Annotated in this window: 64 protein-coding genes (1 of these 64 running past the window's edge); 60 read left to right on the top strand and 4 right to left on the bottom strand. The window is 41.3% G+C overall.

Annotation, left to right across the window (positions count from 1 at the left end; all coding sequences use genetic code 11):
* Positions 1-190: 190 nt before the first annotated feature.
* The 7 genes from sleB (at position 191) to fni (ending at position 6,664) form a co-directional block, all read left to right on the top strand.
* On the top strand, positions 191-1,096 hold the full coding sequence (gene sleB / locus SB660_RS14170; protein WP_180310582.1) for a spore cortex-lytic enzyme: 906 nt from the start codon (positions 191-193) through the stop codon (positions 1,094-1,096).
* Between the two features lie 16 nt (positions 1,097-1,112).
* Entirely contained in the window at positions 1,113-2,462 is a 1,350-nt protein-coding gene (gene ypeB, locus SB660_RS14175) for a germination protein YpeB (RefSeq protein WP_339162935.1), read from the top strand.
* A 102-nt stretch (positions 2,463-2,564) separates the two neighbouring features.
* Positions 2,565-3,212 carry a flagellar brake protein gene (locus SB660_RS14180; RefSeq protein WP_180310584.1) on the top strand — a complete coding sequence of 216 codons (648 nt, stop codon included), beginning with the start codon at positions 2,565-2,567 and terminating at the stop codon, positions 3,210-3,212.
* A 63-nt stretch (positions 3,213-3,275) separates the two neighbouring features.
* Positions 3,276-3,458: a YpfB family protein gene (locus tag SB660_RS14185; RefSeq protein WP_034661090.1), complete on the top strand. Its 183-nt coding sequence runs from the start codon at positions 3,276-3,278 to the stop codon at positions 3,456-3,458.
* A gap of 71 nt (positions 3,459-3,529) precedes the next feature.
* The gene (gene cmk / locus SB660_RS14190; protein WP_410583032.1) at positions 3,530-4,207 is read left to right on the top strand and encodes a (d)CMP kinase; all 678 of its coding nucleotides are present in this window, start codon (positions 3,530-3,532) and stop codon (positions 4,205-4,207) included.
* 223 nt (positions 4,208-4,430) lie between these two features.
* A complete protein-coding gene (rpsA, locus tag SB660_RS14195) occupies positions 4,431-5,582 on the top strand; it encodes a 30S ribosomal protein S1 (protein WP_058014803.1) in 1,152 nt (383 codons plus the stop codon).
* Between the two features lie 14 nt (positions 5,583-5,596).
* Positions 5,597-6,664, top strand: a complete 1,068-nt coding sequence (gene fni / locus SB660_RS14200; RefSeq protein ID WP_410583034.1) for a type 2 isopentenyl-diphosphate Delta-isomerase — start codon at positions 5,597-5,599, stop codon at positions 6,662-6,664.
* A 53-nt stretch (positions 6,665-6,717) separates the two neighbouring features.
* Here the strand turns inward: fni and SB660_RS14205 are convergent, their stop codons facing one another.
* Complete coding sequence (locus SB660_RS14205; protein ID WP_081042314.1) at positions 6,718-6,849, bottom strand: YpzI family protein; 132 nt, start codon at positions 6,847-6,849, stop codon at positions 6,718-6,720.
* A 129-nt stretch (positions 6,850-6,978) separates the two neighbouring features.
* Between SB660_RS14205 and SB660_RS24490 the strand changes: the two genes are divergently transcribed.
* The 36 genes from SB660_RS24490 (at position 6,979) to ypjB (ending at position 38,720) form a co-directional block, all read left to right on the top strand.
* Positions 6,979-7,572 (top strand): YphA family membrane protein, encoded by a 594-nt coding sequence (locus SB660_RS24490; protein WP_443092853.1) that lies wholly within the window; start codon positions 6,979-6,981, stop codon positions 7,570-7,572.
* On the top strand, positions 7,569-8,453 hold the full coding sequence (locus SB660_RS14215) for a YIEGIA family protein (RefSeq protein ID WP_058014805.1): 885 nt from the start codon (positions 7,569-7,571) through the stop codon (positions 8,451-8,453). The genes SB660_RS24490 and SB660_RS14215 overlap by 4 nt, the downstream gene beginning before the upstream one ends.
* Positions 8,454-8,459: 6 nt before the next feature.
* Complete coding sequence (locus tag SB660_RS14220; protein ID WP_003215794.1) at positions 8,460-8,654, top strand: capping complex subunit for YIEGIA; 195 nt, start codon at positions 8,460-8,462, stop codon at positions 8,652-8,654.
* 159 nt (positions 8,655-8,813) lie between these two features.
* Complete coding sequence (der, locus tag SB660_RS14225) at positions 8,814-10,124, top strand: ribosome biogenesis GTPase Der (protein WP_058014806.1); 1,311 nt, start codon at positions 8,814-8,816, stop codon at positions 10,122-10,124.
* A 14-nt stretch (positions 10,125-10,138) separates the two neighbouring features.
* A complete protein-coding gene (locus SB660_RS14230) occupies positions 10,139-11,176 on the top strand; it encodes an NAD(P)H-dependent glycerol-3-phosphate dehydrogenase (RefSeq protein WP_410583038.1) in 1,038 nt (345 codons plus the stop codon).
* A 266-nt stretch (positions 11,177-11,442) separates the two neighbouring features.
* Positions 11,443-11,646 (top strand): DUF2768 domain-containing protein, encoded by a 204-nt coding sequence (locus SB660_RS14235; protein WP_034318888.1) that lies wholly within the window; start codon positions 11,443-11,445, stop codon positions 11,644-11,646.
* A gap of 18 nt (positions 11,647-11,664) precedes the next feature.
* Positions 11,665-12,390, top strand: a complete 726-nt coding sequence (locus SB660_RS14240) for a hypothetical protein (protein ID WP_058014808.1) — start codon at positions 11,665-11,667, stop codon at positions 12,388-12,390.
* Positions 12,391-12,594: 204 nt separating this feature from the next.
* Positions 12,595-14,073 carry a stage IV sporulation protein A gene (spoIVA, locus tag SB660_RS14245; protein ID WP_410583041.1) on the top strand — a complete coding sequence of 493 codons (1,479 nt, stop codon included), beginning with the start codon at positions 12,595-12,597 and terminating at the stop codon, positions 14,071-14,073.
* A gap of 374 nt (positions 14,074-14,447) precedes the next feature.
* Positions 14,448-14,726 carry a non-specific DNA-binding protein Hbs gene (gene hbs / locus SB660_RS14250; protein ID WP_003215863.1) on the top strand — a complete coding sequence of 93 codons (279 nt, stop codon included), beginning with the start codon at positions 14,448-14,450 and terminating at the stop codon, positions 14,724-14,726.
* Between the two features lie 190 nt (positions 14,727-14,916).
* Positions 14,917-15,486 (top strand): GTP cyclohydrolase I FolE, encoded by a 570-nt coding sequence (gene folE / locus SB660_RS14255; RefSeq protein WP_003215789.1) that lies wholly within the window; start codon positions 14,917-14,919, stop codon positions 15,484-15,486.
* 24 nt (positions 15,487-15,510) lie between these two features.
* The gene (mtrB, locus tag SB660_RS14260; protein ID WP_003216082.1) at positions 15,511-15,741 is read left to right on the top strand and encodes a trp RNA-binding attenuation protein MtrB; all 231 of its coding nucleotides are present in this window, start codon (positions 15,511-15,513) and stop codon (positions 15,739-15,741) included.
* Positions 15,742-15,855: 114 nt separating this feature from the next.
* Positions 15,856-16,623: a heptaprenyl diphosphate synthase component 1 gene (locus SB660_RS14265; RefSeq protein ID WP_003215666.1), complete on the top strand. Its 768-nt coding sequence runs from the start codon at positions 15,856-15,858 to the stop codon at positions 16,621-16,623.
* Positions 16,624-16,626: 3 nt separating this feature from the next.
* Positions 16,627-17,331 carry a demethylmenaquinone methyltransferase gene (locus SB660_RS14270; RefSeq protein WP_003215527.1) on the top strand — a complete coding sequence of 235 codons (705 nt, stop codon included), beginning with the start codon at positions 16,627-16,629 and terminating at the stop codon, positions 17,329-17,331.
* Positions 17,332-17,355: 24 nt separating this feature from the next.
* Positions 17,356-18,318 carry a heptaprenyl diphosphate synthase component II gene (gene hepT / locus SB660_RS14275; RefSeq protein WP_012010386.1) on the top strand — a complete coding sequence of 321 codons (963 nt, stop codon included), beginning with the start codon at positions 17,356-17,358 and terminating at the stop codon, positions 18,316-18,318.
* 130 nt (positions 18,319-18,448) lie between these two features.
* The gene (gene ndk, locus SB660_RS14280; protein ID WP_003216015.1) at positions 18,449-18,895 is read left to right on the top strand and encodes a nucleoside-diphosphate kinase; all 447 of its coding nucleotides are present in this window, start codon (positions 18,449-18,451) and stop codon (positions 18,893-18,895) included.
* A gap of 144 nt (positions 18,896-19,039) precedes the next feature.
* On the top strand, positions 19,040-19,819 hold the full coding sequence (locus SB660_RS14285) for a CheR family methyltransferase (protein ID WP_061408377.1): 780 nt from the start codon (positions 19,040-19,042) through the stop codon (positions 19,817-19,819).
* Positions 19,820-19,892: 73 nt separating this feature from the next.
* Positions 19,893-21,065: a chorismate synthase gene (gene aroC, locus SB660_RS14290; protein WP_050943842.1), complete on the top strand. Its 1,173-nt coding sequence runs from the start codon at positions 19,893-19,895 to the stop codon at positions 21,063-21,065.
* Positions 21,065-22,156: a 3-dehydroquinate synthase gene (gene aroB / locus SB660_RS14295; protein WP_410583046.1), complete on the top strand. Its 1,092-nt coding sequence runs from the start codon at positions 21,065-21,067 to the stop codon at positions 22,154-22,156. The genes aroC and aroB overlap by 1 nt, the downstream gene beginning before the upstream one ends.
* Complete coding sequence (gene aroH / locus SB660_RS14300) at positions 22,153-22,536, top strand: chorismate mutase (RefSeq protein ID WP_058014812.1); 384 nt, start codon at positions 22,153-22,155, stop codon at positions 22,534-22,536. The genes aroB and aroH overlap by 4 nt, the downstream gene beginning before the upstream one ends.
* A gap of 231 nt (positions 22,537-22,767) precedes the next feature.
* Positions 22,768-24,315: an anthranilate synthase component I gene (gene trpE, locus SB660_RS14305; protein WP_410583048.1), complete on the top strand. Its 1,548-nt coding sequence runs from the start codon at positions 22,768-22,770 to the stop codon at positions 24,313-24,315.
* Positions 24,287-25,309, top strand: a complete 1,023-nt coding sequence (gene trpD, locus SB660_RS14310; RefSeq protein ID WP_410583050.1) for an anthranilate phosphoribosyltransferase — start codon at positions 24,287-24,289, stop codon at positions 25,307-25,309. Before trpE ends, trpD begins: the two co-directional genes overlap by 29 nt.
* Positions 25,302-26,054 (top strand): indole-3-glycerol phosphate synthase TrpC, encoded by a 753-nt coding sequence (gene trpC / locus SB660_RS14315; RefSeq protein WP_410583052.1) that lies wholly within the window; start codon positions 25,302-25,304, stop codon positions 26,052-26,054. The genes trpD and trpC overlap by 8 nt, the downstream gene beginning before the upstream one ends.
* 5 nt (positions 26,055-26,059) lie before the next feature.
* Positions 26,060-26,719, top strand: a complete 660-nt coding sequence (locus tag SB660_RS14320; protein WP_410583054.1) for a phosphoribosylanthranilate isomerase — start codon at positions 26,060-26,062, stop codon at positions 26,717-26,719.
* Positions 26,700-27,899, top strand: coding sequence for a tryptophan synthase subunit beta (gene trpB / locus SB660_RS14325; RefSeq protein ID WP_410583056.1), 1,200 nt, complete (start codon positions 26,700-26,702; stop codon positions 27,897-27,899). The genes SB660_RS14320 and trpB overlap by 20 nt, the downstream gene beginning before the upstream one ends.
* Positions 27,896-28,699, top strand: a complete 804-nt coding sequence (gene trpA, locus SB660_RS14330; protein ID WP_410583058.1) for a tryptophan synthase subunit alpha — start codon at positions 27,896-27,898, stop codon at positions 28,697-28,699. The genes trpB and trpA overlap by 4 nt, the downstream gene beginning before the upstream one ends.
* A gap of 10 nt (positions 28,700-28,709) precedes the next feature.
* The gene (gene hisC / locus SB660_RS14335; protein ID WP_410583060.1) at positions 28,710-29,807 is read left to right on the top strand and encodes a histidinol-phosphate transaminase; all 1,098 of its coding nucleotides are present in this window, start codon (positions 28,710-28,712) and stop codon (positions 29,805-29,807) included.
* A gap of 113 nt (positions 29,808-29,920) precedes the next feature.
* Positions 29,921-31,036, top strand: a complete 1,116-nt coding sequence (locus SB660_RS14340) for a prephenate dehydrogenase (RefSeq protein WP_169057094.1) — start codon at positions 29,921-29,923, stop codon at positions 31,034-31,036.
* 10 nt (positions 31,037-31,046) lie between these two features.
* Positions 31,047-32,333, top strand: a complete 1,287-nt coding sequence (gene aroA, locus SB660_RS14345) for a 3-phosphoshikimate 1-carboxyvinyltransferase (RefSeq protein ID WP_323640872.1) — start codon at positions 31,047-31,049, stop codon at positions 32,331-32,333.
* 291 nt (positions 32,334-32,624) lie between these two features.
* Positions 32,625-33,896 (top strand): tetratricopeptide repeat protein, encoded by a 1,272-nt coding sequence (locus SB660_RS14350; protein ID WP_058014821.1) that lies wholly within the window; start codon positions 32,625-32,627, stop codon positions 33,894-33,896.
* A 75-nt stretch (positions 33,897-33,971) separates the two neighbouring features.
* Positions 33,972-34,511, top strand: a complete 540-nt coding sequence (locus tag SB660_RS14355; RefSeq protein WP_003215573.1) for a ReoY family proteolytic degradation factor — start codon at positions 33,972-33,974, stop codon at positions 34,509-34,511.
* Between the two features lie 61 nt (positions 34,512-34,572).
* Entirely contained in the window at positions 34,573-35,019 is a 447-nt protein-coding gene (locus SB660_RS14360; protein WP_061408352.1) for a YpiF family protein, read from the top strand.
* Between the two features lie 144 nt (positions 35,020-35,163).
* A complete protein-coding gene (locus SB660_RS14365) occupies positions 35,164-35,670 on the top strand; it encodes a ubiquinol-cytochrome c reductase iron-sulfur subunit (RefSeq protein WP_007500911.1) in 507 nt (168 codons plus the stop codon).
* Positions 35,671-35,672: 2 nt separating this feature from the next.
* Positions 35,673-36,347 carry a menaquinol-cytochrome c reductase cytochrome b subunit gene (gene qcrB, locus SB660_RS14370; protein WP_003215804.1) on the top strand — a complete coding sequence of 225 codons (675 nt, stop codon included), beginning with the start codon at positions 35,673-35,675 and terminating at the stop codon, positions 36,345-36,347.
* 42 nt (positions 36,348-36,389) lie between these two features.
* Positions 36,390-37,157, top strand: coding sequence for a menaquinol-cytochrome c reductase cytochrome b/c subunit (locus tag SB660_RS14375; RefSeq protein WP_003215888.1), 768 nt, complete (start codon positions 36,390-36,392; stop codon positions 37,155-37,157).
* A 100-nt stretch (positions 37,158-37,257) separates the two neighbouring features.
* The gene (gene lhaT, locus SB660_RS14380) at positions 37,258-37,851 is read left to right on the top strand and encodes a lipoprotein heptaprenylglyceryl N-acetyltransferase LhaT (RefSeq protein ID WP_058014824.1); all 594 of its coding nucleotides are present in this window, start codon (positions 37,258-37,260) and stop codon (positions 37,849-37,851) included.
* 65 nt (positions 37,852-37,916) lie between these two features.
* Positions 37,917-38,720, top strand: a complete 804-nt coding sequence (gene ypjB / locus SB660_RS14385; RefSeq protein ID WP_410583065.1) for a sporulation protein YpjB — start codon at positions 37,917-37,919, stop codon at positions 38,718-38,720.
* A gap of 30 nt (positions 38,721-38,750) precedes the next feature.
* Here ypjB and SB660_RS14390 read toward each other — a convergent pair whose 3' ends face one another.
* Positions 38,751-39,623, bottom strand: a complete 873-nt coding sequence (locus tag SB660_RS14390; protein ID WP_003215598.1) for a YitT family protein — start codon at positions 39,621-39,623, stop codon at positions 38,751-38,753.
* Positions 39,624-39,760: 137 nt separating this feature from the next.
* On the opposite strand from SB660_RS14390, the gene SB660_RS14395 reads away from it, so the two are divergent.
* The 17 genes from SB660_RS14395 to SB660_RS14475 all read left to right on the top strand — a co-directional run bounded on the left by SB660_RS14395 (position 39,761) and on the right by SB660_RS14475 (position 54,712).
* Positions 39,761-40,096 (top strand): nucleotide pyrophosphohydrolase, encoded by a 336-nt coding sequence (locus SB660_RS14395; protein WP_003215805.1) that lies wholly within the window; start codon positions 39,761-39,763, stop codon positions 40,094-40,096.
* A gap of 5 nt (positions 40,097-40,101) precedes the next feature.
* Positions 40,102-40,905 carry a 4-hydroxy-tetrahydrodipicolinate reductase gene (gene dapB / locus SB660_RS14400; protein WP_058014826.1) on the top strand — a complete coding sequence of 268 codons (804 nt, stop codon included), beginning with the start codon at positions 40,102-40,104 and terminating at the stop codon, positions 40,903-40,905.
* A gap of 17 nt (positions 40,906-40,922) precedes the next feature.
* Positions 40,923-41,342 carry a methylglyoxal synthase gene (mgsA, locus tag SB660_RS14405; protein ID WP_050943855.1) on the top strand — a complete coding sequence of 140 codons (420 nt, stop codon included), beginning with the start codon at positions 40,923-40,925 and terminating at the stop codon, positions 41,340-41,342.
* Positions 41,329-42,033, top strand: a complete 705-nt coding sequence (gene bshB1 / locus SB660_RS14410) for a bacillithiol biosynthesis deacetylase BshB1 (RefSeq protein ID WP_058014827.1) — start codon at positions 41,329-41,331, stop codon at positions 42,031-42,033. The genes mgsA and bshB1 overlap by 14 nt, the downstream gene beginning before the upstream one ends.
* Before the next feature lie 2 nt (positions 42,034-42,035).
* Complete coding sequence (gene bshA / locus SB660_RS14415) at positions 42,036-43,181, top strand: N-acetyl-alpha-D-glucosaminyl L-malate synthase BshA (protein WP_410583068.1); 1,146 nt, start codon at positions 42,036-42,038, stop codon at positions 43,179-43,181.
* Complete coding sequence (locus SB660_RS14420) at positions 43,174-44,376, top strand: CCA tRNA nucleotidyltransferase (RefSeq protein ID WP_410583070.1); 1,203 nt, start codon at positions 43,174-43,176, stop codon at positions 44,374-44,376. Before bshA ends, SB660_RS14420 begins: the two co-directional genes overlap by 8 nt.
* Positions 44,349-45,332: a biotin--[acetyl-CoA-carboxylase] ligase gene (locus SB660_RS14425; RefSeq protein WP_410583072.1), complete on the top strand. Its 984-nt coding sequence runs from the start codon at positions 44,349-44,351 to the stop codon at positions 45,330-45,332. The genes SB660_RS14420 and SB660_RS14425 overlap by 28 nt, the downstream gene beginning before the upstream one ends.
* 197 nt (positions 45,333-45,529) lie before the next feature.
* Positions 45,530-46,369, top strand: a complete 840-nt coding sequence (gene panB / locus SB660_RS14430; protein WP_058014831.1) for a 3-methyl-2-oxobutanoate hydroxymethyltransferase — start codon at positions 45,530-45,532, stop codon at positions 46,367-46,369.
* Entirely contained in the window at positions 46,366-47,232 is an 867-nt protein-coding gene (panC, locus tag SB660_RS14435; protein ID WP_058014832.1) for a pantoate--beta-alanine ligase, read from the top strand. The genes panB and panC overlap by 4 nt, the downstream gene beginning before the upstream one ends.
* Positions 47,225-47,608: an aspartate 1-decarboxylase gene (gene panD, locus SB660_RS14440; protein WP_034620444.1), complete on the top strand. Its 384-nt coding sequence runs from the start codon at positions 47,225-47,227 to the stop codon at positions 47,606-47,608. The genes panC and panD overlap by 8 nt, the downstream gene beginning before the upstream one ends.
* Before the next feature lie 113 nt (positions 47,609-47,721).
* Positions 47,722-50,514, top strand: a complete 2,793-nt coding sequence (gene dinG, locus SB660_RS14445; protein ID WP_410583075.1) for an ATP-dependent DNA helicase DinG — start codon at positions 47,722-47,724, stop codon at positions 50,512-50,514.
* A gap of 132 nt (positions 50,515-50,646) precedes the next feature.
* Positions 50,647-50,817 (top strand): YpmA family protein, encoded by a 171-nt coding sequence (locus tag SB660_RS14450; protein ID WP_003215469.1) that lies wholly within the window; start codon positions 50,647-50,649, stop codon positions 50,815-50,817.
* Between the two features lie 12 nt (positions 50,818-50,829).
* Positions 50,830-51,315, top strand: a complete 486-nt coding sequence (gene tseB, locus SB660_RS14455; protein ID WP_410583077.1) for a cell wall elongation/penicillin-binding protein regulator TseB — start codon at positions 50,830-50,832, stop codon at positions 51,313-51,315.
* A 115-nt stretch (positions 51,316-51,430) separates the two neighbouring features.
* Entirely contained in the window at positions 51,431-52,723 is a 1,293-nt protein-coding gene (gene asnS, locus SB660_RS14460; protein WP_088001079.1) for an asparagine--tRNA ligase, read from the top strand.
* A gap of 98 nt (positions 52,724-52,821) precedes the next feature.
* Positions 52,822-53,526: a DnaD domain-containing protein gene (locus SB660_RS14465; protein WP_034661036.1), complete on the top strand. Its 705-nt coding sequence runs from the start codon at positions 52,822-52,824 to the stop codon at positions 53,524-53,526.
* Positions 53,527-53,543: 17 nt separating this feature from the next.
* Positions 53,544-54,206, top strand: coding sequence for an endonuclease III (nth, locus tag SB660_RS14470; protein WP_012010351.1), 663 nt, complete (start codon positions 53,544-53,546; stop codon positions 54,204-54,206).
* Positions 54,203-54,712 (top strand): YpoC family protein, encoded by a 510-nt coding sequence (locus tag SB660_RS14475; protein WP_410583080.1) that lies wholly within the window; start codon positions 54,203-54,205, stop codon positions 54,710-54,712. The genes nth and SB660_RS14475 overlap by 4 nt, the downstream gene beginning before the upstream one ends.
* Positions 54,713-54,746: 34 nt before the next feature.
* On the opposite strand, the gene SB660_RS14480 is transcribed toward SB660_RS14475, so the two are convergent.
* Together SB660_RS14480 and recU are read right to left on the bottom strand one after the other, a co-directional pair.
* Positions 54,747-57,458 carry a PBP1A family penicillin-binding protein gene (locus SB660_RS14480; RefSeq protein ID WP_410583082.1) on the bottom strand — a complete coding sequence of 904 codons (2,712 nt, stop codon included), beginning with the start codon at positions 57,456-57,458 and terminating at the stop codon, positions 54,747-54,749.
* A gap of 43 nt (positions 57,459-57,501) precedes the next feature.
* A protein-coding gene (gene recU / locus SB660_RS14485; protein WP_058014838.1) for a Holliday junction resolvase RecU crosses the window boundary here: on the bottom strand, positions 57,502-57,671 show its 3' end. 442 nt of this gene lie beyond the right edge of the window; only the last 170 of its 612 coding nucleotides appear in the window; its start codon lies off the right edge, out of view; the stop codon is at positions 57,502-57,504.

The raw sequence follows: 57,671 nt of genomic DNA on the forward strand, positions 1-57,671 counted from the left end.
TTTTATTTCGGATCACAACGATCCGTTTTCAAACTTGAAGGTGTTTTTTATTTGTCTCATCTTATGGGGTCAGTCCCGTTGATAGGGCGTTTTTTTGTCTTTTCATCCAATTCTCTCCTGTGATGAATGTATAAAAATAGGGATCGGAAGAAATATATATTCAAACATCAAAAGTACAGGAGGATCAAATATGGACAAAGCTCGTTTCATGAAACAAATCGTCCTTATCTTCTCAATCGTTCTACTCGCAACCTCACTGATGACAGCTGAAAAAAGTGAAGCCTTCACCAGTCAAGTTATCCAGCGAGGTGCAACAGGAGAAGATGTTGTCGAGCTGCAAGCACGGCTCCAATACAATGGCTTTTATAATGGCAAAATTGATGGTGTATATGGCTGGGGGACGTACTGGGCCGTACGCAACTTTCAAAGTCAATATGGTGTAAAGAAAGTAGATGGACTTGTAGGTAAACAAACAAAAAGCCTATTAGTTCAAAAGACAAAATACTATAAAGACTTTGTTCAGCAGCAGCTGCAAAAGGGGAATGAGTTTACCCATTATGGCGGGAAGCCTCTTGATCAGCAAACTAAAGCTCCTGCGAAAAGAAGCTCACAAAAAAAGACAGCTCAAGGCGCAAAAGAGAATCAAAAAAGTCAAAGCGGAGCAAAGCCTGCGAAACAGTCAGGCAATCAGCAAGCAACTCAAACACCGAAACAAACGGCAGCCAACATGCCAGGTGGTTTTTCTAGTAATGATATTCAGCTCTTATCACAAGCGGTTTATAGTGAAGCAAGGGGCGAGCCGTATGAAGGACAGGTGGCGATCGCTGCCGTTATCTTAAACCGATTGAACAACCCGACTTTTCCAAATACAATCGCAGGTGTTATTTTTGAACCGCTTGCGTTTACAGCTGTGGCGGATGGCCAATTTTATATGTCACCAAATGAAACTGCAAAAAAAGCTGTGTTTGATGCCATTAATGGCTGGGACCCTTCTGAGAGTGCCGTCTATTACTTTAATCCTGATACAGCAACAAGTCCATGGATTTGGGGAAGGCCACAAATTAAACGCATCGGGAAACATATTTTCTGCGAATAAAAAGAGGTGTAAATAAATGATCAGAGGAATATTGATTGCCATTTTAGGAATTGCTGTCATCTCAACAGGTTATTGGGGCTATAAAGAGCATCAAGAAAAAGACGCAGTGCTGCTGCACGCAGAGAACAACTATCAGAGGGCTTTCCACGATTTAACGTACCAAGTGGATCAGCTGCACGACAAACTTGGGGCAACGCTTGCGATGAACAGCCAATCGTCGATTTCACCAGCACTTGCAGATGTATGGAGAATGTCATCAGAAGCACATAACAATGTGAGTCAGCTTCCGCTCACATTAATGCCTTTTAACAAAACGGAAGAATTTTTGGCGAATGTCGGAGACTTTAGCTACAAATCATCAATCAAATCCTTATCAGATGAACCATTAAACAAGAATACGCACAAAACCATTACGTCTTTATATCAACAAGCATCTGATATTCAAAACGAACTGAGACAAGTGCAGCATCTCGTCCTCAACAAAAATTTAAAATGGATGGATGTTGAAATGGCACTTGCTGATGGTGACCGAAAGAATGATAACACCATCATTGACGGGTTGAAAACAGTTGAGAGAAATGCAGATGCATTTGCAGATGTCGATCTCGGACCGACAAATGTGTCGACAGAAGCAGAAACACGCGGCTACAATCATTTAAAGGGTAAAAAAATTTCAAAGAAAGAAGCGATACGCATTGCCCAGCAATTCACACCTGATCATAATCAACATTTTAAGGTGAGAAAAAGCGGAAGCAAAACCAATCGAGATGTGTACAGCTTATCGATGTCAGATCCTGATAATAAAGCGAATTTCTATTTAGACTTGACTGAAAAAGGAGGACATCCAGTTTACCTTCTTCAAAATCGTGACGTGAAAAAACAGAAAATCAGTTTAAATCAAGCATCAGAAAAAGCACTCAGCTTTTTAAAGAAGCAAGGATTTGATGCAGAGTCGTTCCATTTAGATGAAAGTGCGCAATTTGATAATATCGGTGTATTTACCTATGTTCCTCTTCAAAAAAATGTACTGCTTTATCCAGATAGTATACGCATGAAGGTCGCATTAGACGATGGTGAAGTGGTTGGATTTTCAGCGAAAGACTATTTAACGAATCATAAAACAAGAGACATCAAAGCACCTAAAATCTCACAAAAAGAAGCGAAGAAAACGCTCAATCAGCATGTGAAAATCGAAGATGCTCATATAGCGATTGTTCAAAACGATATGTCAGAGGAAGTTTTATGCTATGAGTTCCTTGGGACGATAAAAAATGATACGTATCGAATGTTCATTAATGCAGATACTGGAAAAGAAGAGCGAGTAGATAAACTAAAAAATGCAGAACCTATATATAAAGACCTATAAAAAAGAGAGCAAGGAAAAGGCGAATAAGCCTTTTCCTTTTGTTTTATACATGGTTTAATATAGGAGAGGATATGATTTCACAGATGAAAAGAGTGATGAGGAATGTTACAAATAGGGGATGCAATCACAATTGAATATGTCAATGAGAACAAAGAAGTGAAAACTGCAAAATCGAAAGTTTTGGAAAATAATAACGATGATATTTGCATTAATTATCCAGCTGATAAAGAAACAGGACGCACAATCTATTTAAACCAGCAAACAGAAATCACCGTTTTCTTTTTCGATGAAAATCAAGTTCCATACAAATGCACAAGCGCAGTCATCGGCAAGAGGAAAGAAGATGTTCCGATGATCGTCATTTCCATTCCGCCAAAAGAAGAAATGATTCGGCTTCAGCGTAGAGAATATCTGAGAGTCGATACAATGGTCAAAGCCTCGATTACGCAAACGGATGAAGAACCCTTTGACACGTTTATTGTCAATATGAGTGCTGGCGGCTTAGCCATTGCTGTTCCTGAAGGTGTCTCAATGAAAGAATACGGAGAAGTGATCACAGAGTTTGAACTTCCGCTGAAAGAGCCTGTCAAAATTAAAGCGGTTGCAGAGATGAGCCGAGTCTATCAAGATGAGCAGACTGGCAAAACAAGAGCGATCATGGAGTTTTCTGAGATCACAAATGATCAGCAGCAGCACATTATGAAGTACTGCTTCCAGCAGCAGCTTTTAACACGTGTGAAAAAAGCATAAGAATAAAGGATGTTAAAAGCTTCCATACTAGAGGTAATAGAATCTAGCGTGGAGGCTTTTTGTATGAAGACAATGGAAAGATGGTTATTGAAAGCGGTGCTCATTCAGCTTGTCTTATTATTAGCCGTTCAGATCACACTTCATTTGACAAAAGGAGAACTATTTTTGTCAAAAGTCGTGCAATACGAGGGTGTAAATAACATGAGCATTGAAGATTGGATCGAGACGTTTAAGCAGAAGGATTGATAGAAAATTCCCCCGTTTGACCGGTGATCGTGTTACAATTCATAAGGGAGATTCAATCAAGGAGAGGTATTATGAAAAAGAAATTATCTATCGCAATTGACGGTCCTGCAGCAGCAGGAAAAAGCACTGTGGCAAAAATTGTCGCAGCAAAAAAATCTTATATTTATATCGATACAGGTGCCATGTACCGCGCGATTACGCTTGCGGCACTTCACCATGGTGTAGATCTTGAAGACGAGCAGGCGCTTGATGCACTACTGAAGAAAACAGTGATTGAACTTGTCTCAACAGGCGAGGGTCAAAAAGTTCATCTAGACAATACCGATGTGACAGAGGAGATCCGCACAGACCGCGTGAGCAACCAAGTATCGGTTGTCGCAAAGCACAGAGCTGTTCGGGGAGAAATGGTCCGCAGGCAGCAAGAGCTTGGTAAAAAAGGCGGTGTCGTGATGGACGGAAGAGACATAGGTACGCACGTTCTTCCTGATGCCGAAGTGAAAATTTTCTTGCTTGCATCTGTAGAAGAAAGAGCAAAACGCCGCTTTGAAGAGAATCAGAAAAAAGGCTACGATGTCAATTACGATCAGCTGATCGAAGAGATTGCAAGACGTGACAAGCTTGACTCTGAGCGCGAAGTTTCACCGCTTAAGAAAGCGGATGACGCCATTGAAATTGACACCACTTCTCTTTCCATTCAAGAGGTAGCAGGTAAAATTTTAGATGCAGCAGACCGCGTGGAGAAACAGTAAGAAATTTTAGAAAACTTTTATAAGTTAGAGGTTTATCTCTTGACAAACAAGGTCTTTTATTAGAAGTTTATACTAATACTATTTTTATTGATCATTCAAGCAATTCTGTTGATTTGAATGTTTCTATAATACATACTCGGCTGGCAATCATCATGCTTAAGACACATATTCACCCAGTCGTTTTAACTAAGCTGTGTAGGTTTGGACCAAGGAGGTTATCGAAATGACAGAGGAAATGAATCAAATCGATGTTCAGGTACCAGAGGTTGGAGATGTAGTGAAAGGGATTGTTTCTAAAGTTGAGGACAAGCATGTCAATGTAGATATCGTCAATGTGAAACAGCCTGGGATCATCCCAATCAGTGAATTATCAAGTCTTCACGTTGAAAAAGCATCAGATGTCGTGAAAGATGGCGACGAATTAGAGCTTAAAGTAACAAAAGTCGAAGACGATGCTTTGATTTTATCGAAACGTGCTGTTGATGCAGACCGCGCTTGGGAAGACCTAGAGAAAAAGTTTGAAACAAAAGAAGTATTTGAAGCTGAAGTAAAAGACGTTGTAAAAGGTGGTCTTGTCGTAGATATTGGTGTGCGTGGATTTATTCCTGCATCTCTTGTAGAAGCGCACTATGTTGAGGACTTTTCAGACTACAAAGGTAAAACACTCTCACTTGTCGTGGTTGAACTGGACCGCGAAAAAAATCGTGTGATTCTCTCGCACCGTGCAGTAGTGGAGCAAGAGCAATTAGACAAAAAACAAGACTTCTTGCAAAAACTTGAGGTAGGCAGTGTGATTGATGGTAAAGTGCAGCGCCTTACTGATTTTGGTGCATTTGTAGACATTGGCGGCATTGATGGATTGGTTCACATTTCTCAACTATCCCATTCGCATGTTGAAAAGCCATCTGACGTAGTGGAAGAAGGCCAGGAAGTCCAGGTCAAAGTACTTGCTGTTGATCGTGATAACGAGCGTATCTCACTCTCTATTAAAGAAACATTACCAGGACCTTGGAGCCAGATTGGCGAAAAGGTAAAACAAGGTGATGTGCTTGAAGGAACTGTCCAACGTCTTGTGAGCTTTGGTGCATTTGTTGAAATTCTGCCAGGCGTCGAAGGACTTGTGCATATTTCCCAAATCTCTCATAAACATATCGGTACACCACATGAAGTCCTTGAAGAAGGGCAGACTGTGAAAGTAAAAGTGCTTGATGTGAATGAAGATGAAGAGCGCATTTCACTAAGCATCCGTGATTTAGAAGAAAATCCTGAAAAACAAATCGAAGAGAATTATCGTCAATATCAGGCGAAAGAAGAAAACACAAGCGGATTCCAGCTTGGTGACCTGATCGGCGATAAGCTCAATAAATTAAAATAATTTGGTGATCAAAATTGACGCGAGCAGAAAGAAAGAAACAGCATATTGAACATGCCTTGTCCACTGGGCAGCATGCAGAAACAGGTTTAAAAGATGTTTCCTTCGTTCACGTCGGTTTACCAGATCTTGCGACATCACAAATTGATACACATACAACAATTGGCGGACTGACTTTCGGTTCGCCAATTTTTATCAATGCAATGACTGGCGGGGGCGGAAAATCGACCTATGAGATAAATCGCTCTTTATCAATCGCTGCGAAGGAAAGCAATATTCCGGTGGCAGTTGGATCACAAATGGCTGCGCTGAAAGATAAAGAGGAAAGACGTACGTATGAAGTTGTTCGAAAAGTGAATCCAAATGGAATTGTCTTTGCGAACTTAGGCAGTGAGGCAACGATTGAGCAAGCGAAGGAAGCCGTTGAGATGCTGGAGGCCAATATGCTCCAGATTCATTTAAATGTGATTCAAGAGATTGTCATGCCTGAGGGAGACCGTGATTTCAGGGGGGCACTTGAGCGTATCGCAGCCATCAATGAATCAGTTGGTGTGCCAGTTGTCGTCAAAGAAGTTGGATTTGGCATGAGCAAGGAAACGGCCAAAAAGTTATTTCGTGCTGGGGTTGCCGCCGTTGATGTAGGCGGATTTGGTGGTACGAACTTTTCTAAGATCGAAAATCTTCGCCGCCAAAAAGCACTTCATTATTTTGATCAATGGGGGATTCCAACTGCAGCGAGTCTTGCTGAAGTACATACAAGTTTTCCGGACCAAACGGTTTTAGCCTCGGGAGGTATACAAGACGCCCTTGATGTCACAAAATCAATTGCTCTTGGCGCATCCGCTGCTGGTCTAGCTGGTTTTTTCTTAAAATCACTGACTGACGGAGGGGAGAGCGGCCTCATCGGTGATATCATAGATCTTCAAGAAGATGTGAAGATGATGATGACAGTCCTTGGCGTGAAGACCATTGAAGAGCTGCGACAAACCCAGATTGTCATTTCAGGTGAAACGAGTCATTGGCTCAAAGAAAGAGGTATCGACACAATGTACTATAGTTTAAGATCAAATAAGAAAAAGGACTAAAAGCAAGTTTAGCCCTTCATCATTTAAGGCATGTGGTCATCACATGCCTTTTTTTATTGATTTCTTTTTCGCGCGCTATCTGGTCCTTCTAATGCTGTTGCCCCTTTATGATGAATGGATTGATCACGGTCAGATTCCACTCTTTTTGATGCCTTTAAGCGTTTTTCCTGTCTATCTTTTCCCATCATGCATCCCTCCTCAACTATTAGGGTGTCACCTCTTGTTTATTTCATACAATGCCCAAAGCGATCCCTTACGTTTAAAAATTGGGGATTTTCCCATAATGTAATTGAGGTGATGAGACGTTGGAGGCTTTGTACTATTATTGGTCCATATGGTTCGTTTGGATTATCGTGACATTTATTATGGAAAAAAGCTTATGGCGCAATGTGCTAGGCATCTTTGTCCTTGTCCATATTATATGTAGTCATTTCATGATATCTATATTTGATATGATCCTGAATGCGGGGTACTTAATGACCTTTTTATATGCATGTGCGTGTTTTGTTATATTCCGGTCTGGGCATCAAATAATGAGAATCATACAATTAGGTTCTATGGTGAGCGCATATGCCTTTTTTATGATTTTTGCATTATATGACCCAGTTTGGTTCACGCTAATAAAAGTGGATTGGGTCGTATTTGCCTTGCTGATCTTGATGTCTTTGACATATGGACATCATTTCACAGAACGTGTCACCTTATGGATGATGGCTGTATGTCTTGGCGAAGCCCTTTATGCGCTCACGATTCACCGCCTGACATCATCGATTGTCATAGGAGATCTCTCTTTTCTGTCCCTTGTTGTTCAAGGGTCCATCTTCCTATTAGGTGTCGATCAGCTTGAAAAACTCTTGAACGCCCATTCATCAAGAAAACCAGTAAAAGGGGCTGCAAAATCAACATGACGGATTATACGTTTCCTGTGATTATTGGTGTCATCTTTGGGATGGCGGCAAGGCTTTACATGTTAAGAACAGATTACCGGCAATACCCAACATATATTCATGGACAAGTGATTCACATTGCGCTTGGTTTTATCGCTTCAGGACTTGGTGCGATCATTATGCCTGCACTCATTCAGGAGGAATTTACGGCGATTACCTTTCTCACGCTGGCAGCCACACAATTCCGAGATGTCCGCAATATGGAAAGAAATACGTTAACTCAAATGGATTCATATGAGCTAGTCTCAAGAGGAAGTACATATATAGAAGGCATTGCCATTGCCTTTGAAAGCCGAAATTATATTGCGATTCTCACGGCACTGATTACGACCACAGCTTGTATTTTCTTCTCGCTCGTTATTGGGACAGTGGTCGGTATTCTTTGTTTTTTCTTGGCAAAGCTATTAATGTCTGGAAGCCAATTAAAGGATATCGTCAACATACAAAAAGGAGAGCTTCGCTTTGATGGGGCAGGGCTTTATGTGAACGATATTTACATCATGAATATCGGACTGCCTGAAAAGCAAAAGCTCATTTTGGAGCATGGGATGGGCTTTGTTTTGACACCAAAAAATTTCAACGCAGCCACAACGATTGCCAACCTTGGGCAGCGGCAGGCCATTTTATTTGATTTATCCAATGTACTTGGTGTGTATCGCGACTCTGGTGAACCATCACTCTGTCCGCTCGCAAAGCGTGATTTGAATAACGGTACACTTGGTGTGTTCATTTTACCGCAATGGTATCGTGAAGATCTCGCTGTCCGTGTATTAGAAGAAGTACCCATTTTAGAAAATGCCATCAGAATGCCGACAGAGTTCATAAAAAAGAAAGTGAGGTAATAGGGCATGGCGAACACCATTGAACAATTTATACTCGCTGTGGCTACAACAAATAAAGAGCGGGTCATGGGCGGAACAGCCGTTTTTTTCTGCGAAAATAAAGAAGAACTCGACATGTACGCCATGAATTTAGAGGCCATTTTAGATGGAATTGCACACGGAATTGGAGAAGATCTTTACTTGATTGTCAAACATTTTTAAGTTATTCATTGTGGTCTGATTAAAAATTGATATAATATATAAGTTGAACCCTTCATGTTTGAAGGGTTTATTTCATAAAACTGAATGAAAATTTTAAATCCCGGTTGAAACATGATGATGAACATATTGAATCGCGGCTGGATTGAAAGGAAGGGTACTATGGGTAAACCTGTCGTAGCCATTGTTGGAAGGCCCAACGTTGGAAAATCTACAATTTTTAATCGAATCGCAGGCGAAAGAATATCGATTGTAGAAGACACACCTGGTGTAACAAGAGATCGTATTTATAGCTCTGCTGAATGGTTAAATTATGACTTTAACTTAATAGATACTGGTGGAATTGATATTGGAGATGAGCCATTTTTAGCGCAAATTCGCCATCAAGCAGAAATTGCAATGGATGAAGCGGATGTTATCATCTTTATGGTGAATGGCCGAGATGGTGTGACATCTGCGGATGAAGAAGTCGCAAAAATTTTATATCGCACGAAAAAGCCAGTTGTACTTGCTGTCAATAAACTGGACAACCCTGAAATGAGAAGTGATGTGTATGACTTTTATGCACTCGGATTTGGCGATCCATTTCCGATTTCTGGAACGCACGGATTAGGACTTGGTGATCTTCTTGATGCAGTTGCAGAACACTTTAAGAACTTACCAGATACGCAGTATGATGAACAAGTTGTCCAGTTCTGCTTAATCGGTCGCCCGAATGTAGGGAAATCTTCTTTAGTGAATGCGATGCTCGGAGAAGACCGAGTCATTGTCAGCAACATCGCTGGTACAACAAGAGATGCTGTCGATACGATGTTTACGTACAATCAGCGTGACTTTGTCATTGTTGATACAGCAGGTATGAGAAAAAAAGGAAAAGTATACGAAACAACAGAAAAATACAGTGTGCTTCGTGCATTAAAAGCCATTGATCGTTCTGATGTTGTCGCTGTTGTTCTTGATGGTGAAGAAGGCATTATTGAGCAGGATAAACGTATTGCAGGATATGCACACGAAGCTGGTAAAGCCGTTGTAATCGTTGTGAACAAATGGGACGCTGTTGAAAAAGATGAGCGTACGATGAAGGAATTTGAGCAAAACATTCGTGAGCATTTTCAATTCCTAGATTATGCTCCTGTCTTGTTTATGTCTGCTCTCACGAAAAAGAGAATTCATACGTTAATGCCGTCCATTATTACAGCTAGTGAAAATCATGCGATGCGCGTTCAAACGAATATTTTAAACGATATCATCATGGATGCAGTAGCCATGAATCCAACGCCGACTCATAATGGACAGCGCCTGAAAATTTATTATGCGACACAGGTGGCAATTAAGCCTCCGTCCTTTGTTGTGTTTGTAAACGATCCAGAGCTTATGCACTTTTCTTATGAACGTTTCCTAGAAAACCGCATTCGAGATGCGTTTGGTTTTGAAGGAACACCGATTAAAATATTTGCGAGAGCGAGAAAATAAAAAGGGTGAGCAGAATGAAGAAAATTTCAGTACTTGGAGCAGGAAGCTGGGGAACAGCTCTTGCTCTTGTATTAGCTGATAATCATCATGATGTACACATGTGGGGACATAGACAAGAGCTCATTGACCAAATCAATGAGAAACATGAAAATCATGATTACTTGCCAAATGTCGCACTGCCAGCGTCTATCCAGGCGACGACAGACATGAAGCAGGCGTTAGAGGGGACAGACGCTATTATTGTTGCTGTGCCAACAAAGGCCATTCGTGAAGTGTTGAAGCAGGCAAATGAGCTGATTACGTCGAAAGTGCCGTTTGTCCATGTAAGTAAAGGAATTGAACCAGATACACTTCTCAGAATATCTCAAATGATTGAACAAGAAGTCCCGGATGAGAAAAGAGAAGCTGTCATCGTCTTATCAGGACCGAGCCATGCTGAGGAAGTAGGCTTGCGTCATCCGACAACTGTCACTGTCTCATCAGAAAATATTGAAGCGGCTCAATTTGTTCAAGATTTGTTCATGAACAACAACTTTAGAGTATACACAAACCCTGATGTGATTGGTGTAGAAATTGGCGGCGCACTGAAAAATATCATTGCTCTTGCGGCAGGGATCACAGACGGGCTTGGATATGGTGACAATGCAAAAGCGGCGCTCATCACTAGAGGACTCGCTGAAATCGCACGTCTCGGTACAAAAATGGGAGGGAATCCTCTGACATTTGCCGGCTTAACGGGCGTTGGAGATTTGATCGTGACATGTACAAGTGTTCATTCACGTAACTGGCGCTGCGGAAATTTGCTTGGTAAAGGGTATAAGCTTGAAGAAGTGCTTGAAAAAATGGGGATGGTTGTCGAAGGCGTCCGTACAACAAAAGGCGCTTATCAGCTCTCCAAAGAATACAAAGTCAGCATGCCGATTACAGAGGCACTTTACCACGTCCTGTTTGAAGGGAAAAAGGTCGACGATGCTGTAGAATCATTGATGGCACGTGTGAAAACACATGAAATGGAAGACCTTGTGAACATGTTTGAAAATCAAACAAAATAAATGGAAGACTGAACTTAGGCATGTAGAGGATGCAAGAAGGGGAAGACTTGCATAACATAGCAATGAAGTTTGAATAGAGCTTTGCCTCTACAGAATGAGGAAAAATAGTCGACCTAATGACTGAAGCGGAGTCCCCCTCTTTGCTTCAGTTTTTTTATGCGCTTTTTTCTGAATGATTGGAAAAATGATTGATATTTACCTTATTTTTGGTTTAGAATGAAATATAAACGCTTACAATTTGTTCGTTTTAAAGGGGGACAGGCACGATGAGTTTTGCTTTAATCAAGATGTGGTTTGCACTTGGTTCGATGGGGCTCATGTTTTTAGCTGTAGTTACCATTTATTTCAGTCGATTTAAGCTGAAAAGCCGGTTTCTTAAAATAACAGCCTCGACCGTCGCATACAGCTTGATGCTGATATCAGGTATCATTGTGTTTTTAGTTGTATTTAGCGGGCCGGTCAATGAATAAAGAAAAAGGAAGAATGTGATGATCAAAGCAAAAGTCAGTGTCACGTTGTTAGCATTTATATTACTCACAGGATGTCTGTATCCAGAAAATCGCAAAACTGAAAACCGTGTGCCGTATGAAGAGCAGCTGCAAAGCGTTCAGACAGCGATTGAGGAATTTCAAAAAGCAACCAATGGTCTTTTGCCGATTGAAACGAAAGAAGCAGACACGCCGGTTTATCAGAAGTACGTCATCGACTTTAAGCGCTTGTCACCAAGATATTTACACGATGTACCGTCTACTTCCTTTGAAGGCGGGGGGGAATATATTTATGTCCTCACAGACGTCGAAAAAAAACCAACTGTGAAACTGCTTGATGTCAAAATGACGCAAACCATCAGTGAATTACGGCTTAGAATCAAAATATATCAAGATGAACATACATATCCGCCATACGGCAAAGTAGTATCAAACAATTTATATACGTTAAATGAAAAAAAGCTAGGCTTAAAATCACCGCCTACGGTCATGAGTCCTGTGACAGGGAATTCCCTCCCATTACTGATTTCATCAAATGGCGAAATCTATGTGGACTACCGCAGTGATTTTGCTCATATTTTGAAGAATACGAAACAAAAGCTGAAACCAGGTGAAAACATTCAAGATGTCTATTGGCAGGAAACCCCGTTTGTACCCGCGTTTTCTGTTCCTTATACCATAAACAAAAAAGGTGAGCCTGACTTTTTAGAAAAAAAGACGTCATAAACAAGAATGAACCTTTTTCCTCTGCATATAAATGAGGAGAAAGGTTTTTTTATGGCTAAACATACTCTCAAAACAAAAAAGGTGTCATATTCAAATAGGACAACGTCATACACATATATTGTCCAGACACCTTTCAAGCAAGTTTGATTGAAGAATAGAGTATTTTATTTGAAAACGAGGATAGCAAGTCCGGGAGGGGATCACTTGGAAAAAGTCGATATTTTCAAGGATATCGCTGAACGAACAGGAGGCGATATATATTTAGGAGTCGTTGGCGCTGTTCGTACAGGGAAATCTACGTTTATTAAAAAGTTTATGGAGCTCGTGGTGCTCCCGAATATCAATAATGAGGCAGATCGTGCAAGAGCACAGGATGAATTGCCGCAAAGCGCAGCAGGAAAAACCATTATGACCACTGAGCCAAAATTTGTACCGAATCAAGCGGCATCGATTCATGTGAGTGACGGCCTTGATGTCAACATCAGGCTTGTCGATTGTGTAGGATACACAGTCCCTGGTGCGCGCGGGTATGAAGATGAAAATGGTCCAAGAATGATCAACACGCCGTGGTATGAAGAGCCAATCCCGTTCCATGAAGCAGCGGAAATTGGTACACGCAAGGTCATTCAAGAGCATTCAACCATCGGTGTTGTGATTACAACGGATGGTTCCATTGGGGAAATCCCAAGACATGATTATATTGAATCTGAAGAACGTGTGATTGATGAGCTCAAAGAGGTTGGAAAGCCGTTTATTATGGTGATCAACTCTGTGAGACCCTATCATCCTGAAACAGAAGCGCTGCGGCAGGAGCTCTGCCAAAAATATGATATTCCAGTACTCGCCATGAGTGTAGAAAGTATGAGAGAGCAAGACGTTCTTAGTGTACTTCGTGAAGCATTATATGAATTCCCAGTCCTAGAGGTGAATGTGAACCTTCCAAGCTGGGTCATGGTGCTGAAAGAAGATCATTGGCTGAGAGAAAGCTATCAGGACTCAGTGAAGGAAACCGTAAAGGATATTAAAAGATTAAGAGATGTTGACCGTGTTGTTGGCCAGTTCAGTGAATTTGACTTTATTGAAAGAGCGGGCTTAGCAGGGATTGAAATGGGTCAAGGGATTGCGGAGATTGACCTGTACGCCCCGGATGATCTATATGATCATATTCTAAAAGAAGTGGTTGGCGTAGAAATTAGAGGGAAAGACCATCTTCTAGAGCTCATGCAAGATTTTGCACATGCGAAGACAGAATATGATCAAGTATCAGATGCCTTAAAAATGGTGAAGCAGACGGGATACGGAATTGCGGCTCCGGCCCTGTCAGATATGAGTTTAGATGAGCCAGAAATCATCAGACAGGGCTCAAGATTCGGCGTAAGACTAAAGGCGGTTGCGCCATCTATTCATATGATTAAAGTAGATGTAGAAAGTGAATTTGCACCGATTATCGGAACAGAGAAACAAAGTGAAGAACTCGTCCGCTACTTAATGCAAGACTTTGAAGATGATCCGCTTTCGATTTGGAATTCAGATATATTTGGGCGCTCACTCAGCTCCCTTGTCAGAGAAGGCATTCAGGCAAAGCTGTCGCTGATGCCAGAAAATGCAAGATATAAACTGAAAGAAACACTTGAAAGAATCATCAACGAAGGATCAGGCGGTTTGATCGCGATTATTCTATAGCATGTGAGACCTCTCATTGACAGGGGTCTTTTTTTGCGTATGGAATGAGTCATAAAAAGACAATTGTATAAAGATTAGTCAGATTCAGGCTGAAATTAGGAATATTCGTTCGCAAAAGTGCCCTTAATCCTTGACGAATAAGGATTCTTCCCTTTAAAATGCTTGATATGGTATTTCATATGTGTTAATCTACTTACAGAAAATCTTCACTTTGTTGGACAAACATTCCTTCAAAGAGTTGTTTTCTAATGAAAAGCCATGTATACCGCTTTCTAGACGCTCTTTTTTTCAAAAAAAGTGTATAGAAAGAAGATGAATTGTGAAGAAATGATAACAATCTATTGAATGCATATTTTTGGGAGGAGGTGAAAGGCATGAACAAGACAGAACTTATTAACGCGGTTGCTGAAGCAAGCGAGTTATCTAAAAAAGACGCGACAAAAGCAGTTGATTCTGTTTTTGATACAATTTTAGATGCACTTAAAAATGGTGACAAAATTCAACTTATCGGTTTTGGTAACTTTGAAGTACGTGAGCGTTCAGCTCGTAAAGGACGTAACCCACAAACTGGTGCAGAGATCGAAATCCCTGCAAGCAAAGTACCTGCTTTCAAACCAGGTAAAGCACTTAAAGACGCGGTGGCAGGTAAATAATCGTTATGTGTAATGATCCTATTGCAGGAGTTATACATATACAGTTTCACACTGGTCTAGAAAAGCCCCTTTCATAAGGGGCTTTTCCTTTTGAAACAAAAGGTTCGTTTAGAACGCTCTCCTTTGCTTTTAGGATCTGAAGTGTGCTAGAATCTGATTGAAATGTAATCGCCTTTGGAGGATATAATACATGAGTGAAATAAATAAAGAACTAATTGAACACGCAGTACGCGATATATTAAAAGCCATCGGAGAAGATCCAGATCGTGAAGGACTTCTTGATACCCCTAAACGAGTAGCAAAAATGTATGAAGAAGTGTTCTCGGGATTAAATGAAGATCCAAAAGAACATTTTAAAACCATTTTTGGTGAAGACCACGAAGAACTCGTTCTTGTAAAAGATATTGCTTTCCATTCAATGTGTGAACACCACCTAGTACCTTTTTACGGAAAAGCTCATGTCGCTTATATTCCGCGCGGCGGAAAAGTGACAGGACTTAGCAAGCTTGCAAGAGCTGTAGAGGCTGTTGCCAAACGCCCGCAGCTTCAGGAACGCATCACATCAACCATTGCAGATAGTATGGTGGAAACACTCAATCCGCATGGCGTGATGATTGTCGTTGAAGCAGAGCATATGTGTATGACGATGCGCGGAGTGAAAAAGCCAGGCGCAAAAACAGTAACTTCAGCAGTACGCGGTACATTTGCAAATGATGCAGCGGCAAGAGCAGAAGTGCTTTCCTTTATTAAAAACGACTAATTCAATAGATGGAAGGTGAACAGGTTGAGTGAAAATAAAGCATCTGATTTTGTAGTGATTAAAGCCAATGAAAATGGTGTAAATGTCATCGGCCTAACTAGAGGCTCTGATACAAGATTTCACCATTCCGAAAAGCTCGATAAAGGTGAAGTCATCATTGCACAATTTACTGAGCATACGTCAGCAATCAAAGTAAGAGGCGATGCTGTCATTCAAACAAGCTTCGGGGAAATTCAAAGCGAAGCAAAGAAATAAATACTTGAGTGCACTTGATAGCATAAAAGTGAGAGCTGATATGGTATAATAAATCTCTATACAATGTGCAGGGCTACATATGAAACTGTAATTTTTGGGACAAGGGTGATATCTTTGCAAGACATCTACGGAATTTTATCTAATCTAAATATAAAATTAAATAAAAAGCTTTCTCATCCTTATTTGGCGAAACATTTACGTGCGCCACTCATCGATGAAGATAAGCTCCTTCTTTTTCATGCAATGTTTGATGAAGCTCAAATTGATGCAGAGAAAAAAGAAAATTATATTTTAACGGCGATGCTCGTGCAAATTGCCCTTGATACCCATGACGAAGTCACAACTGCTGCAGCGATCAAACAAGACGAATTCAAAAATCGTCAGCTGACTATCCTGGCAGGAGACTATTTCAGCGGTCTCTACTATTCTCTTCTCTCTGACATGAAAGACATCTACATGATTCGCACCCTCGCAACGGCGATCAAAGAAATCAATGAACATAAAATTAGACTGTATGATCGATCCATTCAAGATGCAGCGCACTTTTACAAAAGTGTAGCAACGGTTGAGTCTGCGTTATTCCAAAGGGTTTCTGAGCATTTTCAATTAACGCATTGGAATGAGATTGCAAGTCGTTTCCTTGTTTATAAGCGTTTCATGAAACAAGCAGAAGACGACAAACATTTAAAACTTTTTTTGAACGATAGCTATACGGACGCCTATACATGTTTTGACAACTTTGAGAATGAAGGCTATGAAAAGGCCAAACGATCAATCAAGGAGCATCTTGTTTCATCTCCGGTCGTTCAAAAAGAGCTATTAAATCGCCTGGATCATATGAAAAATGAACCTGCGTATCATCAGAAAGTGGAAGAAGGGTAAGTCATGCAGCAATCAAAAGAACAGCGAGTACACGGTGTATTTGAAAAAATTTATAAAAACTATGATCAAATGAACTCTGTCATCAGCTTTAAGCAGCATAAAAAGTGGCGCGATAAGACAATGAAACTGATGAATGTTCAAAAAGGAGCCAAAGCATTAGACGTATGCTGCGGAACAGCCGATTGGACCATTGCGCTTGCTGATGCTGTTGGAGACAAAGGTGAAGTCAAAGGCCTTGATTTTAGTAAAAATATGCTGAGTGTTGGAGAAACGAAGGTGAAAACTGGGGGCTATAATCAAATTGAATTGCTTCACGGCAATGCGATGGAGCTTCCTTTTGAGGACAACACATTTGATTATGTCACGATCGGTTTTGGCCTACGGAACGTGCCTGATTACTTGACGGTGCTAAAAGAAATGACAAGAGTCGTGAAGCCTGGTGGAATGGTTGTCTGTCTAGAGACATCGCAACCTGAAATGATTGGGTTTAAACAAGGCTACTATGTCTATTTCAAATACATCATGCCGCTCTTCGGTAAACTGTTTGCCAAAAGCTATCAGGAGTATTCATGGCTTCAAGAATCAGCCAAAGCGTTCCCTGGCATGAAAGAACTGGCGGCTCTTTTCGAAGAGGCAGGTCTGTCTGATGTCTCGTATCATCCATTTACAGGCGGTGTAGCAGCAACACATATCGGAAAGAAGCTTTGAATAAACGATATTTGGGTGAAAATAATGAAACTAAAAGCAATGATCTCTTTTTTAAATCATGATATCGATATTATTGAAAAGGAGCTTGAACAAACAGTTCGCTCTGATTATGCATTATTAAGTGAAGCGGGTCTTCATTTGCTGCAAGCGGGCGGAAAACGAATCCGCCCCGTTTTTGTTCTCCTTTCAGGCATGTTTGGCGACTATGACATTAATAAAATTAAATATGTTGCCGTTGCGCTTGAGCTCATTCATATGGCATCGCTCGTTCACGATGATGTCATTGATGATGCAGAGCTGAGAAGAGGCAAGCCAACGATTAAGGCAAAATGGGACAATCGAATTGCCATGTACACAGGAGATTATATGTTTGCAAGATCGCTTGAGTATATGACAAAGATCAATCACCCAATGGCGCATGAAATTTTGTCAAAGATGGTTGTCGAGCTCTGTCTTGGTGAAATCGAGCAAGTGAAAGACAAATACAATATGGATCAAAACCTGCGTACATATTTAAGAAGAATCAAACGAAAAACAGCCTTGCTTATTGCAGGCAGCTGTCAGTTAGGTGCGATAGCAGCAGGTACAGATGAGAAAACACATAAAGCCCTTTACTGGTTTGGCTACTATGTCGGGATGTCCTATCAGATCATTGATGATGTGCTTGATTTCACATCAACTGAAGAAGAGCTTGGTAAGCCTGTTGGAGGGGACCTTTTACAAGGAAATGTCACACTCCCAGTCTTATATGCACTGAAGAATCCTACACTCGAAGGCCAATTAAAGCTGATTAATAGTGAAACAACAGAAATGCAGCTAAAGCCAGTGATTGAACATCTCAAACAAACAGATGCGATCGACCGCTCGATTCGAGTGAGTGAAATGTATTTGAAAAAGGCATTCGAACAGCTGGACAAACTTCCTCGAGGACGAGCAAGAACGTCACTCGCTTCCATTGCCAAATATATTGGAAAACGAAAATTCTAATCAACATATTGTTGATTGGTTTTTTTGTGAAATTTTTTGTCAAAAATTGATTATTGTATAAAAAAATGATACGATCACTTTGTAACAATGTAAGCCTATACATACATAAACGACGGGGTGGAGAACGTATATGGACAAAACATTTCTTATGGTCAAACCTGATGGTGTGGAAAGACAATTAATCGGTGAAATTGTGTCAAGATTCGAAAAAAAGGGACTTCAGCTTGTTGGTGCAAAACTAATGAGTATTCCAAAAGAAGTAGCAGAAACACATTACGGAGAGCATAAAGAAAAACCATTCTTCGGGGAATTGGTTGACTTTATTACGTCAGGACCAGTATTTGCAATGGTATGGCAAGGTGAGCAGGTAGTAGATGTCACAAGACAGATTATCGGCAAAACAAACCCGAAGGAAGCGCTTCCGGGCACGATAAGAGGAGACTATGGATTGACGGTTGGAAAAAACATTATCCATGGCTCAGACTCACCAGAAAGTGCTGAAAGAGAAATCAACTTATTCTTCAAACAAGAAGAACTCACAAACTGGGATCAAACCATCTCAAGCTGGATTTATTAAAACTCAAGCCAAGGTGTTCATCAAATGAGCACCTTGGCTTTTTTATATGAATATTTCTATACGAAATTTCGCATGAGAAGATACAAATTTTCGATAAAAACAGCTATACTAGGACAAAGATAGATGAGACAGGAGAGGACTTTGATGGATCAATATCAAGTATTTGTCGGGAAATGGAAAAAACTAACCGGGGTGGATCTGAATTTATATAAAGAAGCACAAATGAAACGAAGATTAACGTCACTTTATGATAAAAAAGGATATAGAGATTTTGAAGCCTTCGCGGCTGCCCTTGAAAAGGATAGAGCACTATTAGATGAGACGATGGATCGAATGACGATCAATGTGTCAGAATTTTACCGAAATTATCAGCGCTGGGAAGTGCTTGATCAAAAAATTCTTCCGCTGCTTTCGAAAAACAGTGGAACCCTAAAAATATGGAGTGCAGCATGTTCGACAGGAGAGGAGCCGTATACACTCTCAATGCTGCTATCAAGTCATCCACTTGTAAAGGACTTCCAAATTATCGCGACTGATATTGATGATAAAGTGCTGCAATCAGCCCAAAAAGGAAGATATCATGAACGATCACTGCAAGAGGTACCAGATCAAATCAAGCAAAAATATTTCACAAAAGAAGATTCTTCATTTTACACGGTGAAAGATGAAGTCCGAAAGCACATTCAATTTAAAAAGCACAACCTTTTAGCAGACCCTTATGAAAAACAGCTTGATCTTATCGTATGCCGAAATGTCCTTATCTACTTTACAGAAGAGGCAAAAGAAGAGATTTACATGAAAATGAGCAGCAGTTTAAAGCCAAATGGCGTATTATTTGTTGGGTCAACTGAACAAATTTTTCACCCAGAAAAGTTTGGACTGACATCTGCTGATACTTTCTTTTATCAAAAGAAGGGTATGTAGCTGACTTTTTAGTAGTAAGTGTGTTATTATAGTTTTACTTAAAAGCGTTAATGCGATGAAGGGAGATCGAGTCATGAGATACTTAACAGCAGGTGAATCACATGGTCCACAATTGACCACAATTATTGAAGGCGTTCCAGCGGGACTTTACATAGAGCAGGATGACATCAATTATGAATTGGCTAGAAGACAAAAAGGTCACGGCCGCGGCAGAAGAATGCAGATTGAAAAAGACCAAGCGAAAGTGTTAAGTGGTGTTCGCCACGGGAAAACATTAGGTTCTCCTATTGCACTTGTCGTTGAAAACAACGACTGGAAGCATTGGACAAAGGTGATGGGGGCAGAGCCGATCACAGAAGAAGAAGAGAGTGAAATGAAGCGTCAAATTTCACGCCCTAGACCAGGACATGCGGATTTAAATGGTGCGATTAAATACGGACATCGTGATATGCGAAACGTATTAGAGCGTTCATCAGCCCGTGAGACTACCGTTCGCGTAGCAGCAGGCGCAGTCGCTAAACAAATCCTGGCTCATTTAGGGATCAAGGTAGCTGGTCACGTTCTTGAAATTGGCGGAGTGAAAGCAGCTCAAACGGCATATGAATCAATTGAAGATTTGCAAAAGGTAACGGAAGAGTCACCTGTTCGCTGCTACGACAGTGAAGCAGGTCAAAAAATGATGGATGCCATTGATGAAGCGAAGAAAAACGGTGATTCCATTGGTGGAATTGTGGAAGTCATCGTTGAAGGAATGCCGGTTGGAGTCGGAAGCTATGTTCACTATGACCGCAAATTAGACAGCAAGCTTGCAGGTGCTGTTCTGAGTATTAACGCTTTTAAAGGGGTCGAATTTGGTATCGGCTTCGAGGCTGCTTCTAAAAATGGCAGTGAGGTCCATGATGAAATCATCTGGGATGAAGAAAAAGGCTATACGAGAAAAACAAATCGCTTAGGTGGTCTTGAAGGCGGAATGTCAACTGGAATGCCAATTGTCGTAAGAGGGGTCATGAAACCAATCCCAACGCTTTACAAACCGCTTCAAAGCGTTGACATTGAAACAAAAGAACCTTTCTCCGCAAGCATTGAGCGTTCTGACAGCTGTGCTGTTCCTGCCGCAAGTGTTGTCGCAGAAGCAGTCGTGGCTTGGGAAATCGCCAATGCTGTAGTTGAGCAGTTTGGCCTTGATCAAATTGACCGCATTAAAGAAAATGTTGACAAAATGCGCCAGCTTCAGAGGGAATTTTAATGAAAACATTGGAAGTTAAGACGTCCTCAGCCACTTATCCTGTATATATCGGTGATGGGATTAAACGCAATATCGTCGACTTGATAACTTCCACGGGGCATTCCTATACGAAGCTCTTAATCGTGACAGATACAGCGGTTGATGCCATTTACGGTGATGAAATGGTTCGATTACTTAAGCAGAAGTGGTCTGTGCATAAAGTGGTTGTGCCAAGCGGAGAGCAGTCGAAATCTTTTGCTGAGTTTGAGCATATTCATACGAAGGCCATTCAATTTCAGCTGGATCGCTCCTCGTGCATCATTGCGCTTGGAGGCGGCGTAATTGGCGATTTGGCTGGCTTTGTTGCTGCTAGTTATATGAGAGGTATTGATTTTATCCAAGTTCCGACGACGCTATTGGCGCATGACAGTGCAGTTGGCGGAAAAACAGGGATTAACCACCCGCTCGGTAAAAATTTAATTGGTGCCTTTCATCAGCCGAAAGCCGTGATCTATGATACGAGCATGCTTGAGACACTATCTCAAACTGAAATGAGGTCAGGCTTTGCTGAGGTCATCAAACATGCCCTCATTTCAAGTGAAGACTTTTTATCAGAACTGATGTCTATTCGTTCTTTGGCGGAATGTTCAAAGAGCGAGCTGGCACATATACTGTATCAAGGGATTAAAGTCAAAGCGTCGATTGTTCAAAAAGACGAAAGAGAACAAGGCGTGCGTGCATTTTTGAATTTAGGTCATACACTTGGGCATGCCATTGAAGCAGAGTATGGATACGGCGTTATTACGCACGGAGATGCAATTGCAATCGGCATGCAGTTTGCGCTATATGTGAGCGAAAAGAAGCTGGGACTCAGGCTCCATCGTATGAAACTAAAAGAGTGGATGAAAGAACTCGGATTTCCGGTACAAGTCACTCAAGATATTTCCACGAAAACATTTGTTGACCGGATGATTGGTGATAAAAAGGCAAGAGGCGGAACCGTTCAATTTGTTTTATTAAAACAGGTTGGAGATGCTGTCTTGCAGTCTTTCACAAAAGATGATCTGCATCAATGGCTCGAAGAATGGAAACGGGAGGAGGGATGTCTATGATGTTTCGCGGGATACGTGGGGCTACAACAGTGAAAGAAGATACAGAAACAGAAGTATTAAATAAAACGAAACAGCTGCTAGAAGCGATAATTTCAAGAAATCAAGTAGATCCAGAACGTGTCGTGCAGATCTTAATTTCAGCTACACAAGATATTCACTCCGTTTTTCCGGCAAAAGCCCTTCGTCAGTTTGAAGGGTGGACGTATGTGCCTGTTACTTGTATGCAGGAGCTGGACATTCAAGGCGGTTTAAAACATTGTATTCGTGTGTTAATGACGGTCCAAACAGACACAAAGCAGGAAGATGTGCAGCATGTGTACTTGGAAGAAGCTGTGACGCTTCGCCCTGATTTACAGTTGACAAAAAACAAGGAATTATAATACGATATGAACAGCCGAAGTTTACACACAGGTGTAAACGGCATTGCAAGTTTAGAGAAGATGAGAATGAGACTAGGGTAGTTGAGATGAGTAGAGTTGAGCAGAGATACGATACTTCTATTTAATCATACTGCCTAAAAGAGCACCCCTCTTTTAGGTTTATTTCGTATACTCATACAAACCCTCTATATGTCCCCTCATTCTCCTTAATCCCATTTAAGGAGTGTGCTTATGAATTCCCAATCAAATTTGACCCGATTTTTAAGGGACAGCGAGTCCCACAAAACGATCCCGATTGTTGAAACCATTACAGTTGATACGCTCTCACCGATTCAAATTGTCGAAAAACTCAAGGCAGATATTGTGTATTTATTAGAAAGCAAAGATGAGTCTTCTAGCTGGTCGAGATATTCCTTCATCGGATTGCATCCTTTTTTAACCTTACACGATGACCAAAACGAATATATTGCACGTGATGCGGCAGGGCAAGAGGTCATGAAAAAGCAAGAACTAAAAGACTTATTAGACTGGATGAAAGAGCAATATCAAATCAAGGCACCAGACGTTGACATCCCGTTTACAGGCGGGGCAGTTGGGTACTTAAGTTACGACCTTATTCCAAGCATTGAACCTTCTGTCAGGCCTCACCGAAGCGCATCTACGACAGACAATTGTACTTTATTTGTTTGCCAAACGATGATTGCCTTTGATCATGAAACGAATCATGTTCATTTTATTCAATACACCCAGCTAACAGGGAATGAAACAGAAGACGAAAAAATACAAGCTTACAAGGAAAATCAAAAGCAGCTTGAACAGATGATTCACAAACTCCATGCAAGGGTCGATATGAAAGAACTGATTTTATCAGGGAATATGAACGAATCACCGTCTTTTGAACATGTGACATCAACCTATGAAAAAGAGCAATTTTTACAGGACGTAGAAAAAATCAAAGAATACATTCGAGCGGGTGATATTTTTCAAGGCGTACTCTCACAGCGATTCGATATCCCAGTGTCAGTGAGTTCATTTGAATTATACCGTGTGCTGCGCATTGTAAATCCATCTCCATACATGTATTTTATGAAATTAAAAGACCGTGATTTAGTCGGAAGCTCACCAGAACGATTAATTCATGCCAAAAATAGGCACTTAGAAATTCATCCTATTGCAGGCACAAGAAAAAGAGGAGCAACAAAAGAAGAGGACGCCGCACTGGCAAGAGAGCTGCTAGAAGATGAGAAAGAAAAAGCAGAACATTACATGTTAGTAGATCTAGCCAGAAATGATGTCGGCCGCGTAGCGGAATACGGCAGCGTGTCCGTACCGACCTTTACAAAAGTTGTGAACTTTTCACATGTTATGCACATCATCTCCATTGTGACAGGGAAGCTAAAGCAGGATACACACCCAGTTGATGCACTCATGTCCGCATTTCCAGCAGGCACATTAACAGGGGCACCGAAAATAAGAGCGATGCAATTATTAAATGAAATGGAGCCTGAGCCAAGGGAAACATATGGCGGCTGTATTGCCTATATTGGATTCGACGGTAATATCGACTCTTGTATTACCATTCGCACCATGAGCGTGAAAGATCAGACCGCTTCCATACAAGCAGGCGCTGGCATTGTCGCAGATTCTGTTCCAGAAAATGAATGGGAAGAGACATGTAACAAGGCAGGAGCGCTTCTGAGGGCCATTCAGCTTGCTGAACATATTTTCTCAGAAAAGGAGAGTGTGCAGGATGAATCAACGACTATCAGCTCTTGTTAACGGAGGCTTCCTATCAGAAAATGAAGCACATAGTCTAATGCATGATATGATGAGTGGCTCTTTAACAGATGCTGAAGTCGCTGCAAGTCTATCGATTTTAGCACATAGAGGAGAAACCGCTGAAGAAATGACGGGCTTTGTGAAGGCTATGCGGCAAAAAGCAGAACCAGCGGAAAGATTACTTGATGTCGTTGACACATGCGGCACAGGAGGCGATGGACTCTCTACATTTAATATATCAACTGCAGCTGCTATTGTAGCTTCCGCCGCTGGTGCTAAAATCGCAAAACACGGAAATCGTTCAGTCTCTTCTAAAAGCGGAAGTGCCGACGTGCTAGAGTGTCTTGGGATTCACATTCAATCCACGCCAGAAGAAACAAGAAAACAAATACAAGAGAAAAACATGGGCTTTTTATTTGCGCCACTGTACCACTCATCTATGAAACAAGTAGCAGCAGTCCGCAAGCAGCTTGGCTTCCGGACGGTATTTAATCTATTAGGGCCGCTTTGCCACCCGCTGCAAGCCAAAAAGCAAATCATCGGTGTGTATGCAAAGGAAAAGGCAAAATTAATGGCAGAAGCCCTTGCCCCATTAGAACCAGAGCATGTCCTGTTTGTATGCGGGGAAGACGGGCTGGATGAATTAACGATTACAGCAAATTCATATGTGATTGAACTTAAAAAAGGTGCCATGACAGAATATACGCTAAACCCAGAAGACTTTGGATTGGAAAAAGGATACTTATCAGATATTCAGGTCCAATCACCGGAAGAGAGTGCGAAATTGATTCAGAATATATTGAATCATCAAACAGGAGGGGCACCGCTTCATATTACAGCTCTGAATGCCGGAGCGGCTTTATATGTCGCAGGCAAGTCAGAAAGCCTCATGGCAGGAACATTAAAAGCATTAGAAACGATTAAAAACGGAGCAGCCAAAGAACAATTGACTCGTTTAAAACAAAAAACGAAAGAGGAAGAGATCTATGCTTAATGAAATCATTGCACGCAAAAAAGAACATATCCAAACGTTGCAGCTACCTCATGATGGACACTATGAAAGACGATCATTTAAAGAAGCACTCATGAATCCTCACCGCTCGATTGGGTTGATTGCTGAGGTGAAAAAGGCATCTCCTTCCAAAGGAATCATTCAGCCGAATTTTGATCCTCTGCAAACAGCAAAAGCATACGAAAAATCGAATGCTGATTGCTTATCAGTTTTAACAGATGAACCATTTTTTCAAGGGAAAAACGAGTATCTTTCCTTCATTAAAGAACACGTCGCACGTCCAATTTTAAGAAAAGACTTTATCATCGATTCAATACAAATAGAAGAGTCGAGACGTATCGGTGCAGATGCCATTTTATTAATTGGAGAAGTACTTGAACCGCAACAGCTGCATGAGCTCTATGCTGAAGCAAAGGAAAAAGGACTAGATATCCTTGTCGAAGTTCACGCAGAAGATACACTGGAACATATCTTAAATATATTCACCCCCGAAATCATTGGCGTGAATAACCGAAATTTAAAGACATTTAAAACAACGGTTGAGCAAACAAAAGAGATTGCACCACTTGTACCAAAGGATGTCTTACTAGTAAGTGAAAGCGGTATTCAGACATTTGATGATCTAACCTTTGTCAAAAACCATGGAGCGAGTGCTGTCCTTGTAGGCGAATCATTAATGAGAGAACCCTCACAAGAAAAAGCCGTTCAGACGTTATTTGGAGAATGACCACGATGAAACTTTTTTTAAAATATTGCGGGGCGGTCTCACTAGAAGATGTAGAATGCATTGCCCAATCTCAAGCAGATGCGATCGGATTTATTTTTGCTCCAAGTAAAAGAAAAGTCGATCCAGATCAAGTGAAACAATGGCTCATGAAGTCGCAGTGCGAGAAAGAGATTACTGGTGTCTTTGTAAATGAAAAAATCCAAAAAGTGTGTGACATCACTAAACATATTCCTTTAGATATCGTGCAGCTGCATGGAGATGAAACACGAGAGGATGCAAAACAAATAAAACAACAAACAGGGGCGGTAGTGTGGAAAGTCTTTCATCACGATCCCAATATAAAAGAAACACTTGATCAAATGACGGCATTTGCGCCGTTTGTCGATGGCTTTCTCATTGATGCGAAAGTAAAAGGGATGAGAGGTGGTTCTGGCACAGCTTTTGCTTGGGAAGCGGTACCTGTATATAATCAGCAAGCAAAACGACTGGGGAAAATATGCATCATTGCAGGCGGGATAACACCTGAAACGCTGCCAGAGCTGCTTGCCTATGGCCCAAAAGCGATCGATCTTTCAAGCGGTATAGAAGAAAACGGGAAGAAAAGCAGCGCTAAGATCAAAGCGCTCGAAGAAAGGATGTTAAACGATGTACGCATATCCAAATGAGCTTGGCAGATATGGAGAATTTGGAGGGAAATTTGTTCCCGAGACACTCATGCAGCCACTCAAAGAAATAGAACAAGCATTTAACGAATTAAAAGAAGACTCCGCTTTTAAGCAAGAATATCTTTCTCTATTGCAAAACTACTCAGGCAGACCGACTGCGCTGACATATGCTGATCAATTATCTGCATACCTCGGCGGCGCAAAAATCTATTTAAAAAGAGAAGATTTAAACCATACAGGTGCTCATAAAATCAACAATGCACTTGGCCAGGCACTGCTTGCAAAAAAAATGGGGAAATCAAACATCATCGCGGAAACAGGCGCTGGACAGCACGGAGTAGCAGCTGCAACGGTGGCCGCAAAGTTTGGATTATCGTGCACGGTATTTATGGGAAAAGAGGATGTGGAGAGACAATCTCTCAATGTATTCCGAATGAAGCTCCTTGGCGCTGAAGTCATACCTGTCACAAGTGGAAACGGCACATTAAAAGATGCAACGAACGAAGCGATTCGTTATTGGGTCCAGCACTGTAGTGATCATTTCTATATGATAGGTTCAGTTGTAGGACCTCACCCGTATCCCCAAATCGTCAGTGAGTTCCAGCGGATGATTGGTGATGAAGCCAAAGAGCAGATGCTTAAAAAAGAAGGCAGGCTTCCACATAAAGTCATTGCTTGTGTCGGCGGCGGAAGTAATGCGATTGGAATGTACCGAGCGTTTTTGGATGATGAGATTGATTTGATTGGTGTAGAAGCGGCTGGAAAAGGGGTCGATACCCCGCTTCATGCAGCAACCATTACAAAGGGGACAAAAGGAGTCATTCATGGATCTTTGACCTATTTAATCCAAGACGAATTTGGCCAAATTATTGAGCCCTATTCCATTTCAGCTGGTTTAGATTATCCCGGAATCGGACCAGAGCACGCTTATTTACATGCGAGCGGACGCGTTCAATATGTAAGTGCTACAGATCAAGAAGCACTGGATGCACTAAAGCTGCTGACAGAAAAGGAAGGAATTCTGCCAGCGATTGAATCAGCACACGCTTTAGCCAAGGCATTTGAGATGAGCAGGACGATGAGTGAAGATGAAATCATCCTTGTCTGCCTGTCAGGAAGAGGAGATAAGGATGTGCATACATTAATGAATGTGCTTGAAAGTGAGGGCAAAACCAAATGATCACATTTCAATTAGAGCAAGGCGAGAAATTATTCATCCCATTTATTACGGCAGGAGATCCGTCAGAAGAAATCACGATCGATTTAGCTTTGTCCCTTCAAGCAGCCGGTGCACATGCGATTGAGCTAGGTGTTCCTTACTCCGATCCGCTAGCAGACGGTCCTGTCATTCAAAGAGCCTCCAAAAGAGCTCTAAATCATGGCATGAATATCGTAAAAGCGATAGAATTAGCAGGGAAGATGAAAAAAAACGGTGTAAAAATTCCTGTAATTCTATTTACGTATTATAATCCTGTGTTACAATTAGACACAGAATACTTTTTCGCTTTACTGTGCAAAAATCATATTTCGGGACTCTTAACACCCGACTTGCCTTTTGAAGAAAGCAGTGAGCTGCAAAAGAACTGTCAAACATATGACATTTCATATATTTCGCTCGTTGCACCAACCAGTAAGGAACGATTAGTAAATATTGTAGAGCAGGCAGAAGGTTTTGTGTATTGTGTTTCATCTCTTGGTGTAACAGGTGTCAGACAAACCTTTGACGAATCGATTACTGATTTTATTCAACAAGTGAAACAGCTGAGTCACATACCGGTTGCGGTCGGTTTTGGTATCTCAACAAGAGAGCAGGTAGACTCAATGAATAAACTGAGTGACGGCGTCGTGGTAGGCAGTGCACTTGTGAAAAAAATTGAAGAACTTCAAGATCAATTGTTAGCAAATGATACACGTCAAGACGCTTTAAGAGAATTTGAAACCTATGCAAAAACATTTAGTCCCCTCTATTCATTCAAATGAGGTGAAACTTTTGCAAATCAAAGATCAATTAAAACAACTAAAACCGTATCAACCTGGGAAACCAATTGAAGAGGTCAAAAAAGAATATCAATTAGACAAAATTGTGAAATTGGCTTCAAATGAAAACCCTTTTGGATGTTCCACGCATGCAAGAGAGGCGATACAAGCTGAACTCGAACATTTAGCGATTTATCCAGATGGATACAGCGCAAGTTTAAGGACAGAGCTTGCTGAGTTTCTTCAAGTAAATGAAAAACAATTAATATTCGGGAATGGCTCAGATGAACTTGTGCAAATTATTGCTAGGGCATTCCTTGACCAACATACAAATACCGTCATCCCAGCTCCGTCTTTTCCGCAATATCGTCACAATGCAATCATTGAGCGGGCAGAGATTCGAGAAGTGCCGCTTTTAGACGGAGGAGCTCACGATCTAAAGGGCATGCTTGATGCGATTGATGAGAACACGAAGGTTGTCTGGGTATGTAACCCGAATAACCCGACTGGAAATCATTTGTCAGAATCTGAACTTGTGACGTTTTTAGATCAAGTACCAGCTCATGTGCTTGTAGTACTAGATGAAGCATATGTCGAATACGTTCGTGCGGAAGACTTTCCGAATAGCTTATCTTTATTACACAACTATCAAAATGTCATCGTACTCCGTACGTTTTCTAAAGCGTATGGACTGGCCGCGCTTCGTGTAGGCTATGGCATTGCATCAGAAGAGTTGATTACTGCGATTGAACCAGCGAGAGAGCCGTTTAATACGAGTCGTATTGCTCAGGCAGCAGCTCGTGCAGCGATAAAAGATCAGGACTTCATTCAATCATGCAGACAAAAAAATGAAGCAGGGCTCAAGCAATATCAAGAATTTGCTGAACGTTTTGGACTATTTATTTATCCGTCTCAAACAAACTTCGTTCTGATTGATTTTAAAAGAGATGCAGATGAATTATTCAATGCATTATTGAAAAAAGGCTACATTGTTAGGTCTGGTAAAGCACTTGGTTTTCCAACGTCTTTACGTATTACGGTCGGGACAATGGAGCAAAATGCAGAAATTCTAAGTACACTTGCTGATTTATTGCAAGGCATTCGTGCGTAGCATAACCATAAAGTCATATCCTTTTACAGGATATGGCTTTCATTGTACCAACTTCATACATATAAGCTGTTGAAATGGCTTTTTTAATTTTCACGAAAAAACAGGTGATGAACATGAATGATGCAAATGAAACAATATTAATCGCTGGACTTGGTTTAATTGGAGGTTCCATCGCACTGTCGATTAAAAAAGAGTATCCTCATAAAAAAATTGTTGGATATGATGTGTCCAAAGAACAGATGGTTGCAGCAACAAAGCTGGGTATCATTGATTTAGCAGCTGATTCATTTGCGGCAGGTTTGGCTGAATCTGCGACTATTATTTTGGCAACACCCGTTCAGCAAACAGTCAAGATGCTTCGTGATATTGCAAACTCTGGAATTGAGAGAGAGCTCACAATCACAGATGTCGGTAGCACAAAGCAAAAGGTCGTCCATTTTGCAGAAAAAACGCTTCCTAAGCACTATCAATTTATTGGTGGACATCCAATGGCAGGCTCTCACAAGTCAGGTGTCATAGCAGCGAAAGACTTTTTATTTGAAAATGCGTTCTACATTTTAACGCCGGCAAAGGAAACAAACCGAGAGGCTGTTGATCGTTTGAAGGACTTGTTAAAGGGGACAAATGCTCATTTTATTGAGATGACCCCAGAAGAACATGATGGTGTAACAAGTGTGATTAGTCATTTCCCTCATATTGTTGCAGCCAGCCTTGTGCATCAAGCACATCATTTTGAAGAACAATTCCCACTCGTCAAACGGTTTGCTGCTGGAGGCTTTCGTGACATTACACGTATTGCGTCAAGCAACCCTGCAATGTGGCGAGATATCCTTCTGCACAACAAAAACAAGATTTTAGACCGGTTCCATGAATGGAAAAAAGAGATCGACCGCATTGAGACCTTTGTACAGCAAGAAGACGCTGAAGGCTTGTTCTCTTATTTTCAAGAGGCAAAGGAATATCGTGATGGACTTCCTCTGAGGAAAAAAGGTGCCATTCCAGCTTTTTATGACCTTTATGTGGATGTACCAGATCACCCTGGGGTCATTTCGGAGATTACAGGGCATTTAGCAAATGAGAACATTAGTATTACGAATATCCGTATTATTGAAACGCGGGAAGACATTAATGGGATTTTACGCATTAGTTTTCAAACAGAAAACGACCGTAAACGTGCAGAGATCTGTATAAAAAATAGAGCGAATTACGATACATTTTATGCTGACTGAGGTGACAAAGATGAAAATTCATAAACATGCTCCTATGAATGGAGTCATTCATATTCCAGGTGATAAATCCATTTCTCATCGATCAGTGATGTTTGGAGCAATTGCTGATGGGACGACAGTGGTGAAAAACTTTCTCCCTGGAGCCGATTGTTTAAGTACGATTGATTGTTTTAGAAAGATGGGCGTTGAAATTGAACAAAAAGGGACCGATGTTGTGATCCATGGAAAGGGACTGAAAGAGCTCAAGGAGCCGTCTGACGTCCTCGATGTCGGTAATTCTGGTACAACCATTCGATTAATGATGGGAATATTAGCTGGTTGCGAGTTTCACAGTACACTGATCGGTGATGAGAGTATTGCTAAAAGACCAATGAAGCGAGTAACAGGTCCACTTAAACAACTAGGAGCGAAAATAGATGGCAGAGCAAACGGCGAGTATACGCCACTGTCTATTCGTGGCGGCCATTTAAAAGGTATCTCATATGAGTCTCCGGTGGCAAGTGCGCAAATTAAGTCCGCTGTCCTTTTAGCAGGGCTTCAAGCAGAGGGAACAACGACATTAACTGAACCACATAAATCAAGAGATCATACAGAAAGAATGCTCTCTATGTTTGGTGTGAAACTAGATGAAGATGAACAAAGTGTTTCCATTGAAGGCGGTCAAGCATTAAAAGCAACAGATATATTTGTTCCTGGAGACATCTCCTCAGCTGCATTTTTCCTTGTTGCTGGATCGATTGTTCCTAACAGCCGAATTGTGTTAAAAAATGTCGGGCTAAACAAAACAAGAACGGGCATTATTGATGTTCTGAAACAAATGGGTGCGAATCTTGAGATCAATGAAGTAGATGCAAAAGGTGGAGAACCATATGGTGATTTAACGATCTCGACCTCTTCATTAAAAGGGATTGAAATTTCTGGTGATGTGATTTCAAGACTTATCGACGAGATTCCAATTATAGCGCTTCTAGCGACACAAGCAGAAGGAACAACGATCATTAAAGATGCTGCTGAGTTAAAAGTAAAAGAGACCAATCGAATTGATACAGTCGTGTCAGAACTTAAAAAACTCGGTGCTGATATTGAAGCAACAGATGATGGTATGAAGATTCATGGTAAAACCACGCTTCAAGGCGGCGCAGTCGTGTCAAGCTACGGAGATCACCGAATCGGGATGATGCTTGGGATTGCTGCATGTATCACAAAGCAAGCGGTTGAGATTGAAGATACAGATGCTGTACGCGTTTCATACCCGAATTTCTTTGAACATATTGAATACTTAACAAAAACAGTCTGAGGATGTCCTCAGGCTTTTTCTTTCCTTAGGCATATTTGTAAGGAATATAGCATAGCTTGTCTCAAGATGAAACCAGGAAAAAATTCATTTTATTTGATCAAAAAATGAATTTTAGGTGTTTTTAGTTTACAAAACTTCCGTTTCGTAAAGGATGAAATGAAAAACAGTCTTTAAAACACAAAAATGGGTTCATTTTAAAAGTGCAACATATTTGCTGGATGAGTACCTGTCGATTATGATATGAAGTAACAATAGTTTAGGTTTTTGGAAAACAGAAAGGAACGGTTTGATTTGAATAGTTCATTACAAGAAGCCATAAAATTAGTTGAGGCGGGTGAGACTGAAAAAGGACTTCAAACACTTGCTAAGGCAGAAAAGCATTTGCATGATGAAGAAAAGGCGCAGGCAGCTCAGTTATATTATGATTGGGGAGATATCGATAAAGCGAGAAATCTCATCAGTGATTTACATGATTTATATCCAGAGGAAACAGGGTTAACATGTTTTTATGCAGAACTTCTGATTGACTCTGATGAAGAAGAAAAGGCGATTTCGGTATTAGAGACGATTCCTGAAGATGATGATGCGTATCCAGAGAGTCTACTGTTAATGGCAGATTTGTATCAAATGCAAGGACTATTTGAAGTCAGTGAACAAAAGCTCTTAAAAGCAAAAGAGCTGCTCCCAAATGAAGCCATTATTGATTTTGCATTAGGTGAATTGTATTTTTCACAAGGTCTTTCAAAGAAAGCGGCCGACTATTTCTACAAGGTTGCAGATCAACAACATGAGGTTGGCGGCGTCAATGTTTATCAGAGGCTTGCTGAATCACTCAGCACAGCTGGAGAATTTGAAGATGCGCTTGAATGGTACGAAAAGGCAGTGAAAGGTCAAACAGATCCGAATACACTTTTTGGCTACGGATTTACAGCGATGAGGGCTGGCCGAACGAAAACAGCCATTCAGCAGCTTTCAGAACTAAAAGATATTGATCCATCTTATTCGTCTCTATATATGCCTTTAGCGAAAAGTTATGAGGAAGAAGGACTATATCACGAGGCTTTAGAGGTAGTAAAAGAAGGTATTAAAATTGATGAGTATAACAAAGAATTATATTTATATGGTGCAAAGATTGACTTGAAAAATGGGGATTCAGAAGATGCGAAAAAGCTGCTTCAAGAAGCACTTGCTCTTGATCCGGGATATATTGAAGCGATTCAAACATTGCTCGCGATCTATTTAAATGAAGAGCTTTTTGATGAAATTTTGGATGTCATTAAAGAGGTTAAAAGCTTTGGGGAAGATGATCCAAAATGGAATTGGTATGCTGCATCAGCATCTGTTGGACGAGAGGAATATAAAGAAGCAGCTGAGTACTTCAAGCTGGCTCTGCCTGATTTTGATGAGGAACGTGACTTTTTATATGAATACGCATCGTTCCTTTTAGAAGAAGGCAGGCAAAAAGAAGCATTGCCGCTATTACGCAAAGTTCTTCAGAAAGATGGCACGAATGAAGAAATCGAAGAAACGATTTTAAGAATTGAAGACGAAATTTCCTTATAGTTTGCAGGAATGAAGAACTGGTTTGTTGAATAATTCATGTATAGCAATTTAATTTACGATAGAGGAGGGAATAACATGCAGACCCCTGTTTCTGTCAATGAAAAGAAGGAATTCATCCGGTGGTTTTTAAACCATTATCAGTTAAAGCGAAGAGAGTGTGTTTGGATATTAAATTATTTAATGAGTCACGACTCTTTGATGGAAAAGGTTCATTTTGTAGAGCAAGCAGAATTTTGCCCAAGGGGAATCATTATGTCAACACACTGTGTGGATGAAGTTCCCTTTAGATTTTATAAAGAAAACATCATGACGACAGATGCTGAAAAGTCATTTCATGATATTCGTTTGAATAAACAGCAAGATTTGTTTATTCAATTGAATTTCCGTTCTGCTTATCGTTCTCCGGAATATGCAGCTGTGCTTGAAACAAATCCTCATATTCCAAAGGATCTTTATGAGAACGAAAAGGATAAGGATCTTGCGGAGAAAGTGCTTGAACACTCGATCGCAACTTTCCAAAAAGAACGGCTTATGAAAGAGATAGATGAAGCACTTGACCGTCATGATCAAGAAACATTTAATAAGTTAGCAAGAGAATTAAGCCTATTGTCATAAACTGAACGAATAAGCCTTGCCCTATCCAGGCAGGGCTTATGTCATGAAAGAGGGGAAATTGATGAAGTTTCAAGCGGAGGATGCGGATCGCTTTTTGCAATCTAAAGATTACATTGATACCGCTATCATTCCATTAGTTGGAATAGATGCGAATCAAATCAAACAAACCGTATCTTTAGGGGAGTTTACCATTCTTGTAGCAGAGGAACTTGAAAGGCAGCTGAAAGGGCGGGTCTTTCTTTTTCCACCACATACATATGTAGAAATCAATGACCGAAAACTAGAAGACATCTTCACGATGAAGCGGTCGCTAGAAGATCATTTTCAGCATGTCGTGTTAATCTCATCTGATCACCAATGGAAAGAGCATGCGGCGGTTAGTGAATCACTATTTTTGTTAAAGCCGGTTCCGCTCGAGCATTTAAAGGTAGAATTAAAGCAAAAAATTGTACAAGACAGTGTAGAACAAATTTTGAACTTTTTGTTACAAAAGTGGAACCCTTCATAAAAACCCTTACATTTGCATTGTACATAGCTTTTTAGGCTGTTGACCTTGTGAATAGATTGATATATTATGAGGGTGTCCTAGTTTTATGAAATTTTTTCTAATTCAGTTATAAAGTAGCTGACGACCTGAGGGGGGGAGAAAAAAATGAGCGAGAAGAGACATGGAGTGTCCAGGCGTCAATTTTTGAATTACACGTTGACCGGCGTGGGGGGATTTATGGCCGCTGGAATGCTCATGCCTATGGTTCGCTTTGCGCTTGACCCTGTGCTAAAAGGAACAGAGGATCAGGATATGGTTCAAGTTGTCAGTGTAGATGAACTGACGAAGGAACCGAAGCGCTTTGACTTTAAAATTGATCAAGTAGATGCATGGTATGAGTCAAAGGAATCTAGGTCAGCATGGGTGTACAAAGAAGGGGATGAAATTGTCGCTTTATCGCCAATCTGTAAACATTTAGGATGTACAGTGAACTGGAACAGTGATCCGAAAAATCCAAACAAATTTTTCTGCCCATGCCACTATGGGCTGTACGACAAGGATGGTACAAACGTACCCGGAACTCCGCCACTTGCACCGCTTGACCATTATAAGCAGCAAGTGAAGGACGGATACCTCTATCTTGGAAAAGCTGTGCCGAAAGGGGAAGGGTAACGATGCTTAACAAGATTTATGATTGGGTAGATGAGCGGCTAGACATTACACCAATATGGAGAGATATTGCGGATCATGAGGTGCCAGAGCATGTCAATCCAGCACATCATTTCTCCGCTTTTGTGTACTGTTTTGGCGGTTTAACGTTTTTTGTGACAGTCATTCAAGTCCTTTCGGGCATGTTTTTAACGATGTATTACGTGCCAGATATTAAAAACGCCTGGGAATCTGTCTATTATTTACAAAATGAAGTGGCATTTGGTCAGATTGTCAGAGGGATGCACCACTGGGGTGCGAGTTTAGTTATTGTCATGATGTTTTTACATACGCTAAGGGTCTTTTTCCAAGGGGCGTATAAAAAGCCTAGAGAGCTCAACTGGATTGTTGGTGTGCTCATTTTCTTTGTGATGCTTGGACTTGGTTTTACAGGTTATCTCTTGCCATGGGATATGAAGGCGCTATTTGCGACGAAGGTTGGTCTTCAAATTGCAGAAGCGACACCTTTCATTGGTAAAGAGATCAAAACGCTGCTTGCAGGTCATCCTGACATTGTAGGGGCACAAACGCTGACGAGATTTTTCGCTATCCATGTCTTTTTCTTGCCAGCGGCATTATTTGGGCTGATGGCTGCCCACTTTATTATGATTCGTAAGCAAGGAATTTCTGGACCGCTATAAAAAAGTTGCGTTTGATGAATGTTCAATGAGGAGGGGATGACTTTGCATAGGGGAAAAGGGATGAAGTTTGTCGGAGACTCTAGAATTCCGGCAGAAAGAAAACCTAACATACCTAAAGACTATTCCGAATATCCGGGAAAAACAGAAGCCTTTTGGCCGAACTTTCTTTTAAAGGAATGGCTTGTAGGTGCCGTTTTTTTAATTGGATTTCTTGTCCTAACTGTGGTTCATGCACCTCCGCTTGAGCGGATGGCTGATCCAACAGATACCGGCTATATTCCGCTGCCAGACTGGTATTTCTTATTCTTGTACCAGTTATTAAAATATGAATTTGCTGCAGGCGGCTATACGGTAGTTGGTGCGATGATTATGCCTGGGATTGCGTTTGGTGCACTGTTGCTCGCACCATTTCTTGATTCTGGTCCTGAACGCAGACCGTATAGAAGACCGGTTGCAGTGGGGATGATGATCCTTGCAGTCGGCGCAGCAACATATTTAACGTGGGAGTCTGTTGCTACTCATGATTGGGAAGCAGCGGCAAAGCAAGGTGAAATTAAGAAAGAAGCAGAAATTGACACCTCAGCGGAAGAGTATAAAATTTATCAGGAGCAGACATGTATCTCCTGTCATGGGGATAACATGCAGGGCGGAGCAGCCGGACCGTCACTTGTTGACAACGGTCTTGCACCTGAGGAGATCGCTAAGATTGCTGTTGAAGGAAAAGGTAACATGCCTAAGGGTATCTTTAAAGGCAGCGATGAAGAACTTGAAAAGCTGTCTAAATATTTATCTGAGGTCAAATCTAAATAATTCAGTTGTTTAAATGTAAGTACAAGGATATACTCAAAAGAGAAAAAGCTGGCGCTGTCAGCTTTTTTCTGATTTTAATAGATCGTGAGTGAAGAGACATATGAGATGGATTCAATATCTGCTAGCCACGCGCTACATGCTTGTGTTAGTCTTGATGATCAATTTCCTTGGCACTGTGTACGGCTACTATTGGTATATTCCACAGCTTGTAGAGACGCCAGCTATCTTTTTAGCTTTTGTTCCAGACAGTCCAACGGCAAGCTTTTTCTTTTTATTTGTTCTACTTGCGTTTTTGATGAAACGAAACGCTCCTTATTTTGAAGCACTTGCCCTCGTGACCTTAATTAAGTACGGGTTATGGGCTGTAGGAATGAATATCTTTGTCCTTTTATCTGTGGATGACTTTCCGTGGGAAGGGTACATGCTGATTGGGTCCCACTTTGCGATGGCGGTTCAAGCCGTATTGTTTGCACCGTACTATCGTTTTAAAATGCGTCATTTGGTGGTAGCTGGCATATGGATTTTACATAATGATGTGATTGATTATGTATTTGGTATGATGCCGCGTTATTCTATGCTGTCTGCCTATACAAACGAGATCGGCTACGTGACGTTTTGGTTGAGCATTGCCGTTCTTCTTGTTTCATATTATCTCGTCCTATCGAAAAAATCGATCAAGCTTGAACTCCCTTAACAATATTGGTCTAACCTTGTCCTTTTCTTCATACGCTGTATGGAGAAGGGCTAGGAGGGACTTGCATGAAACGAAAGCCAATCGCGATGATTCTATTATTTTTTCTCGTATTACAGCCATCTGTTGCCAAAGGCGAGGAAACAGCCGCTAGTGTGCTGCAAGAATTAACGGAACTATCAGATTCAATCTTTCAACTAACGAGACAAGCTAAATATGATGAGGCGTTACAGATCGCATTGTATGTTGAAAAGACATTTAAAGCTGAGAATTGGCGCGGAACACTGACAAATACTCAGATTCGGCAAATTACAGTTGGTTATCAAGATATCATAAAAGGGCTGCCGCAGGAAGAATTGAATGAGCGCGAAAAGCTTCGTTATGCCTCTCAGTTTAGAATGCTGCTCGATGCGATCCAGTCAGATTCTGAGCCGCTTTGGGGTTCGCTGGAGAAGCCCATTATGGGGTCTTTTCCTACGTTGAAAAAAGAAGTGAAGGATCCGGAGTCGACGACGTTTTATGAAACTTGGAATGAGCTGGTTTCTTTATACGATATGATCTATCCGAGTTTAACCATTGATGTTTCGCCTGAAAAGCTGCAAACGATTAAGCAGCATATGGAAGTGATTGAGCAAGGTGAATTTTTAAAAGCATCAAGTGGGACAAAGCTTGAGCGCCTTACGAAGCTTGAAGAGGATTTATCGAGTGTATTTGCCCACGTTGATCAAGATGAGGCTGACCCATCGCTTTTATGGGTCATTTTAACAACGGGAAGTATCATTTTATTAACATTAACGTATGTTGGATTTAGGAAATACCGTGCTGAAAAAGAGAAGAAGCAAAAGCGACAAGCTGATTATCCGAAATCATAAAAAAGAAGCACCATTTTTGGGCTTCTTTTTTTAATGCGGATTGAGCGGCTTTTTGTGTTCATCTAATGTGAAGCCTTCACCAAGCACATCATGCACGTCACTGACGGATACAAACGCATGAGGATCGACTGAGGTCACGACGCTTTTAAGATGGACAAGCTCGTTTTTCGGGACGACGCAATAAAGAACGTTGCGCTCCTGTTTTGTATAGGAACCGACCCCTTTTAAAATGGTGACACCCCGCTCCATTTCCTCTGTGATTTTCTTTTGAATGATGTCATCTTTTTCAGATATGATCATGGCGCCTTTGGCTGCGTAAGCGCCTTCTTGCATGAAGTCAATGACCTTCGCAGCAACAAATACTGCGACGAGTGTATACATGGCTTCTTTGTAATTTAAATAAGTAAGAGAAATCGTAATGACGCAAGCGTCGAAGATGAACATTGTTCGTCCCATAGCCACCTGATAATGCTTGTTGATAAGTCTTGCGATGATGTCAACACCGCCGGTAGTACCGCCGAACTTAAAGATGATCCCGAGGCCTGTTCCGATAAACACGCCAGCAAAGAGCGCGGCTAGGGCCAAATCGTGCTGGAGAGGCATATGTATTTGAAAGCGCTGGAAAATGGCAAGAAAGACAGAAAGACTGACGGTTCCTACAATTGTATAAGTAAACATGGTTCTGCCGAGCATTTTCCAGCCGATAAAAAAGATCGGAATGTTTAAGACAAGGTTTGAAATGGATGGGTCAATGTGGAATAGAAAATATAAAAGCAGTGTAATACCTGTAAATCCGCCTTCCGCCAAATTGTTCTGCATATTAAAATGAACAAGACCGAAAGAAAAAATCGCAGATCCTATTAAAATAAATACGATATTTTTAAGACGAATTTCTTTTAGCAAGAGACCACTCCTTTTTTTGCTTAGACAGCGATAATATTATATGGTATGGGAGAGAAACAAGCAAACTGAGTTTTAAACATTTGTCAAATATTTATGATTTCGCTAACATGTAAGAGATGGATAGGAGGATGAGCTTCATGACGAATGAAAAAACGCTGCGTCACGTGCAGCAAGAAGTAGATGATTACATAGGACAATTTAAAGAAGGTTATTTCAGCCCGCTTGCTATGATGGCCCGTCTAACAGAAGAATTAGGTGAGCTAGCAAGAGAGGTTAACCATTACTATGGAGAAAAGCCGAAAAAAACAACGGAAACGGAAAAAAGCATGGAAGAAGAAATTGGCGATGTTTTGTTTGTATTAACATGTCTCGCTAATTCACTAGATATATCACTAGAGGAAGCACATGATCGTGTGATGCATAAATTCAATACAAGAGACAAAGACCGCTGGACGAAAAAAGAAGGGAAGTAGAGACGATGACGAACCAAACCATCAAAGTAGTAATCGCTGGAGCAAGAGGAAGAATGGGGATAGAAGCTGTGAAGCTGGCAGAAGAAACGAGCCATTTTGAGCTTGTGGCAGCCCTTGATCACGCGCACGAAGGAAAAAAATTATCTGATGTGATTCATACGACATCTGAGGCGCCAATTTATACAGATATTGATGTGTGTCTTTCAGAGACAGCACCTGATGTATTAATTGATTTGACGACACCAGAAATTGGGAAAGTACATACTAAAAAGGCACTTGAACATGGCGTGCGTCCAGTCGTCGGGACCACTGGATTTTCTGAAGCTGACCTGAAAGAGCTCCAGCAATTAACAGAAGAAAAGGGCATAGGCTGCATTATTGCGCCAAACTTTGCTGTCGGTGCGGTCTTAATGATGAAGTTTGCCAAAATGGCAGCGAATTATTTTCCTGACGTTGAAATCATTGAGCTTCACCATGATAAAAAACTAGATGCCCCGAGCGGTACTGGGCTTAAAACAGCTGAAATGATTGCAGAAGTCAGGGAAAGCAAAAAGCAAGGACATCCAGAAGAGAAAGAATTAATAGAAGGTGCACGAGGTGCAGATTATGACGGTATCCGTCTGCACAGCGTAAGACTTCCGGGTATGATCGCACATCAAGAAGTACTGTTTGGAATGGACGGACAGACGCTTACCATTCGTCATGATTCTTATAACCGTGCCTCGTTTATGTCAGGTGTAAAGCTTTCAGTTGAACAAGTCATGCACATTGATCAGCTCGTCTATGGTTTAGAAAATATCATCGACTAATAAGGAGTGGATTCCTGATGAACATTGCTTTAATCGCTCACGATAAGAAAAAAAGTGACATGATCCAATTTGCTATTGCGTACCGTGATATATTGGCAAATCATACACTTTACGCAACAGGGACAACAGGTTTGAGAGTGAAAGAAGCGACGGGGCTTCCCATTCATCGTTTTCAGTCAGGACCACTTGGGGGAGATCAGCAGATTGGTGCTTTAATTGCTGATAATGCAATGGACCTTGTGCTCTTTTTTAGAGACCCGCTTACCGCGCAGCCGCATGAACCAGATGTATCTGCACTCATTCGGCTTTGCGATGTGTATACCATTCCACTTGCCACCAATATGGGGACGGCTGAAATTTTAGTCAGGAATTTAAATAAAGGTACGTTTGATTTTCGAGATGTAGCAAAAAACGGAGGAACAAATGAAACGACTTGATATCCTTGCATTCGGAGCCCATAGCGATGATGTAGAGATCGGTATGGGCGGAACGATTGCAAAATACGTAAAAAAAGGGGCACGTGTCGGGATTTGCGACTTGACCCAGGCTGAATTATCCTCGAATGGAACAGTAGAGAGTCGTAAAGAGGAAGCGAAAGCGGCTGCCGCCATTTTAGGCGTGTCAACGCGAATCCAGCTTACACTGCCAGACAGAGGGCTTTATTTAAATGACGAAGCAATGAAGGACATTGCAGGCGTGATTCGTACATACAAACCGAAACTAATTTTTGCTCCGCATCACCAAGATCGGCATCCAGATCATGGTCATGCGGGTTCACTTGTAGAAGAGGCTGCTTTTTCGGCAGGGATACATAAATTTGAAGATTCATACAAGCAGCCAGCGCATAAAATAAGTCAAATGTATTATTACATGATTAACGGCCATCATCGTCCAGATTTTGTGATTGATATTTCTGAGGAAATGCACCAAAAGATTGATAGCCTGCATGCGTATCAAAGCCAATTTGTGAAATCGGCGAATTCAGTTGAGACACCTCTTGTGAACGGGTATATTGATTTTGTCAAAATGAGAGAGTCTATGTATGGAAGAGAAGTCAATAAAGCTTATGCAGAAGGGTTTATCACAAAGAAACCACTTTTGATCGATGACGACTTACTTGGGGGGTAATTATGAAAAAACTGAAGGTCGGAATCACTTGTTATCCAAGTGTCGGTGGCTCTGGCATTATTGCGACGGAACTTGGAAAACGTTTAGCTGAAAAAGGGCACGATGTTCATTTCATTACCTCAAGTATTCCGTTTAGGCTCAATAAAGTGTATCCGAATATTTATTTTCATGAGGTGGATGTCAATCAATACGCTGTTTTCCAATATCCGCCTTATGACCTTGCATTAGCAAGTAAATTGGCAGAAGTCGCAAGACGAGAGAAGCTTGATATTATTCACGCGCACTATGCGGTGCCTCACGCCGTCTGTGCGTACTTAGCGAAGCAAATGATAGGACACTCTGTAAAAGTCGTCACGACGCTTCATGGGACGGATATTACGGTATTAGGCTATGATCCATCACTAAAGGAAGTCATTCGCTTTGCGATCGAATCATCAGACCGGGTAACGGCGGTGTCGCATTCATTAGCTGCGCAGACGTACGACCTCATCAAACCAAATAAAAAGATCGAAACAATCCATAATTTCGTCGATGAGCGTGTATACTTGCGTGAAGATCACGATGTGCTGAAGAGACACTATGGTCTTTTACATGATGAAAAGGTCGTCATCCATGTATCGAATTTCCGCAAGGTGAAGCGAGTGCATGATGTCATTCATGTGTTTAAAAAAATCTCTGAACAGGTGAATGCAAAACTGCTGCTCATTGGGGACGGTCCAGAAAAATCGGTTGTTTGCGAACTCGTGAAAAAGCTAGGGCTGACAGACCGCGTGTTATTTTTAGGGAAGCAAGAGAAAGTAGAAGAGCTGTATTCCATCAGTGATTTGAAGCTGCTTCTATCTGAGAAAGAGAGCTTCGGACTTGTGCTTCTTGAGGCAATGGCATGCGGTGTCCCGTGTATTGGGACTGATGTTGGCGGGATTCCAGAAGTCATTACACATGGGGAAACAGGTTTCCTTGTCCCGCTCGGCGATATAGAAGCGGCAGCTAAACACGCAGTCTCTATACTGAAAGACAAAGCGCTTCATGAGCAAGTGTCGGCGGCGGCCCAGTCTAGCGTTCAAGCCCATTTCTCTTCTGAAAAAATTGTGAGTGAATATGAAGAGCTTTACCTAGAATTGATCGAAGGTGATGATGAACATGAATGAACCATTCACACATGCGATCCCTATTTTACATACACTGCACGAACATGGGCATCAGGCTTACTTTGTCGGCGGAGCAGTGAGAGATGTCCTTTTAGGCAGGGAAATCGGCGATATCGATATAGCAACGGATGCAACGCCTGATACGGTCGAGTCTTTATTTGAAAAAACAGTTGATGTTGGCAAAGAGCATGGCACTGTCATTGTGTTACATGATGGGATTAGCTATGAGGTGACAACGTTTCGAACTGAATCAGAATATGAAGATTTTCGCAGACCGAAAGAAGTGGAGTTTATCACATCCTTGAAGGAAGATCTTCTAAGAAGAGATTTAACGATCAATGCGATGGCCATGGATATAAATGGGGAGATCATTGACCATGTAGGGGGCAAACAGGATATTGAGCGGAAACGAATTCAAACCGTAGGAGATCCTGCGTGCCGCTTTCAAGAAGATGCGCTTCGGATGATGAGAGCGGTCCGTTTTTTAAGCCAGCTTGGCTTTAAGCTCGCTGCAGAAACGGCTGAGGCAATGGAAAAAGATAAGCATCTCCTTGCCAACATATCCGTTGAACGCAAAAAGATTGAAATGGAAAAGCTTTTAAAAGGACGTTATTGTGAGCGGGCGATCAAAGTGCTCATTTCTACCAAATTGTATGAAGAATTGCCGGGTCTCAAAAAGGATCGTCTACAAGAATCTTTTCAGTCATTTCCGTATTATTTACTGGATGGACTGGAAGAAGTATGGGGAGCTGTTATCCATTTGTTTGGCTTAGATGAAGAGGAGGCTGTGCTCTTCTTAAAAGAATGGAAGCTGTCAACAAAGCTATTAAAAGACGCGGTGGCCATTAGCCGATACGTCGATTGTGACTGGGATGCGGAGAAGATGTTCGAGGCTGGTGAACACGTGCTCTTATCTAGCTTGAAGATCACACAGCTAAAACACGAGCGCCGCATTTTCTTTGACGAGCTGGAGGCTGCGAAGCGTTCTTATGATGCACTGCCGATTAAAACGCTTCAAGACCTCGCTGTTTCAGGTAAAGATTTAATGGCCTTTCGGCAAAAGACATCAGGAAAATGGATCGCAGAAGAGCTTAATTTGGTGAAAAAAGCCGTTCTGCACAATCATTTGGAAAACCGAAAAGAAGCCATAGAGGAGTGGCTTACAGCATGCGATCAGCAATTAGAAAACGATTAATCGAACTATTTACAGCATCTAGTCAGGACTTTGTTTCAAGTCAGCAAATATGTGATGAGCTTGGCTGTTCTCGAACGGCTGTCTGGAAGCATATAGAGGACCTCAGAAAAGAAGGCTATGAGGTAGAAGCCGTCAGAAGAAAAGGATATCGCCTGTTACGTAAACCGGACAAAATAAGTGAGGACGAAATTCTGTTTGGTCTCGACACAGAGAGCTTTGGCAGACACATTTATTTTCAGAAAGAAGTCGCTTCCACACAGCTGATTGCCCATGGTCTTGTAAATGAAGGTGCGCCCCACGGCACGCTCGTTGTCAGTGATCATCAGACAAACGGGAAAGGCCGCCTTCAAAGAACGTGGCATTCACCAAATGGGACAGGCATTTGGATGAGTCTCATTCTACGCCCTGAAATTCCGCTGCACAAAGCGCCGCAGATGACGCTTTTGGCATCTGTAGCCATCGCAGAAGCTATTGCAGAGCAAACAGGACTCAGCCCCTCTATTAAATGGCCAAATGATATTTTGCTAAACGGGAAAAAAGTCGTTGGTATTTTGACTGAATTAAAAGCAGAGGCGGATCAGGTTCATGCTGTGATTATTGGACCGGGCATTAATGTGAATCAAACGGCAGATGACTTTCCGGATGAACTAAAGGATGTCGCTACGAGCATGCGAATGGAACTGAATGAAAAAGTGGACCGTGCTGCGCTCATCCAACAGATCATGTTCACATTTGAAAAAAGGTATGCTGATTATATGAACCATGGATTTGCGCCCATTAAACAATTGTGGGAATCGTTTGCGATGACGATCGGTCAGCATATTGTGGCCCGTACCGTCAATGGGCAATACACTGGAAAAGCGCTCGGAATCAATGAAGAAGGTGTTTTATTGCTTGAAACGGAGGAAGGGATCCAAAAAATCTACTCCGCAGACATCGAGATCAAGTCAACTTAAGTGGAACACCCGGCACATTTTTGATATACTTCGTGTGGGCAGTATCTGAAAAGAGCTGTACCTGTTAGAAACAAAAATTTGATGAATTTCTGCCTTGATCCTAAGGGACTTGGACAGAGGGATGATTCGCCGCGCATGAGAGATCAAAACATGTGATGTGAGGCAAGCCATCTCCTCTCCAGAATGAGGAGGAACAAATGAAGACAAAGCTAGATTTTTTCAAAATGAAAGAACAAAATGAACCGATTGTAATGCTGACAGCATACGACTATCCATCTGCAAAGCAAGCAGAAAAAGCGGAAGTCGACATGATCTTAGTCGGTGATTCACTTGGGATGGTTGTACTTGGATTAGATTCGACAGTACAAGTCACGATCGATGACATGATTCATCACACAAAAGCAGTGAAAAGAGGCGCAAAAGACACATTTATTGTGACGGATATGCCATTTATGTCTTACCATTATTCATTAGCAGAAACATTGAAAAACGCAGCACGCATCATGCAAGAAAGCGGTGCGGATGCCTTAAAGCTAGAAGGTGGAGATGGAGTATTTGAATCCATTCAAGCCCTTACAAGAGGCGGAATTCCTGTCGTCAGTCATTTAGGCCTCACACCTCAGTCAGTTGGAGTACTTGGCGGGTATAAAGTGCAAGGAAAAGACCACGAAAGTGCGCAGAAATTGATAGAAGACAGCTTAAAATGTGAGGAAGCGGGTGCGATTGCACTTGTGCTTGAATGCGTACCTGGTGAACTGACAAAACGAATTACCGACATGCTGAAGATTCCTGTGATCGGGATTGGTGCAGGGGCTGAGGCAGACGGACAAGTTCTCGTTTACCATGATGTGGTAGGATACGGCGTGTCTAGAACACCTAAGTTTGTGAAACAATACGCGCAAATTGATACTGTATTAGAAGAAGCGCTTATTCAATATACAAAAGAAGTAAAAGCACACACATTTCCAGAAGACAAGCATACATTTCATATCAAAGAAGAAGTCCTTGATGGTTTATATGGGGGTATCAAAAAATGAACGTTGTCACCCATATTCACGAGTTGAAGGAATTGATCAAGTTGCATCAAGAAAAACAGCATTCCATCGGCTTTGTCCCAACGATGGGCTTTCTTCATGAAGGACATCTGACGCTTGCGAAAGAAGCAAGGGATCAAAATGACATTGTGGTAATGAGTATTTTTGTCAATCCTTTGCAATTTGGACCGAACGAAGACTTTGAATCCTATCCAAGGGATATGGAAAGAGATCAGCGCCTTGCAGAAGAAGCAGGGGTAGATATTTTATTTACACCTGATGTGAAAGAAATGTATCCAAATGAACCATCGATCACGATGACGGTTCAAAAGCGAACTGATGTCTTATGCGGGAAAAAACGTCCAGGACATTTCAACGGTGTTGTTACTGTGCTTACAAAGCTATTTCATCTTGTAGCACCAACAAATGTATACTTTGGTCTAAAGGATGCACAGCAAGTCGCTGTGATCGATGCGATGATCAAGGATTTCTTCTTTGATCTTCACCTCGTCTCAGTGCCGACAGTTAGGGAAGAAGACGGTTTAGCGAAAAGTTCAAGAAATGTGTACTTGTCTGATAAAGAAAGACAAGAAGCTCCTGCTTTGTACCGCGCATTGAAAAAAGGACAGTCAGCGGTTGAAAAAGGTGAACGTGACGTCAGTCGCATTTATCAGTTGGTAGAAGAGGAAATTCTTCAAACTAGCGGGGAAATTGATTATATTGAGATTTACTCTTATCCAGAGCTTGAGCCGCTTCAGCAGTTAGCAGGTCAGGTCATCATTGCGATTGCGGTGAAATTCTCACGGGCAAGACTGATTGATAATGTGATATTCCATGTTCCTGAAAGCGGTGAAAAGCATGTATAGAACCTTTATGACTTCTAAACTTCATAAAGCGACAGTAACAGAAGCAAACTTACATTATGTAGGAAGCATCACCATTGACGAAGATTTACTTGATGCGGCAGGTATGATGGCAAATGAGAAAGTACAGATTGTCAATAATCATAATGGCGCGAGACTTGAAACATATATTATTCCCGGTGAAAGAAAGAGCGGTGTCATTTGTCTAAATGGCGCAGCAGCAAGATTGGTTCAGCCGGGGGATGAAGTGATTATTATCGCTTATGGGATGCTTTCAGAAGAAGAAGCAAAGACACATACACCAAAAGTGGTCGTGTTAAATAAAGAAAATCAAATTGAACAAATGATTGGGCAAGAGCCTGCGAGAACGATTTTATAACGCATGCTCCAATGAAACAGAACAGTTTAAGCAAAGGAGCTGTTCTGTTTCAGCTATTTTTGCCCAGAGCGTGTTTCACTTTGAGTGGAACGAGGAATTGAGGTGTCCATTTTATGGCCGATCAAAGGTTTGTTGTCGTTGATATTGAAACCACCGGAAATTCACCTAAGAAGGGTGATAAAATCATTCAAATTGCTGCGGTGGTCATTGAAAATGGACAAATTGTCGAACGGTATTCAAAATATGTGAACCCGGGAAAAACGATCCCTGGATTTATTGAACAGCTGACAGGCATTCAGCAGCATATGGTAGACGATGCAGTGTTTTTTGAGGACATTGCCCAAGAGGTGTATGATCTCATTCAAGGCGCTTATTTTGTTGCGCACAATGTTCATTTTGACTTGAACTTTTTAAATGATGAACTAAAAGCATGCGGGAAAAATGAGCTGGATGTGCTAGCGATTGATACAGTTGAAATTTCTAGAATTCTTTATCCAGAGCTTGAAGGCTATAAGCTCACTGAATTAAGTGAAGAGCTCATGCTTCCACATGACCACCCGCACAGGGCGGATAGTGATGCGGAAGTTACTGCCATGTTATTTTTAACCTTACTCCATCAATTGACACATACACCGCCAAATGTACTTAAGCAGCTGCGCAGATTATCCTCTTATCTCTTAAGTGATATTGGATTTTTAATCCAGCAGCTTGAAATGAGTGATGCCAGCCGTGAAGATTCTTTGGTAGAAGTAGGCTCTTTTGCTGTTAAAGATGTCACCAATTCTGAAAAGGATACGACAGATTCAGTAGGGGAAGACGATGAACAGCTGTTTGAGGAGATCAAAAAGAAGCTTCCCCAAACGGTGGAAGGCTATGAAGTAAGAGAAGGCCAGCTCAAGATGATGAATAAAGTAAGAGATGTGTTTCATGAAAGAGCTTATGCTTTAATTGAAGCGGCACCAGGTATTGGAAAAACGCTTGCATACCTCATACCAGCCGCATTAGAAGCAAAAAAATCAGGAAAACCTGTCATTATTAGTACATATTCCATTCTTTTGCAGCAGCAAATGCTTCAGCGTGATGTGCCGATTTTAAATCAATTGCTTCCATTTGAGCCAGCAGCCTGTGTATTCAAAGGTCGGGCGCATTATATTTGCTTAGATAAGTTTGAGCATGTGCTGCATGAGGAAGATGATAACTATGATGTGGTCTTAACGAAGGCGCAAATATTAATGTGGCTCCTTGTGACAGAAACGGGTGATTTATCTGAACTAAATTTACCTTCAGGAGCTGCCAATATAAAAGACCGGATTTCGTGTGTGCACATGCCATTTACATCGAAAAAGCGCCGCTTTAAGGAATACTGCTTTTATGAGCGTGCAAAAAGAAGGGCGAAAACAGCTGATTTAATTTTAACGAATCATCGCCTGCTCTTATCACAAACGGAAGCATCATCTATCTTTCAGCATGCAGACGTATATGTGATTGACGAGGCTCACCAATTTGAGAAAACAGCCAATGAAACGCTAGGGGATAGTGCGTCGTATATCCAGCTTCATGCGAAATTAACGCAGCTTGGCTCATTACAGGGCGGTCTGTTAAAGAGGCTGAAAAAGAGATTTCATGGTGCCGGCTTACAGACGGACACCTTTATCGAAATGGATGAGTATCTTCAGCAGCTTCAAATGGAAAGTGACGCCTTCTTTAGTACCGTTCATTCTTTTGTGAAAAGGACAAAACCAAAAGCAGACATCAATCGTCTCATTCATAGAGTACGTCATCAGTCGAAGCATGCGCAGTGGAAACGGATTAAAGAGACGGCAAGTAAGCTTTGTTCCTTGTTAATTGCTTGTGAAAAGCTGTATGAACAGCAAAAAAGCGAGCTTCTTCAAAAAAGTGATCAGCTGACAGAACACTTTGCGTTTGAAGCAGAGGAATACGATCAAGTGATGTCGTTTATGCATACATTTTGCAGTACGCTGTACCGGTTCATTTTTGAACCGAAAAACGATGAAACGGTTTGGATTGAGATCGATGCAAAGGGTGCCAAAAATGCTGTCTTTATGCATGCACAGCCGCTAGATACCGGCGAGCTTTTAGCGGATCGATTTTTTATGAACAAAAAAAGTGTTGTCCTCACATCAGGGACACTCACAATTAATGGTCGTTTTGATTATTGCTTAGAACGATTTGGTCTGCAAGATTTTTATCCGCATCTTGTACAGATTGAGTCACCGTTTGAACTTGAGAAACAGCTCAAGGTGATTGTACCAGCTGATATGCCGCCGATTACGAACCGTGATGAGCGTGACTATGTAAAGCAAGCAGTACGGTACATTAAGATAATGGAAAAGCAGCAACAAGCGAAAATATTGGTGTTGTTTAATTCACATGAGATGTTAAAAGCAGTGTATGATGAACTGAAAACAGAAGGGATGCAAGCCGCCCTTTTTGCCCAAGGTCTGACGGGCGGTAGTCCTGTTAAATTAACGAAGATGTTCAAATTAGCAAAACATGCAATTTTACTTGGTACGGGTAGTTTTTGGGAAGGTGTCGATTTTCCTGGATCAGAGCTGACAACAGTTATTATGGCACGTCTTCCGTTTCGGCCGCCTGATTCACCGCTCATTGAAGCAAAATGTGATGCCGCTAAAAAACAGGGGAAGAACCCGTTTAAAGCCGTTGCTCTCCCAGAAGCTGTGTTAACCTTTAAACAAGGTGCAGGACGCTTGCTGCGCTCTGAAAAAGACATAGGGACATTGCTCATTTTAGACCGCCGAGTGAAAACCGCGTCATATGGAAAGCTATTTTTAGAATCACTCCCTCATGCGCCAGTCCACGAGATGTCAAAAGAATCACTTGAGGCGTATATAGAGAAACTCAAAAACGAAAAGCCGCTGTCATAAGCGGCCTTTAGCTGGTGTGGGTTTGGAGTTAATTTATCGTAACGGCTTTTTGTGTTCCGTTGTAAAAATAGTATCGGTTCCCGTGCCGAAAAGTATGACTAACAATATTTACGTACCGAGGAGGAATTAGAAGTGGAAAGTAAAATAGAGGTACTTTCAACTGTTCACATTAAGCATTCAGAAGACCTGTATAAAATTGTTGACTTATTGAACAGAACGCTTAAAAGAGAAGATCTCATGTTTGGATTGGCATTAGATCAAGAAGATCAAAATCAAGCGATATTTACAATATATCGCACATAGGGGAAGCTTGACATGAAAAAAATAGTCTGGATCATCTCATCCATTGTGGCTCTCGTTTTGCTCATTGGTATCATCAGCTTTACGTGGATTTATCAGATTGCCATGGGACAAAAAGAACAAGGTCATGAGGCGGCGATTGAACGAGCAAAAAAACAAGCAAACATCGTACAAGTGGAGCAAGTAGAAACTTTTGTTGGAAAAGAAAAACAATTTATTGTTGAAGGGAAAAACAAACAAAACGAAACAACCTATGTTTGGGTACCTGCCAGCAAAAAAGAAAAAGTGATCGCAAAAAAAGCAAAAGAAGGCATTACCTCAAATCAAGCAGTACAAGCCGTTCAAAAGGAGAACACGGTCTCTAAGCTAAAGGACGTTCAATTAGCAAGAGAAGGTGACGTACTCCTTTGGGAAGTGACGTACTTAAATGAAAACAATCAATACAGCTTTAGCTATGTCGATTTCTTGACAGGGAACGTGGAAAAAAATGTAACACCGTAGTTTCTCCTGTCTTGCGTTGACCATGCTGATTTAGAACGGTTATAATAAAATGTATGAAAAAAGAATCACACCTATCGAAAAGGTGAGCTTCTTTCTGGCTTTGGAGGGAATTATGTTGAAAACAACGATTAATCAAGTGTTCAAACATGTCGATGAAGATGTAACCATCGGCGCATGGATTGCCAATAAACGTTCAAGCGGTAAAATTGCATTCTTGCAGCTGCGTGACGGGACAGGCTTTATTCAAGGAGTCGTAGTAAAAGCAGAAGTGGAAGAGGAAGTCTTTAAGCTTGCGAAATCAGTTACTCAAGAAACATCTGTCTATGTGACAGGACAAGTAACAAAAGACGAGCGTTCACCTCTTGGTTTTGAATTGCAAGTGAAATCCATTGAAGTGATTCACGAAGCAACTGACTACCCGATTACACCAAAAGAGCATGGAACAGAATTCTTAATGGATCACCGTCATTTATGGCTTCGTTCTAAAAAGCAGCATGCTATTATGAAAATTCGTAACGAAATCATTCGTGCTACATATGAATTCTTCCATCAAGAAGGCTTCGTGAAAGTAGACCCGCCAATTTTAACTGGAAGTGCACCTGAGGGTACAACGGAGCTGTTTGCAACGAAATATTTTGATGAAGATGCGTACCTTTCTCAAAGTGGACAGCTTTACATGGAAGCTGCGGCAATGGCACTCGGAAAAGTATTCTCATTCGGCCCAACATTTAGAGCTGAAAAATCTAAAACAAAACGTCATTTAATTGAGTTTTGGATGATCGAGCCTGAGATGGCTTTTGTCGAATTCAATGAAAATCTTGAGTATCAAGAAAATTATGTGACTCATGTGGTTCAAAGTGTACTTGAAAACTGTAAAGTGGAACTGCATACACTTGGCCGTGATACAGCAAAATTAGAAAATATCAAAGCACCATTCCCGCGCATCACTTACGATGAAGCAATTAAATTCTTGCAAGAAAAAGGATTTGACGATATTGAATGGGGAGATGACTTCGGCGCGCCTCACGAAACAGCGATCGCTGAAAGCTACGATAAACCGGTGTTTATCACTCATTATCCAACATCATTAAAACCATTTTACATGCAGCCTGCACCAGATCGTGATGATGTCGTTCTTTGTGCAGACTTGATTGCACCAGAAGGCTACGGAGAGATCATTGGCGGTTCTGAACGTGTCCATGATCTAGAGCTGCTTGAAGCAAGATTGAAAGAACACGGCCTAGATCAAGAAACTTATAAATGGTACACAGAATTAAGACAATATGGTTCTGTACCGCATTCAGGTTTTGGTCTTGGACTTGAACGTACAGTTGCTTGGATTAGTGGAGCGCCGCATGTGCGTGAAACCATTCCTTTCCCAAGATTATTAAACCGTTTATATCCTTAAGACGTGAAAGCCTCCAACATATGGAGGCTTTTTCAAACGTTTTTTGAAGGGGCACGTGAAATAAAACGTGATATACTTAAAGTGAAGAGGTGTATCCGATGAATAGGCAGCAATTTATTAATATGCAGCAAATGGGCTCGACTAGTTTGCCTAATTTGCTGATTGCTCATTATGAGCAGTTAGGACTGAATGAATCACAAATGATGGTGATGCTTAAGATTAAAATGAATGAAGAACAAGGTGTGTTCTTTCAAACGTTTGAAGAGCTATCCCATGGCATGACCATTTCAGCTGAAGAGTGTGCGTATATGGTTCAGCATTTAATTCAAAAAGGATTTATTTCGATTCAGCCGTTTGAAGACGGGTCTGGTATTCAGCATGACCGTTACTCAGTTGAGCCTTTATGGGGCGTGCTGTATGACTTTCTAGAGGCAAAACAAGCGAAGGAAGGTCAAAAACTTCATGTACAGGCTGAAAAGTCTTTATATGCTTTATTTGAAGATGAATTTGGCAGACCACTGTCTCCTCTTGAAGGAGAAACACTCTCGATTTGGATGGACCAAGACCATCATGATGCTGAAATGATCCGCCTAGCATTAAGAGAAGCGGTTTTATCAGGAAAATTAAATTTCCGTTATATCGACCGAATTCTGTTTGAGTGGAAAAAGAAAGGGCTGAAAACAGCGGAAGAAGCAAAAGAGCATAGCCAGCATTTCCGTTCTCAGCAAAAAGCGCCACCTTCAAAAGAAGAGACGTCAACATATAAGCGACAAGTTCCTTTTTATAATTGGCTGGAACAATAACCAATAAAGGAGAAGTCATGTTATCAAAAAAACAAATCAATGAATGTTTAGATATTATAGGAGATATGTTTCCAGAAGCTGAGTGTGAGCTTGTTCATTCCAATCCATTTGAACTTGTGATCGCTGTAGCACTCTCTGCGCAGTGTACAGACGTGCTTGTCAACAAAGTGACCAAAACGTTATTTCAAAAATATAAAACACCAGAAGACTATTTAAGTGTACCGCTTGAAGAATTGCAGCAAGATATTCGTTCGATTGGCCTTTATCGAAATAAAGCCAAAAACATTCAAAAGTTGAGCAAAATGCTGATTGAAGAATATGGCGGCGAGGTGCCAAAAGATCGGGACGAACTTGTGAAGCTTCCTGGGGTGGGCCGGAAAACAGCAAATGTCGTCGTTTCGGTCGCTTTTGGGGTGCCGGCAATTGCAGTGGATACACATGTGGAACGTGTCAGCAAGCGACTTGGAATCTGCCGCTGGAAGGATTCAGTTCTCGAAGTAGAACAAACTTTAATGAAAAAAGTGCCAGAAGAAGATTGGTCTGTGACGCATCACCGCCTAATCTTTTTTGGAAGATATCACTGCAAGGCGCAGCGTCCGCAGTGCGAATCTTGTCCGCTTCTTGATATGTGTAGAGAAGGGCAGAAAAGGCTGAAAAAAGGATTGGTGAAGCTGGCATGAGCGGGGCAGTTGTTTTTTCCGCATATGTCGAAAAATTAAAAGGGAAAAAGGTAGAGATGAAAGGCGATCGAGTAGACATCCTTAGAGAGCATCCACTCGCATATGATCTATCATCAGAACTTTTTACAAATGAACTTCCATGGCAGAACACAGAAGAATTTGTTCCTGTGATGTTCGAACTGTGGAATGAATTAAAAGAAAAAATGCTTCCTCGTTTTCAAACAAGAAAGTCACGGTGTGAAGAAGATGATATGCTGCAAGGGATTGTCAGTATGATTGCTGTGTTTTACTGGATCAAAGGGGAGAGACTTCAAACGCTTGATTGGGAACATATTAAGCAAGAGACATTTCCTGTTGCTCCTATTAATTGGACAGAACGTTTAGAGTTCATTTTGCTAAAACCGACTCAATATCACTGCTTTATTCAACTAGACGAGCTATACACAGAACTAAAAAAGCAGTATGGGAAATATGAAGTACTTAAAAAGATTAGACAAAACCGTTAAAAAAAGCACTTGCCATATAGGCAAGTGCTTTTCATTATTCATTTTCTTTTCGATTAGGAGAAGTTGATTGCGAATTTGAGCTTTGAGAGTTGGTTTTCGCATCATCTTTCTTTTTATCTTTATTGTCAGTTTGTGAGTTTCCGTTCCCATTTGTACTGTCTGAGCCATTATCGGAAGAACCATTATTTCCGTTTTCCGTATTTCCGCCTTGATCCTGATCCTTATCTTTGTCTTGATCTTTTTTATCATCTGGCTTTTGCTCATCAGTGCCTGGGGGTTGATTTTTGTTATCGTCAGTCTGGTCTGTCTGCTCGTCGTCAGGCTGCTGAGGTTCTTCTTCTTTGTTCTCATCATCTGCTTTTTCTTCCTCATCTTCATCATCCTTGATGGTGAGGAAAGTAGAAGCTGCTTTACTTGTAACATCCTCAACAGTGGCTGTCACTTGGAATTTATAAGTAGAGCCAGGCTTCACATTAGAGATAACCGCTTCTTTAGCAGAACTGTTTTGAATCTCTTTATAGCCGCCGTTATCAACCGCTTGTTTTACATTAAATGTAGCATCTGCGTCGTCATCATAGCCCCAAGTCAGTGTGATGGATTTTTTCTCTTCATCATACACTGCTTTTAAGTCAGAAGGCTTATCTGCTTCTTTTTTCTCATATGTGTCAGACACTTTTGTCGGAACCGTTCCTTTTACAAAGTATTCTGTTGTCTTCTTATCGCTCGGTGTATTTGGTCCGGCTAATTTCGCTGGATCCGATCCTTTTTCAACCGTAGCTTCAACGACACTGTCTGGTTTTTCAAATGAGCCGCTTCCATCATCAATTTGAGAAATTAATCGCTGGAAGACGATTTTGGCAACACGCTGCTCATAATCTGTGAGCCACATTTTGCCGTCCGCATCTTTTGAGTTACCGATCCCAGTCCAAACGGCTGCTGTATATTGCGGCGTATAACCAACAAACCACGAATCTTTCGCACCGCCAGAAGGTATATTGTATTTATTGATATCATCTTGTGTAAAGTTCGTTGTACCTGTTTTACCAGCTACTTGAACGTTCGGTACTTGTGCAAGTGTCCCAGTTCCAGATTGGACAGCAGTTTTTAGCATATCTGTGACCATAAATGCTGTGTAATCACTCATAGCCGCTTTGGAATCTGGCGTAAGGTCAAGCTTTGTACCGTCATTAAATTCAACAGATGTGACAGCATGCGGTTCATTATAGTATCCATTATTACCGAATGCACTAAAGGCTCCAGCCATCTTCAGGGAGGAGACACCATCGTCAAATCCACCGATTGAGTAAGACTCTGGAATGTCAGACGGTAAGTCCATACCTAAGTTATTAGCGAATTTAACGGCATTGTCTGTGCCAGCTTCTTGGAAAGCCTTTAGGGCAGGGATGTTTCTTGATTGTGCCAAAGCACTTCTCATCGACATTTTACCTAAATGTCTTCTGTCAAAGTTATTAATCGGTGTACCGTTTGAGTACGTATATGGCGCATCATCAATTTGCTGATACGTTGACCATTTTTTGTTTTCAATGACAGGACCGTAATCTAAAATTGGTTTGATCGTTGAACCTGGCTGACGTTTTGCATCTGTCGCATAGTTAAAGCCGCCAGCTGGTACATCACGTCCACCGCCAATAGCTCGGATTTCACCATTTTTCGTATCAAGCAGGGTGACACCCGCCTGCATACCTTTTGTAAAACCAACTGAATCCCCATTGATAATATCATCTAAGTGATCCTGAGCTTTTCGATCAAGTGATGTATAGATTTTTAGTCCATCTGTTGATACATCCACTTTGGCTTTTTTCTGTACTTCTTCCATGACTTCTTCAATGTAAGCAGAATACTTACTTGAGTTCTGGCTCTTATATTTATCAGCAGGGACTACGGTCTTTTTGACAGGGGTTGCTTTTGCAACTTCATAGTCTTTCTCTGAAATATAGCCTTGTTTTTTCATGAGGCCTAATACGATATTACGGCGTTTTTCCGCTGCCTCAGGATTTTTCACTGGGTTATAAGCAGAAGGGCTCTGCGGCATACCTGCAAGTGTGGCAGACTGTGCAACAGTTAGTTTATTTAAATCTGTCACGCCGAAAAATTGTTCAGCCGCTTTCCCAACACCATAGGCATAAGGCGAGAAGAAAATACGGTTTAAATACATTTCTAAAATTTCATCTTTAGAGTACTTTTGCTCAAGCTGAATCGAGAGCCATACTTCCTGTACTTTACGTTTTAACGTTTTTTGATTGTTAAGTAGAGTGTTTTTCACAACTTGCTGTGTAATTGTACTTCCACCTTCAGCTCCAAAACCGTCCTCGACGTTTGCGACAAGGGCACCGCCAATACGGATTGGGTCAATCCCGTGGTGTTTATAAAAACGTGCATCTTCCGTTGCAATAAATGCTTCTTTTACCACATCAGGTATATCTTTAATCGAGACATACGTTCTTTTTTCCGCACCGACTTCTGCAAACACTTTCTTGTCTATGTCATAAAGCTTTGAAGAATACGGTGTTTTGAGCTTACTATCATCAATTGAAGGAGCGCTTGATGCAAAAACGGCAAAAGTTGTGATTCCGGCCACTACACATAGAAGACCGATCACAAGTAAAGATAAAAATATTTTTTTAAATAGACCTGCTTTCTTTTTGCCTTTTTTGTTCTTTTGCTTCTTATTGTTTTCTTGACTTGCTTTACGTCGCTGTTCACGACTTGTAAATTGATCAGACATCACATCTCAACCTTTCGTGTTAAACCTTTTTCGAACGTCATTGTTACTCACTTTCATCCGAAAAATGAAGTGTCTCCACTACTTTAATATAATCAATTCTTGGCGAATATCCAAGTGTCATTAAGTGGCCTGCTTCCACTAATTCGTCTTTACTAATGGATTTTCGGCCGTTTAGCTTCTGCCGCTCCCAAAAGAAAAAGAGATCTGAAGCGG

The sequence above is a fragment of the Bacillus sp. SIMBA_005 genome, from assembly GCF_046535585.1.
Classification (GTDB): Bacteria; Bacillota; Bacilli; order Bacillales; family Bacillaceae; genus Bacillus; species Bacillus pumilus.

Excerpts from the sequence above, each read along its gene's own strand:
- trpC (WP_410583052.1), top strand. The coding sequence starts at position 25,302 with ATGCTTAATGAAATCATTGCACGCAAAAAAGAACATATCCAAACGTTG.
- aroC (WP_050943842.1), top strand. The coding sequence starts at position 19,893 with ATGAGATACTTAACAGCAGGTGAATCACATGGTCCACAATTGACCACA.
- qcrB (WP_003215804.1), top strand. The coding sequence starts at position 35,673 with ATGCTTAACAAGATTTATGATTGGGTAGATGAGCGGCTAGACATTACA.
- tseB (WP_410583077.1), top strand. The coding sequence starts at position 50,830 with ATGAAAAAAATAGTCTGGATCATCTCATCCATTGTGGCTCTCGTTTTG.
- nth (WP_012010351.1), top strand. The coding sequence starts at position 53,544 with ATGTTATCAAAAAAACAAATCAATGAATGTTTAGATATTATAGGAGAT.
- trpB (WP_410583056.1), top strand. The coding sequence starts at position 26,700 with ATGTACGCATATCCAAATGAGCTTGGCAGATATGGAGAATTTGGAGGG.
- SB660_RS14420 (WP_410583070.1), top strand. The coding sequence starts at position 43,174 with ATGAATGAACCATTCACACATGCGATCCCTATTTTACATACACTGCAC.
- dinG (WP_410583075.1), top strand. The coding sequence starts at position 47,722 with ATGGCCGATCAAAGGTTTGTTGTCGTTGATATTGAAACCACCGGAAAT.
- rpsA (WP_058014803.1), top strand. The coding sequence starts at position 4,431 with ATGACAGAGGAAATGAATCAAATCGATGTTCAGGTACCAGAGGTTGGA.
- SB660_RS14320 (WP_410583054.1), top strand. The coding sequence starts at position 26,060 with ATGAAACTTTTTTTAAAATATTGCGGGGCGGTCTCACTAGAAGATGTA.
- SB660_RS14235 (WP_034318888.1), top strand. The coding sequence starts at position 11,443 with ATGAGTTTTGCTTTAATCAAGATGTGGTTTGCACTTGGTTCGATGGGG.
- ypeB (WP_339162935.1), top strand. The coding sequence starts at position 1,113 with ATGATCAGAGGAATATTGATTGCCATTTTAGGAATTGCTGTCATCTCA.
- der (WP_058014806.1), top strand. The coding sequence starts at position 8,814 with ATGGGTAAACCTGTCGTAGCCATTGTTGGAAGGCCCAACGTTGGAAAA.
- SB660_RS14360 (WP_061408352.1), top strand. The coding sequence starts at position 34,573 with ATGAAGTTTCAAGCGGAGGATGCGGATCGCTTTTTGCAATCTAAAGAT.
- lhaT (WP_058014824.1), top strand. The coding sequence starts at position 37,258 with ATGAGATGGATTCAATATCTGCTAGCCACGCGCTACATGCTTGTGTTA.
- SB660_RS14230 (WP_410583038.1), top strand. The coding sequence starts at position 10,139 with ATGAAGAAAATTTCAGTACTTGGAGCAGGAAGCTGGGGAACAGCTCTT.
- SB660_RS14465 (WP_034661036.1), top strand. The coding sequence starts at position 52,822 with ATGAATAGGCAGCAATTTATTAATATGCAGCAAATGGGCTCGACTAGT.
- SB660_RS14205 (WP_081042314.1), bottom strand. The coding sequence starts at position 6,849 with ATGGGAAAAGATAGACAGGAAAAACGCTTAAAGGCATCAAAAAGAGTG.
- aroB (WP_410583046.1), top strand. The coding sequence starts at position 21,065 with ATGAAAACATTGGAAGTTAAGACGTCCTCAGCCACTTATCCTGTATAT.
- SB660_RS14180 (WP_180310584.1), top strand. The coding sequence starts at position 2,565 with ATGTTACAAATAGGGGATGCAATCACAATTGAATATGTCAATGAGAAC.
- trpE (WP_410583048.1), top strand. The coding sequence starts at position 22,768 with ATGAATTCCCAATCAAATTTGACCCGATTTTTAAGGGACAGCGAGTCC.
- ypjB (WP_410583065.1), top strand. The coding sequence starts at position 37,917 with ATGAAACGAAAGCCAATCGCGATGATTCTATTATTTTTTCTCGTATTA.
- SB660_RS14215 (WP_058014805.1), top strand. The coding sequence starts at position 7,569 with ATGACGGATTATACGTTTCCTGTGATTATTGGTGTCATCTTTGGGATG.
- trpD (WP_410583050.1), top strand. The coding sequence starts at position 24,287 with ATGAATCAACGACTATCAGCTCTTGTTAACGGAGGCTTCCTATCAGAA.
- aroA (WP_323640872.1), top strand. The coding sequence starts at position 31,047 with ATGAAAATTCATAAACATGCTCCTATGAATGGAGTCATTCATATTCCA.
- folE (WP_003215789.1), top strand. The coding sequence starts at position 14,917 with ATGAGTGAAATAAATAAAGAACTAATTGAACACGCAGTACGCGATATA.
- trpA (WP_410583058.1), top strand. The coding sequence starts at position 27,896 with ATGATCACATTTCAATTAGAGCAAGGCGAGAAATTATTCATCCCATTT.
- aroH (WP_058014812.1), top strand. The coding sequence starts at position 22,153 with ATGATGTTTCGCGGGATACGTGGGGCTACAACAGTGAAAGAAGATACA.
- sleB (WP_180310582.1), top strand. The coding sequence starts at position 191 with ATGGACAAAGCTCGTTTCATGAAACAAATCGTCCTTATCTTCTCAATC.
- SB660_RS14475 (WP_410583080.1), top strand. The coding sequence starts at position 54,203 with ATGAGCGGGGCAGTTGTTTTTTCCGCATATGTCGAAAAATTAAAAGGG.
- SB660_RS14220 (WP_003215794.1), top strand. The coding sequence starts at position 8,460 with ATGGCGAACACCATTGAACAATTTATACTCGCTGTGGCTACAACAAAT.
- SB660_RS14270 (WP_003215527.1), top strand. The coding sequence starts at position 16,627 with ATGCAGCAATCAAAAGAACAGCGAGTACACGGTGTATTTGAAAAAATT.
- dapB (WP_058014826.1), top strand. The coding sequence starts at position 40,102 with ATGACGAACCAAACCATCAAAGTAGTAATCGCTGGAGCAAGAGGAAGA.
- ndk (WP_003216015.1), top strand. The coding sequence starts at position 18,449 with ATGGACAAAACATTTCTTATGGTCAAACCTGATGGTGTGGAAAGACAA.
- SB660_RS14395 (WP_003215805.1), top strand. The coding sequence starts at position 39,761 with ATGACGAATGAAAAAACGCTGCGTCACGTGCAGCAAGAAGTAGATGAT.
- SB660_RS14240 (WP_058014808.1), top strand. The coding sequence starts at position 11,665 with ATGATCAAAGCAAAAGTCAGTGTCACGTTGTTAGCATTTATATTACTC.
- SB660_RS14285 (WP_061408377.1), top strand. The coding sequence starts at position 19,040 with ATGGATCAATATCAAGTATTTGTCGGGAAATGGAAAAAACTAACCGGG.
- SB660_RS14355 (WP_003215573.1), top strand. The coding sequence starts at position 33,972 with ATGCAGACCCCTGTTTCTGTCAATGAAAAGAAGGAATTCATCCGGTGG.
- panC (WP_058014832.1), top strand. The coding sequence starts at position 46,366 with ATGAACGTTGTCACCCATATTCACGAGTTGAAGGAATTGATCAAGTTG.
- bshA (WP_410583068.1), top strand. The coding sequence starts at position 42,036 with ATGAAAAAACTGAAGGTCGGAATCACTTGTTATCCAAGTGTCGGTGGC.
- cmk (WP_410583032.1), top strand. The coding sequence starts at position 3,530 with ATGAAAAAGAAATTATCTATCGCAATTGACGGTCCTGCAGCAGCAGGA.
- panD (WP_034620444.1), top strand. The coding sequence starts at position 47,225 with ATGTATAGAACCTTTATGACTTCTAAACTTCATAAAGCGACAGTAACA.
- hbs (WP_003215863.1), top strand. The coding sequence starts at position 14,448 with ATGAACAAGACAGAACTTATTAACGCGGTTGCTGAAGCAAGCGAGTTA.
- panB (WP_058014831.1), top strand. The coding sequence starts at position 45,530 with ATGAAGACAAAGCTAGATTTTTTCAAAATGAAAGAACAAAATGAACCG.
- SB660_RS14340 (WP_169057094.1), top strand. The coding sequence starts at position 29,921 with ATGAATGATGCAAATGAAACAATATTAATCGCTGGACTTGGTTTAATT.
- SB660_RS14185 (WP_034661090.1), top strand. The coding sequence starts at position 3,276 with ATGAAGACAATGGAAAGATGGTTATTGAAAGCGGTGCTCATTCAGCTT.
- bshB1 (WP_058014827.1), top strand. The coding sequence starts at position 41,329 with ATGAAACGACTTGATATCCTTGCATTCGGAGCCCATAGCGATGATGTA.
- mgsA (WP_050943855.1), top strand. The coding sequence starts at position 40,923 with ATGAACATTGCTTTAATCGCTCACGATAAGAAAAAAAGTGACATGATC.
- SB660_RS14480 (WP_410583082.1), bottom strand. The coding sequence starts at position 57,458 with ATGTCTGATCAATTTACAAGTCGTGAACAGCGACGTAAAGCAAGTCAA.
- SB660_RS14425 (WP_410583072.1), top strand. The coding sequence starts at position 44,349 with ATGCGATCAGCAATTAGAAAACGATTAATCGAACTATTTACAGCATCT.
- SB660_RS14365 (WP_007500911.1), top strand. The coding sequence starts at position 35,164 with ATGAGCGAGAAGAGACATGGAGTGTCCAGGCGTCAATTTTTGAATTAC.
- hepT (WP_012010386.1), top strand. The coding sequence starts at position 17,356 with ATGAAACTAAAAGCAATGATCTCTTTTTTAAATCATGATATCGATATT.